41 protein-coding genes, 1 rRNA gene, 1 other RNA gene and 1 pseudogene (1 of these 44 running past the window's edge) are annotated in these 57,671 nt (G+C 71.5%); 8 read left to right on the top strand and 36 right to left on the bottom strand.

Going from position 1 to position 57,671, the window contains the following annotated elements; all coding sequences use genetic code 11:
• The 3 genes from ACEZDG_RS29195 to ACEZDG_RS29185 form a co-directional block, all read right to left on the bottom strand.
• Positions 1-33, bottom strand: partial view of a beta-N-acetylhexosaminidase gene (locus ACEZDG_RS29195; RefSeq protein WP_380515061.1) — the 5' end (the start) only. Its footprint begins 1,578 nt before the window's first position; only the first 33 of its 1,611 coding nucleotides appear in the window; its start codon is at positions 31-33; the stop codon falls past the left edge of the window.
• Positions 34-108: 75 nt separating this feature from the next.
• A complete protein-coding gene (locus tag ACEZDG_RS29190; RefSeq protein ID WP_380515058.1) occupies positions 109-399 on the bottom strand; it encodes a DUF3039 domain-containing protein in 291 nt (96 codons plus the stop codon).
• Between the two features lie 67 nt (positions 400-466).
• Positions 467-1,045, bottom strand: coding sequence for a YqgE/AlgH family protein (locus tag ACEZDG_RS29185; RefSeq protein WP_380515373.1), 579 nt, complete (start codon positions 1,043-1,045; stop codon positions 467-469).
• A 252-nt stretch (positions 1,046-1,297) separates the two neighbouring features.
• Here ACEZDG_RS29185 and murA point away from each other — a divergent pair, with 252 nt between their 5' ends.
• A complete protein-coding gene (gene murA, locus ACEZDG_RS29180) occupies positions 1,298-2,626 on the top strand; it encodes a UDP-N-acetylglucosamine 1-carboxyvinyltransferase (protein WP_380515055.1) in 1,329 nt (442 codons plus the stop codon).
• A 115-nt stretch (positions 2,627-2,741) separates the two neighbouring features.
• On the opposite strand, the gene ACEZDG_RS29175 is transcribed toward murA, so the two are convergent.
• The 9 genes from ACEZDG_RS29175 to ftsE form a co-directional block, all read right to left on the bottom strand.
• Entirely contained in the window at positions 2,742-3,023 is a 282-nt protein-coding gene (locus ACEZDG_RS29175; RefSeq protein WP_030260605.1) for an HU family DNA-binding protein, read from the bottom strand.
• Between the two features lie 394 nt (positions 3,024-3,417).
• Positions 3,418-4,869, bottom strand: coding sequence for an NAD-dependent malic enzyme (locus ACEZDG_RS29170; protein ID WP_380515051.1), 1,452 nt, complete (start codon positions 4,867-4,869; stop codon positions 3,418-3,420).
• Between the two features lie 321 nt (positions 4,870-5,190).
• Positions 5,191-7,509: a HelD family protein gene (locus tag ACEZDG_RS29165; RefSeq protein WP_380515049.1), complete on the bottom strand. Its 2,319-nt coding sequence runs from the start codon at positions 7,507-7,509 to the stop codon at positions 5,191-5,193.
• Between the two features lie 74 nt (positions 7,510-7,583).
• Complete coding sequence (locus ACEZDG_RS29160) at positions 7,584-8,720, bottom strand: winged helix DNA-binding domain-containing protein (protein WP_380515046.1); 1,137 nt, start codon at positions 8,718-8,720, stop codon at positions 7,584-7,586.
• 105 nt (positions 8,721-8,825) lie between these two features.
• Positions 8,826-9,193, bottom strand: a transfer-messenger RNA (tmRNA) gene (gene ssrA, locus ACEZDG_RS29155).
• Positions 9,194-9,316: 123 nt separating this feature from the next.
• Positions 9,317-9,802 carry an SsrA-binding protein SmpB gene (smpB, locus tag ACEZDG_RS29150; RefSeq protein ID WP_380515043.1) on the bottom strand — a complete coding sequence of 162 codons (486 nt, stop codon included), beginning with the start codon at positions 9,800-9,802 and terminating at the stop codon, positions 9,317-9,319.
• Between the two features lie 46 nt (positions 9,803-9,848).
• Entirely contained in the window at positions 9,849-10,949 is a 1,101-nt protein-coding gene (locus ACEZDG_RS29145) for a S41 family peptidase (protein WP_380515041.1), read from the bottom strand.
• Positions 10,950-11,058: 109 nt separating this feature from the next.
• A complete protein-coding gene (gene ftsX / locus ACEZDG_RS29140; protein ID WP_380515038.1) occupies positions 11,059-12,012 on the bottom strand; it encodes a permease-like cell division protein FtsX in 954 nt (317 codons plus the stop codon).
• Positions 12,013-12,080: 68 nt separating this feature from the next.
• A complete protein-coding gene (gene ftsE, locus ACEZDG_RS29135; RefSeq protein WP_380515036.1) occupies positions 12,081-12,770 on the bottom strand; it encodes a cell division ATP-binding protein FtsE in 690 nt (229 codons plus the stop codon).
• Positions 12,771-13,165: 395 nt separating this feature from the next.
• On the opposite strand from ftsE, the gene ACEZDG_RS29130 reads away from it, so the two are divergent.
• Positions 13,166-13,360, top strand: a complete 195-nt coding sequence (locus tag ACEZDG_RS29130; RefSeq protein WP_380515033.1) for a hypothetical protein — start codon at positions 13,166-13,168, stop codon at positions 13,358-13,360.
• 108 nt (positions 13,361-13,468) lie between these two features.
• Here the strand turns inward: ACEZDG_RS29130 and ACEZDG_RS29125 are convergent, their stop codons facing one another.
• The 4 genes and pseudogenes from ACEZDG_RS29125 to ACEZDG_RS29110 all read right to left on the bottom strand — a co-directional run bounded on the left by ACEZDG_RS29125 (position 13,469) and on the right by ACEZDG_RS29110 (position 19,579).
• Positions 13,469-14,026 (bottom strand): LPXTG cell wall anchor domain-containing protein, encoded by a 558-nt coding sequence (locus ACEZDG_RS29125; protein WP_380515032.1) that lies wholly within the window; start codon positions 14,024-14,026, stop codon positions 13,469-13,471.
• Between the two features lie 217 nt (positions 14,027-14,243).
• On the bottom strand, positions 14,244-15,353 hold the full coding sequence (gene prfB, locus ACEZDG_RS29120) for a peptide chain release factor 2 (protein ID WP_380515029.1): 1,110 nt from the start codon (positions 15,351-15,353) through the stop codon (positions 14,244-14,246).
• 1,053 nt (positions 15,354-16,406) lie between these two features.
• Positions 16,407-17,696, bottom strand: a pseudogene (locus tag ACEZDG_RS29115) (serine/threonine-protein kinase); the annotation flags it as partial.
• Positions 17,697-17,851: 155 nt separating this feature from the next.
• The gene (locus tag ACEZDG_RS29110; protein WP_380515026.1) at positions 17,852-19,579 is read right to left on the bottom strand and encodes a serine/threonine-protein kinase; all 1,728 of its coding nucleotides are present in this window, start codon (positions 19,577-19,579) and stop codon (positions 17,852-17,854) included.
• 214 nt (positions 19,580-19,793) lie between these two features.
• Here ACEZDG_RS29110 and ACEZDG_RS29105 point away from each other — a divergent pair, with 214 nt between their 5' ends.
• Complete coding sequence (locus ACEZDG_RS29105; RefSeq protein WP_380515023.1) at positions 19,794-22,787, top strand: FHA domain-containing protein; 2,994 nt, start codon at positions 19,794-19,796, stop codon at positions 22,785-22,787.
• A gap of 13 nt (positions 22,788-22,800) precedes the next feature.
• On the opposite strand, the gene ACEZDG_RS29100 is transcribed toward ACEZDG_RS29105, so the two are convergent.
• From ACEZDG_RS29100 to ACEZDG_RS29070, 7 genes are all read right to left on the bottom strand, one after another.
• Positions 22,801-23,751 carry a carbohydrate ABC transporter permease gene (locus tag ACEZDG_RS29100; RefSeq protein ID WP_380515020.1) on the bottom strand — a complete coding sequence of 317 codons (951 nt, stop codon included), beginning with the start codon at positions 23,749-23,751 and terminating at the stop codon, positions 22,801-22,803.
• Positions 23,748-24,722 (bottom strand): carbohydrate ABC transporter permease, encoded by a 975-nt coding sequence (locus ACEZDG_RS29095; RefSeq protein WP_380515017.1) that lies wholly within the window; start codon positions 24,720-24,722, stop codon positions 23,748-23,750. The genes ACEZDG_RS29100 and ACEZDG_RS29095 overlap by 4 nt, the downstream gene beginning before the upstream one ends.
• Before the next feature lie 85 nt (positions 24,723-24,807).
• Positions 24,808-26,190: an ABC transporter substrate-binding protein gene (locus ACEZDG_RS29090; protein WP_380515015.1), complete on the bottom strand. Its 1,383-nt coding sequence runs from the start codon at positions 26,188-26,190 to the stop codon at positions 24,808-24,810.
• A 228-nt stretch (positions 26,191-26,418) separates the two neighbouring features.
• Positions 26,419-31,365, bottom strand: a complete 4,947-nt coding sequence (locus tag ACEZDG_RS29085) for an NAD-glutamate dehydrogenase (RefSeq protein ID WP_380515012.1) — start codon at positions 31,363-31,365, stop codon at positions 26,419-26,421.
• A 246-nt stretch (positions 31,366-31,611) separates the two neighbouring features.
• A complete protein-coding gene (gene pruA, locus ACEZDG_RS29080; protein WP_380515009.1) occupies positions 31,612-33,213 on the bottom strand; it encodes an L-glutamate gamma-semialdehyde dehydrogenase in 1,602 nt (533 codons plus the stop codon).
• A gap of 13 nt (positions 33,214-33,226) precedes the next feature.
• Positions 33,227-33,889, bottom strand: coding sequence for an HAD family hydrolase (locus ACEZDG_RS29075; RefSeq protein ID WP_380515007.1), 663 nt, complete (start codon positions 33,887-33,889; stop codon positions 33,227-33,229).
• Positions 33,890-33,918: 29 nt separating this feature from the next.
• On the bottom strand, positions 33,919-34,434 hold the full coding sequence (locus ACEZDG_RS29070) for a DUF6912 family protein (protein WP_380515004.1): 516 nt from the start codon (positions 34,432-34,434) through the stop codon (positions 33,919-33,921).
• A 302-nt stretch (positions 34,435-34,736) separates the two neighbouring features.
• Between ACEZDG_RS29070 and ACEZDG_RS29065 the strand changes: the two genes are divergently transcribed.
• A complete protein-coding gene (locus tag ACEZDG_RS29065; protein ID WP_380515002.1) occupies positions 34,737-35,198 on the top strand; it encodes an Rv3235 family protein in 462 nt (153 codons plus the stop codon).
• Between the two features lie 41 nt (positions 35,199-35,239).
• On the opposite strand, the gene secA is transcribed toward ACEZDG_RS29065, so the two are convergent.
• From secA to ACEZDG_RS29035, 6 genes are all read right to left on the bottom strand, one after another.
• Positions 35,240-38,017, bottom strand: a complete 2,778-nt coding sequence (gene secA, locus ACEZDG_RS29060; RefSeq protein WP_380514999.1) for a preprotein translocase subunit SecA — start codon at positions 38,015-38,017, stop codon at positions 35,240-35,242.
• A gap of 238 nt (positions 38,018-38,255) precedes the next feature.
• The gene (locus ACEZDG_RS29055) at positions 38,256-39,146 is read right to left on the bottom strand and encodes an endo alpha-1,4 polygalactosaminidase (RefSeq protein WP_380515370.1); all 891 of its coding nucleotides are present in this window, start codon (positions 39,144-39,146) and stop codon (positions 38,256-38,258) included.
• Entirely contained in the window at positions 39,143-39,835 is a 693-nt protein-coding gene (locus tag ACEZDG_RS29050) for a spherulation-specific family 4 protein (RefSeq protein WP_380514997.1), read from the bottom strand. The genes ACEZDG_RS29055 and ACEZDG_RS29050 overlap by 4 nt, the downstream gene beginning before the upstream one ends.
• A 57-nt stretch (positions 39,836-39,892) precedes the next feature.
• Positions 39,893-41,326 (bottom strand): hypothetical protein, encoded by a 1,434-nt coding sequence (locus ACEZDG_RS29045; protein ID WP_380514994.1) that lies wholly within the window; start codon positions 41,324-41,326, stop codon positions 39,893-39,895.
• Positions 41,323-42,795, bottom strand: a complete 1,473-nt coding sequence (gene pelF, locus ACEZDG_RS29040) for a GT4 family glycosyltransferase PelF (RefSeq protein ID WP_380514992.1) — start codon at positions 42,793-42,795, stop codon at positions 41,323-41,325. The genes ACEZDG_RS29045 and pelF overlap by 4 nt, the downstream gene beginning before the upstream one ends.
• Positions 42,796-42,890: 95 nt before the next feature.
• Positions 42,891-45,110, bottom strand: coding sequence for a hypothetical protein (locus tag ACEZDG_RS29035; protein ID WP_380514990.1), 2,220 nt, complete (start codon positions 45,108-45,110; stop codon positions 42,891-42,893).
• Between the two features lie 369 nt (positions 45,111-45,479).
• On the opposite strand from ACEZDG_RS29035, the gene ACEZDG_RS29030 reads away from it, so the two are divergent.
• Positions 45,480-46,673, top strand: coding sequence for a winged helix-turn-helix domain-containing protein (locus ACEZDG_RS29030; protein WP_380514987.1), 1,194 nt, complete (start codon positions 45,480-45,482; stop codon positions 46,671-46,673).
• Here the strand turns inward: ACEZDG_RS29030 and ACEZDG_RS29025 are convergent, their stop codons facing one another.
• Both ACEZDG_RS29025 and hpf read right to left on the bottom strand, forming a co-directional pair.
• On the bottom strand, positions 46,674-47,408 hold the full coding sequence (locus ACEZDG_RS29025; RefSeq protein ID WP_380514984.1) for a response regulator: 735 nt from the start codon (positions 47,406-47,408) through the stop codon (positions 46,674-46,676).
• Between the two features lie 203 nt (positions 47,409-47,611).
• Positions 47,612-48,241, bottom strand: a complete 630-nt coding sequence (gene hpf, locus ACEZDG_RS29020; RefSeq protein ID WP_380514981.1) for a ribosome hibernation-promoting factor, HPF/YfiA family — start codon at positions 48,239-48,241, stop codon at positions 47,612-47,614.
• A gap of 386 nt (positions 48,242-48,627) precedes the next feature.
• Here hpf and ACEZDG_RS29015 point away from each other — a divergent pair, with 386 nt between their 5' ends.
• On the top strand, positions 48,628-49,404 hold the full coding sequence (locus ACEZDG_RS29015; RefSeq protein WP_380514979.1) for a ComF family protein: 777 nt from the start codon (positions 48,628-48,630) through the stop codon (positions 49,402-49,404).
• 19 nt (positions 49,405-49,423) lie between these two features.
• Here ACEZDG_RS29015 and ACEZDG_RS29010 read toward each other — a convergent pair whose 3' ends face one another.
• From ACEZDG_RS29010 to mtrA, 3 genes are read right to left on the bottom strand one after another with little or no spacing between them, the layout of a single operon-like run.
• Complete coding sequence (locus ACEZDG_RS29010) at positions 49,424-51,439, bottom strand: LpqB family beta-propeller domain-containing protein (protein ID WP_380514976.1); 2,016 nt, start codon at positions 51,437-51,439, stop codon at positions 49,424-49,426.
• Complete coding sequence (gene mtrB / locus ACEZDG_RS29005; protein WP_380514973.1) at positions 51,426-53,534, bottom strand: MtrAB system histidine kinase MtrB; 2,109 nt, start codon at positions 53,532-53,534, stop codon at positions 51,426-51,428. The genes ACEZDG_RS29010 and mtrB overlap by 14 nt, the downstream gene beginning before the upstream one ends.
• 1 nt (position 53,535) lies before the next feature.
• Positions 53,536-54,213: an MtrAB system response regulator MtrA gene (gene mtrA / locus ACEZDG_RS29000; RefSeq protein ID WP_123502153.1), complete on the bottom strand. Its 678-nt coding sequence runs from the start codon at positions 54,211-54,213 to the stop codon at positions 53,536-53,538.
• A gap of 557 nt (positions 54,214-54,770) precedes the next feature.
• Between mtrA and ACEZDG_RS28995 the strand changes: the two genes are divergently transcribed.
• Entirely contained in the window at positions 54,771-55,751 is a 981-nt protein-coding gene (locus ACEZDG_RS28995; RefSeq protein WP_380514970.1) for a DUF7847 domain-containing protein, read from the top strand.
• 50 nt (positions 55,752-55,801) lie between these two features.
• Entirely contained in the window at positions 55,802-56,620 is an 819-nt protein-coding gene (locus ACEZDG_RS28990) for a metallophosphoesterase family protein (RefSeq protein WP_380514967.1), read from the top strand.
• Positions 56,621-56,662: 42 nt separating this feature from the next.
• Here the strand turns inward: ACEZDG_RS28990 and ACEZDG_RS28985 are convergent, their stop codons facing one another.
• Both ACEZDG_RS28985 and rrf read right to left on the bottom strand, forming a co-directional pair.
• Positions 56,663-57,160 (bottom strand): GNAT family N-acetyltransferase, encoded by a 498-nt coding sequence (locus ACEZDG_RS28985; RefSeq protein ID WP_380514964.1) that lies wholly within the window; start codon positions 57,158-57,160, stop codon positions 56,663-56,665.
• Between the two features lie 392 nt (positions 57,161-57,552).
• Positions 57,553-57,669 (bottom strand): 5S ribosomal RNA (gene rrf / locus ACEZDG_RS28980).
• Positions 57,670-57,671: the final 2 nt, after the last annotated feature.

Genomic DNA, 57,671 nt, shown 5'->3' with positions numbered 1-57,671 from the left:
GCGGATGTCGAGCGGGGCAGGTATGAGGTCCATGAGGACCCATCCTGCCCCGCATCGCGCCATTGGTCCAGACCAGTAACGATCTGCCGGGACCGGGCGGGGGCCGGACTACTTGTCCTTGCCGCCGTTGCCCTTGTCCCCGCCGCCGTCGAGGCCGTCGAAGATCTCCTTGCACATGGGGCAGACCGGGTACTTCTTCGGGTCGCGCCCGGGCACCCAGACCTTGCCGCAGAGCGCCACGACCGGCGAGCCGGAGAGCGCGCTGTCCATGATCTTGTCGCGCTTGACGTAGTGCGCGAAGCGCTCGTGGTCGCCGTCGCCGTGGGAGGTCTGGGGTACCGACTCGGTCAGGGTGCCGAGACCGCCGACGCGCTGGGGCTCGGGTTCAAGGGTGCTCATGGCGCACCATTCTAGAACTGCCCGCGGACCCCGCCCAGGCACCATCGGCCTGGAGTGCCCGACGCGCTCAGTTCATCGAAGGATCGTCCGGGTAGGTCGCCACCATCGCCAGTTCCCCGCGCTGCCGCCGCAGCACCGCTCGCCACAGCCGGGCCGGGTCGGGCACCGACACGTCGCCCGGCTCGGAGTCCACCACGTACCAGGCGCCGTCCAGCAGCTCGTCCTCCAGCTGGCCCGGGCCCCAGCCGGCGTACCCGGCGAAGACCCGCAGCGAGCCCAGCTCGGAGGCCAGCAGCTCCGGCGGGGCCTCCAGGTCGACCAGGCCGATCGCGCCGTGCACCCGGCGCCAGCCGAGCACCTCCTCGACCGTCTGCTCGCCCGGCACCACGGCCAGCGCCAGCGCGGAGTCCAGCGCCACCGGGCCGCCCTGGAACACCACCGCCGGCGAGCCGGCCAGCTCCGCCCACGACTCCAGCACCGCCTCGACCCCCACCGGGGTCGGCCGGTTCAGGACCACGCCGAGCGAGCCCTCCTCGTCGTGGTCGAGCAGGAGCACCACCGCGCGGTCGAAGTTCGGGTCGGTCAGCGCGGGGGTCGCCACGAGCAACCTGCCAGCGAGCGAGACAACCTCGGTCATGTCTGAGATGCTGCCGCACTCCCCCGTCCACGGGCAATGAGAACGTCCGCAACTCGCCTTCCGCACACCGAAGCACCCGGCGAGTGAGACATTCGCCACACTCAGGGCCTCCGGCCTGGCCGGTTTCCGCCGCCATACCAAGGTCACACGTCACCGGGAACCACCGATATGCGCATTACCATCTCCTGAGGTGACGAACCCGCGACAAAGCGGGTCCGTCCCTCCCGCACCGGCCCTACCCTCACCCTGGATCGCGAGAACATGACCGAAGACGTCCTGCTTGTCCATGGCGGCAACCCGCTCGAGGGTGAGATCCGTGTCCGCGGCGCCAAGAACCTGGTGCCCAAGGCCATGGTGGCCGCCCTGCTCGGACACGAGCCGAGCCGGCTCCGCAACGTCCCGGACATCCGCGACGTCAAGGTGGTCCGCGGCCTGCTCCAGCTGCACGGGGTCACCGTGCGCGAGAGCGACGAGGCCGGGGAGCTGATCCTCGACCCCACCCACGTGGAGAGCGCCAACGTCGCCGACATCGACGCGCACGCGGGCAGCTCGCGGATCCCGATCCTGTTCTGCGGCCCGCTGCTGCACCGGCTCGGCCACGCCTTCATCCCCGGCCTGGGCGGCTGCGACATCGGCGGACGCCCGGTCGACTTCCACTTCGACGTGCTGCGCCAGTTCGGCGCCACCATCGAGAAGCACCCGCAGGGCACCGTGCTCACCGCCCCGCAGCGGCTGCGCGGCTGCAAGATCGAGCTGCCCTACCCCTCGGTCGGCACGACCGAGCAGGTGCTGCTCACGGCGGTGCTCGCCGAGGGCGTCACCGAGCTGCGCAACGCCGCCATCGAGCCGGAGATCGTCGACCTCATCTGCGTGCTGCAGAAGATGGGCGCGATCATCTCGATGGGGACCGACCGGACCATCCTGGTCACCGGCGTGGACCGGCTCACCGGCTACAACCACCGCGCCCTCCCGGACCGGCTCGAGTCCGCCTCCTGGGCCTGCGCGGCGCTGGCCACCGGCGGCAACATCTACGTCCACGGCGCCCGCCAGCTGGAGATGATGACCTTCCTCAACACCTTCCGGAAGGTCGGCGGGGCGTTCGAGGTGGACGACGAGGGCATCCGCTTCTGGCACCCGGGCGGCGAGCTCAACGCCATCGCCCTGGAGACCGACGTCCACCCCGGTTTCCAGACCGACTGGCAGCAGCCCCTGGTGGTGGCGCTGACCCAGGCCGCGGGCCTCTCCATCGTGCACGAGACGGTGTACGAGTCCCGGCTGGGCTTCACCTCGGCGCTGAACCAGATGGGCGCCCACATCCAGCTCTACCGCGAGTGCCTGGGCAGCACCCCGTGCCGGTTCGGGCAGCGGAACTTCCTCCATTCGGCCGTAGTCTCCGGGCCCTCCAAGCTCCAGGGCGGCGAGCTGGTCATCCCCGACCTGCGCGGCGGCTTCTCGTACCTGATCGCGGCCCTGGCCGCCCAGGGCACCTCCCGGGTGCACGGCATCGACCTGATCAACCGCGGCTACGAGAACTTCATGGAGAAGCTCCGCGCCCTCGGCGCCCAGGTGGAACTCCCCACCGAGGAGTAGCCCCCGCCGGGACGGACAACGCACCGCGCCGGGCTCCACGCCCCTGGAAGGGGGACGGGGAGCCCGGCGCGGTGCGTTACGGGGTGCTGCGGTACTTCGGTACTGCCCTGGGTGCTTACTTGCCCTTGGCGGCTTCCTTGAGCTTGGAGCCCGCGGAGACCTTCACGCTGTAGCCGGCGGCGATCTGGATCGGGTCGCCGGTCTGCGGGTTGCGCGCGGTACGAGCGGCACGGTGGGTGCGCTCGAAGGTCAGGAAGCCGGGGATGGTGACCTTCTCGTCACCCTTGGCGACGACGTCGCCGACGACCTCGGCGAGCGCGGCCAGGACGGCGTCGGCGTCCTTGCGGGTCACCTCGGCACGCTCGGAGAGGGCGGCCACCAGCTCACTGCGGTTCATGTGTACTCCATGTTGGTCTGTCGCGATGCGATCATCGGCTGCCCCGGAGGACCGCCGCCTCGGCTGTCGCGCCGCCCCCTGGGAGGGCGGCGTACCGACAGGCGATAGGGGTTCTGCTTGGTGCCCCAGGCTGCGCAAATCTCTTGCCTTGGGACGAATCCTGCCCCCACCACCGCCGGGAAAGCGAATCCGGCTCCTGCGGGGGTCACACGAACAGCGCCACGCAATACGCGCAGTGACGGTCCATCGGACTCCCGCCGGACACTCTAGGTGATGTACCTGGTGTGGCAGGCACGGCACGCCGGTGCATGGATACCGTACGCCCTGGGAGCAGATGCCCCCAAACAGCACGCTTCCGACACACCGGCGACCCTACCGACCGTCACCGTACGCCTCAGAGCTGGACGGCGGGGAAGGTGCCCGTCTCGCCGACCGGGTTCCGCGGCGCCTGGGCCGTCCCGGCGGCGAAGGCGGCGTCGCGGACGGCCGCGGCGACGGTCTTGGCGACGTCCGGGTGGAACACGCTGGGGATGATGTAGTTGGCGTTGACCTCGTCGGCGCTGACGGTGGCCGCCAGGGCGCGGGCCGCGGCGAGCATCATCTCGCTGTTGACGGTGCGGCTCTGAGCGTCCAGCAGGCCCCGGAACACGCCCGGGAACACCAGCACGTTGTTGATCTGGTTGGGGAAGTCGCTGCGGCCGGTGGCCACCACGGCGGCGGTCTGCCGGGCCACCGCGGGGTCGACCTCGGGGTCCGGGTTGGCCAGCGCGAACACGATCGCGCCGTCGGCCATCGCGGCGATGTCGTCCCCGTCGAGTACGTTGGGCGCGGAGACCCCGATGAACACGTCCGCGCCGCGGACGGCCTCCTTGAGCGAGCCGGTGCGCCCGCTGCGGTTGGTGTTGTCGGCGATCCACCGCAGCGACTCGTCGAGGTCGTCCCGCCCGCCGTGCACCACGCCCCGCACGTCCGCCACCGTGGCGTGCGCCACACCCGCGTCCAGCAGCAGCCGCAGGATGGCCGTCCCGGCCGCCCCCGCACCGGACATGACGACCCGTACGTCGCCGATCTCCTTGCCGACCACCTGCAGCGCGTTGGTGAGCGCGGCCAGCACCACGATGGCGGTGCCGTGCTGGTCGTCGTGGAAGACCGGGATGTCCAGCGCCTCGCGCAGCCGGGCCTCGATCTCGAAGCAGCGCGGCGCGGAGATGTCCTCCAGGTTGATCCCGGCGAAGCCGGGGGCGATCGCCTTGACCACGGCGACGATCTCGTCGGTGTCCTGGGTGTCCAGGCAGAGCGGCCAGGCGTCGATGCCGGCGAACCGCTTGAACAGGGCGGCCTTGCCCTCCATCACCGGCAGCGCGGCCTTGGGGCCGATGTTGCCGAGGCCCAGCACCGCGGAGCCGTCGGTGACCACGGCGACGCTGTTGCGCTTGATGGTGAGCCGGCGGGCGTCGTCGGGGTTCTCGGCGATGGCCATGCAGACCCGCGCCACGCCCGGGGTGTAGATCATGCTGAGGTCGTCGCGGTTGCGGATCGGCAGCTTGGACGACATCTCGATCTTGCCGCCGAGGTGCATCAGGAAGGTCCGGTCGGAGACCTTGCCGATGGTGATCCCGTCGATGGTCCGGAGCTTGTCGACGATCTCCTCGGCGTGGGAGACCGAGGCGGCGGCGATGGTGACGTCGATCCGCAGGGACTCCAGGCCGGAGGCGGTGACGTCCAGGCCGGTGACGGATCCGCCGCAGGACTCCACCAGGGTGGTGATCTGGCTCACCGCGTTGCCGCGGGCCGGGACCTCCATCCGCACCGTGATCGAGTTGGACACACTGGGCACCGTCGCCATCGACGTTCCTTCTCTCGTACGCGCGCACTTCATCAGGTTGGTGGTCTGATCGTCGCACCTACCAGTGCGTAAGTGGAAATGTTGTTCCACGGAGCGGAGAGCCGAAGATTCTGGTGCGAAGGGAATGCGTTCCCGGGGACCTTTGTTAGTCTGGGTGTGCGACACCGGCTCGATCCAAGCCCCCGGGCCCAACCTTAGTCGCCTAGAGCGACCACTTGCCGCGAGGCGAGCATGGCGGGTCGGTGTCGTACTGAACGTCAGCAAGGGCGCCCCAACCGATGGTTGGGGCGCCCTTCGGCATACGCCTCGGCCGCGCGGCCCTCAGCCGTGCAGCAGGGCCGGGACGCCGTCCGCGTCCGGCAGGTCCAGCGGCCCGGAGAGCACGGTCAGCCGCTGGGTGGCCCGGGTCAGCGCCACGTAGAGCACCCGCAGCCCGGCCTCGGACTCACCGGCGATGCCGGACGGGTCGGCGACCACCGTGGCGTCGTACTCCAGGCCCTTGGCCTCCAGGCTGCCCAGGGCCACCGCGCGCTCGCCGAGGCCGGCGATCCACCCGGCGGCCTCGCCCCTGCGGTCCATCGGCACCACGATGCCGACCGTGCCGTCCACCTCGCCGAGCAGCCGCTCGACCTCGGCCCTGGCCGCCGGGCCCACCGCGTCCTCGCCGGCCACCGAGACGAAGCGCGGGTGCACCCCGGTGGAGCGGACCGCGCGCGGCGGCTCGGTGCCCGGGGCGGCCTGCGCCAGGATCCGCGAGGCCACGTCGGCGATCTCGGCCGGGTTCCGGTAGTTGGTGGTGAGGGTGAACCGGCGCCGGGTCTTGCCGCCCAGGGTCTCGTCCATCGCGGCCTGGGCCTCGGCCGGGTCGATCCAGGAGCTCTGGGCCGGGTCGCCGACGATGGTCCAGGTGGCCTGGCGGGCCCGGCGGCCGATCATGCGCCACTGCATCGGCGTGAGGTCCTGCGCCTCGTCCACGATGACGTGCGCGTACTCGGTGCGCTCCTGCACCTCGCGGCGCGGGTCGTAGGAGCGGCGGTTGCGGTCGGCGGCGGTGGTGACCTCGTCCAGGCCGGTCAGCAGGTCCGCCGCGTCCACCTCGCGGACCCGGGGCCGGGCCGGCTCGCCGAGCAGCACCAGCAGCTCGTCCAGCAGCGCCACGTCGTGCGCGGTCAGGCTGCCGTTGCCGTCCTGGTCCAGGTGCTGCCAGGAGGCGGCCAGCAGCCGGGTCTCCTGCTGGCTCAGCGTGCCGCGGACCAGCCTGCCGACCAGCCGCTGGTCGCGCAGGGTGGCCAGGGCCCGGCGCGGGGTCAGCGAGGGCCACCAGGCGTCCAGGAAGCCGAGGAAGCGTTCGTCGTCGCTGATGTACTCGTCGAAGGTCTCCCGCTCGCGCTGCTGGTGCTCCCGGTCCACCCGGTCGCCGGTGCGCGGACGGGTGCGCAGCAGCAGCGACCAGAGGGCGTCCAGCAGCAGCCTGCGGGCCCGGGGCCGGAGCAGGTTGACGGGGGTGCCGCCGGTGCCGAGGATGCTGCGGCGCAGGTTGCGCAGCGCGTTGGCGTCCAGCCGCAGCACCTCGCCGAGGGCGCTGACCCGCAGCTCGGTGGGGGTGTCCTGAGTGTCGAGGGCGGTACGGGCGGCGCGGCGCATCAGCGCCACCATCCGCGAGGAGCCCTTGATCCTGGCCACCTCGGGGGTGTCGTAGGAGTCCGCGTCGACGCCGTCCACCAGGCCGCCGACGGCCCGGATCGCGACCTGCCCCTCCTCGCCCAGCGCCGGGAGCACGCCCTCGGTGTAGGAGACCAGCAGCGGGGTGGGGCTGACCACCAGGATGCCGCCCGCGTAGCGGCGCCGGTCCTGGTAGAGCAGGAAGGCGGCGCGGTGCAGCGCGACGGCGGTCTTGCCGGTGCCGGGGCCGCCGGTGACCAGGGTGGCCCCGGCCGCGGCGGCGCGGATCACGGTGTCCTGCTCCTGCTGGATGCTGGAGACGATGTCGCGCATGCTGTGGCCGCGGGCCCGGCCCAGGGTCGCCATCAGCGCGCCGTCGCCGACGATCACCAGCGGCTCGCCGTGCAGCACCGGCTCCAGGTCCGGGCGCAGCAGGTCGTCCTCGACCCCGAGCACCCGGCGCCCGCGCGAGCGGATCACCCGGCGCCGGATCACCCGGCCCGGCCGCAGCGGGGTGGACTGGTAGAACGGCGCGGCGGCGGGAGCCCGCCAGTCGATCACCAGCGGCCCGTACTCGGTGTCCAGCACACCGAGCCGGCCGATGTGCAGGGTCTCGGCGACGGCGGGGTCGGCCGGGTCCAGCGGGGTCTGCGAGGGGAAGCCGTCCTCCTCGGGGCCGTCCGGCTGCTGCAGGTCGATCCGGCCGAACAGGAAGTCCTCGAACTCGCTGTTCAGCCGCTGCAGGTGCAGTCCGGCCCGGAACACCTGGGCGTCGCGCTCGGCGAGCGCGCCGGGCGTGCCGACGGAGGCCTTGCTCGCGGCGTCGTTGAGGATGTACTCCGCCTCGGCGAGCTTCTCCTCCAGGCGGTGGTAGACCCGGTCGAGGTGCTGCTGCTCGCCGGCGATCTCACGGTCCCTGAGAGAGTCCGCGTGCGCGCGGCTGCTGCTGCCGGCCTGGATGTCGCTGGGCGCGGTCAAGGGACCCCCTGGTGTACGTGGTGTGCGGTGCTTTCCCCTCTTCTGCGAAGAAAAGGGGGACGGACGATCGTACGTCATCCGCCCGTGTCGGCGCGCATCCGTACGGTTACCGTCCACTCGGTCAGGTCCGGGCGGTGGAACCGCAGCAGTTTCTCGGCCTCCTCGCGCACCGCCTGCTCCTCCTCGGCGCTGAGCTCGGTGAAGCCGCTGACGACGACCTCGGGGACCGGACCGGCCGGTGCCACCGACCAGGCGCCGCGGACCCGGCCGTCCACCAGGAACGCCGCCAGGTAGCGGTTGAGCTGCCCCAGCCGGACCTGGTCCTCCGGGGTGATGATCCGACCGCGGTCGGCGTAGCCGAGCACCACGTTGTCGTAGTCCGGCAGGAACCGCACCGGCGCGGGGGTGTCCTCCGCCGGGCGCGGGGCGTCCGGGAGGTCGAACAGCTCGCGCCCGGACCCGGCGTCCAGGAAGGTGCGCAGCTGCGGGCGCAGCCGCTCGAACACCTCGGCCAGCCGGGTCAGCCCCGACCAGGCCTGGGCGTCGCGGACGGTCGCCGGGCCGAAGGCGGCCAGGTAGCGCAGCACCATCCGGTCCACCGAAGGGGCCGGGTCCAGCGGGCGGCCGAGCCAGTGCTCGGCGGTGGTGGAGGTGGGCGCGCCGCTCCGGCCCCACAGCCCGCGCGGCGGCACCTGCACCAGGGCCAGCGGGCTGTCCCGGACCGCCCAGGCCAGGGTGGAGCCGTCATAGCCGGGAAAGGCCTGCTGCAGGGCCGCGCCGAGCCGGCCGTTGGTCAGCGGCTCGGCCTCCAGCAGCTTTCGGGCGGCGGCCACCAGGTCCGCCTGCTCGATCCCGGCCAGCGCCTTGCGGTAGGCGCCCTTCCCGAACGGGCCGCGGTCGTTGACCACCTGGCAGAGCGGACGGAAGCTCAGCGCGTCGTCGGCGCTGAGCAGATGGATGGTGCCGCGCATCGCCGAGATCCGGACCACCGAGCGGTCCGTCATCAGCGCCGACAGCTGCTCCGGGTCGAAGTCGACCAGCCGGGTCCACAGGCCGGTGTAGGAGGCGTTGGGGACCTGCGCCTGCAGTCCGCCCAGGAACTCCACCGTCTCCAGCACCCCGCGCCGCTCCCTGGCCAGCAGCATCTGCCGGGCCAGCGTGGCGCGGTTGAGGGCACGGGCACTCAGCTTCTCCGTGGGCAACTTCTCCATGGGCCGAAGCCTAGGGTCTGTCCGACCGGAGAACGCCGAAAGCCGCCACGTCGCAGGGACGGGCGGCTCGGCGCATGGGGGGTGTGCCTTCCTGAAAGGGCACAGTGGTGGAGGTGGCGGGAATCGAACCCGCGTCCTGTGGTGCAAAACCAGGGCTTCTCCGAGCGCAGACCGCTGCGATTTTCTCGGCCCCGGCAGTCTCGCGGACAAGCCGCCGACGGGCCCAGTCACTGTTTGGTTTCCCGCCTCACCCCGTGACCGGGTGGGACGGTGGAGTTCCCTAGATTATGCCAGGGTCCGGGACGGGAACGCGCCCGGTCTGACACCTTTTACTCTCGCTCAGGCGGCGAGAGCGAAGGAATCGCTCTTAGAGTTGGCGATTATGTTTTGCGACATATGGTTTACGAGATCATTGCCGCTTCCTCGGCTCGCTTCCCCTGGATCGACATCCCCAGTCGAAACCGATCACCCCCATGTGGGTGCTATTCATTTGTCAAAGCACACTCGCTGGAATCGTGTGCTGTTTCGCCGGGACCTGGGGGGTCCTGCGTTACACCGTCCATCCTACGACCCCGCGAAGGGGTCGGTCCACCACATTAGGCCTGAGCGCGGCGGCGCACGGCGGACAGCGCGCGGTCGGTCTCGCGCCGGTCCTGCTTCTCCCGCAGGGTCTGCCGCTTGTCGTGCAGCTTCTTGCCCTGGGCCAGTGCCAGCATCAGCTTGGCCCGTCCGTCCTTGAAGTACAGGGACAGCGGGACCAGGGTGAAGCCGGACTCACGCAGTTTGCTGTCGAGCTTGCGGATCTCCTCCTTGTGCAGGAGCAGCTTGCGCCTGCGCCGGGCGGCGTGGTTCGTCCACGTGCCCTGCGCGTACTCCATGATGTGGACGTTGTGCAGCCAGGCCTCGCCATTGGTGATCTCGGCGAAGCCGTCGACCAGCGACGCCCTGCCTGCCCGCAGCGACTTGACCTCGGTGCCGGTCAGCACCAGGCCGCACTCGATCTCGTCCAGGATGTTGTAGTCGTGCCGCGCCTTCTTGTTCTGCGCGACGAGCTTGCGTCCGGGTTCTTTTACCTTGGCCATGATGGGGGCCATTCTCGCACCTGGAGCGGGCTCCCGGCACGGAGGTTTACTGGCTGTCCAGCCCGGCCAGGTCGTTGAGCACGGTCATCGCGGTGCGCTCCGCCGCCGGGGCCCCGTCCGCGGGCGGGACCGGGACGTCCGGGGTGATGCCGGTCCCGTCCAGGTCGTGCCCGTCCGGGGTGCGGTAGTGGCCGACGGTGCGCTCGACCACCGCGCCGCCGGGCAGCGGGTCGGGCTGCTGCACCGCGCCCTTGCCGAAGGTCCGTGAGCCGACCACCACCGCGCGGCCGCGGTCCTGGAGCGCGCCGGTCAGCAGCTCGGCCGCGCTCATGGTCCCGCCGTCCACCAGCACCACCACCGGGAGGCCGGTGTTGCCGCCCGGCTCGGCGGTGAGCGGGTAGGTCCTGCCGTCGTCCCGGTAGGAGCCGACCGGGCCGCCGTCCAGCAGGCTGGAGGCGGACTCGACCGACTCCTCCAGCAGGCCGCCGGAGTTGCCGCGCAGGTCCAGCAGGATGCCCCGGCCGCGGTCGGCCGCGCTCTGCTGCACCGCGGCCTCCACCTGGTCGCCGGTGCCGGTGGTGAACGCCGAGACCACGATCCGGGTGATCCCGGTCACCGGGTGGTCCACCACCACGTCCTCGGCGTCCAGCAGTTGGCGGCGCAGGGTCACCGTGCGGAGCTGCTTGCCCCGCTGCAGGGTGAGCGAGACATCGGTTCCGGCGACCGGGCTGCCGCCGCGCAGCAGGGCGACCACCTCGGTCACCGGCAGGCCGGTGACCTTCCGTCCGTCGACGGCCAGCAGCCGCTCGCCGGCCCGCACCGAGGCCCGGGCCGCGGGCCCGTCGCCGCGGACCTGGGAGACGGTGACCACACCGCTCGGGCTGCGGACCACCCACAGCCCGACGCCGGCGTAACGGCCGTCCAGGGCCTCGGTCATGACGGCGTACTGCTGCGGGCTGTAGTAGGCGGCCCAGCGGTCGCCGCTGTGCTCGACCCAGTGCCGCGCGGCGGCGTCGGCGCTCACCGACAGCGCGGGGGGCCGGCCCTCGCTGCCCCATGCGCCGGCGGTGGCGCCTGTTGCCAGCACGGCCCCGAACACCAGGCCGAGGGCCAGTTGCAGGCGGAGATGCGGATGGCTACCGGACATGCTGGCTGAGTCTAGGGGGCGGAGGCCCCGCTACCGCGACGAACGCAGCAGAACGCCCCGGACGCAGTACAACATCCGGGGCGCTCTTCATACTTACTGCCTGCCGGCGCTAGACCCGCAGGTACTTGCGCAGGGTCAGGAAGGCCGCAAGCGAGGACACCACCAGGCCGGCCAGCAGCATCAGCGGCATCACCTGGAACACCGGCCCCCAGCCGATGAAGGCGATCAGCTTGACCTGCTGGCTCAGGATCCGGTCGATGAACAGGTACTTGCCCACCGCCAGCATCGCCGAGGCCAGCACCGCGCCGACCACCGCCGCGAACGCCGCCTCCGCGATGAACGGCATCTGCACGTAGTAGTTGGAGGCGCCGACCAGCCGCATGATGCCGGTCTCGCGCTTACGGCTGAACGCGGACACCCGCACCGTGTTGACGATCAGCAGGATGGTCACGAAGGCCATCACCACCATGATGATCCAGGCGCCCAGCTGCGCCGTGTTGAGCAGGTTGAACAGGGGCTTCAGCACCTCGTTCTGGTCCTGCACCTCCTTCACCCCGGGCTGGCCGCCGACCAGGCCCGAGACCACCTGGTACTTCTGCGGGTCGGTCAGCTTGATCCGCAGCGAGTTCTCGAAGGAGTCGGCGGTGAGCGAGGGGATCAGCGGGTTCTTCGGGTCCTGCTTCTTGAACTCGTCCAGCGCCTGGGCCGGGGTCTCCGTGTAGAACTTCTCGACCAGGCCGGTCTTCTGCAGCTGCGCCTGGACCGAGTCCATCTGGGTCTGGGTGGCCGCGCCGGAGGCGCAGTTGGGGGCCACCGTGCCGACCACCGCGCCGGTGCCGGTACCGCCGCTGCCCTGGCCCGCGTCGGCCTTGTTGCAGAAGAAGATCGACACCTCGACCTTGTCGCCCCAGTACCCGCGCATGTCGCGGACCTGGGCGTTGAGCAGCAGGGCCGCTCCCACCATCGCGAGCGAGAGCGCCACGCTCACGACCACCGCGATGGTCATCGTCAGGTTGCGGCGGAGACCGATGCCGATCTCCGACATGACGAACTGTGCGCGCATGACTTCCTAGCTGTTCTTGACGTCGCCTGGTGCGGACGCCGAGCGGAGGGGACGGGTGGCCCCGGGCCTCAGTGCTGGTACCCGTAGACGCCGCGGGACTGGTCGCGGACCAGGTGGCCCTGGTCCAGCTCGATGACCCGCTTGCGCATCTGGTCGACGATGGCCTGGTCGTGCGTGGCCATCAGCACCGTGGTGCCGGTCCGGTTGATCCGGTCCAGCAGCTTCATGATCCCCACCGAGTTCTGCGGGTCCAGGTTTCCGGTCGGCTCGTCCGCGATCAGCAGCATCGGACGGTTCACGAAGGCGCGGGCGATGGCCACACGCTGCTGCTCACCACCGGAGAGCTCGCCGGGCATCCGGTCCTGCTTGCCGGCCAGGCCGACCAGTTCCAGCACCTCGGGGACGACCTTGCCGATCACATTGCGGGGCTTGCCGATCACCTCCAGCGCGAAGGCGACGTTCTGGCCGACCGTCTTGTTGGGGAGCAGCCGGAAGTCCTGGAACACCGTGCCCAGCTGGCGCCGCATCTGCGGGACCTTCCAGTTGGACAGCTTGGCCAGGTCCTTGCCCAGCACGTGCACCTCGCCGGTGCTGGGCCGCTCCTCGCGCAGGATCAGCCGCAGGAAGGTCGACTTGCCCGAGCCGGAGGAACCGACCAGGAAGACGAACTCGCCCTTTTCGATCTCTAGCGAGAGATTGTCCAGCGCGGGACGGTTCTGCTTCGGATAGGTCTTGGAGACGTTGTCGAATCGGATCACGGCTGCATCACGGTCGGCCAGTCTAGGTGTAGGAGGCAGCGCGGGTGCCGATAAATCCGGAACCCGCTTCCCTCCTCGCGGACAGGGACAGGTCTGTCAGTGGAGCCGCGCCACGGGGCGACGCACGGCTCCCCCGGTTGGCCGACCATACGCGAACCGGACGGCTGCTCACAGTCACGGGTACGGAATGGTGGGGGAGTTCACGGACGTAAACCATCAAATCGGTATAAAAATTCGCCAAATTCCTGGGATCATGCCACCAAGGTCACTGAGTGTGATCATCCTCGCGGACCGCACAGTTCAGGGAATCCGCGCGGATCGTGTTCGACATGGCACAGTGGAGGGAACCCACCCGGCATGGTGTCTCGTTGGGCAGGTCGAAGGAGGAGATCGACATGACGCTCGACCGTCTGGTGTGCGCCAACTGTGCTGGTCCGGTGGCGGAGGGACGCTGCCCCACCTGTCGCGCGAGCCGACAGCGACTGCAGGACCAGCGGGGCCTCTTCGGCAGCCTCTCCCCCGCCGCGCTGATCGCCCTGCTGGTGGCCCTGCTGGCCTGCGCGCTGATAGCGCGGCACGCCTTCGCCTGAGGCCCCCGCACAAGAGAGCTACGCGGTAAGAGCTACGCGGTACGTCGGAAAGGCCCCTGGAGTGCGCTCCAGGGGCCTTTCCGTGCTTCCTGCCGTCTGGGGCCCGGCTCAGGCGCCGTGCCGGGGGGCCGCGCTGCGCGGGCCGAAGCGGAACACCAGTCCGCCCGCGAGCAGGGTGAACCCGCCCGCCAGCAGGAACGGCACGCTGTCGTCCGAGCCGGTCTCGGCCAGCGTCTGCCGGGCCGGGGCCTGGGTCATCCCGCCGTCCCCCGGGGCCTGGCTGCGACCGCCGGACGTGCTGCTCGGGGCTCCGGCCGCGCCGGTGCCGGCGGAGGCCGTGGTGGCGCCGGGGTCGACGGTCGAGGTCGGATCCGCCGGGGTGGTGCCGGTCGGGTCGGCCGGGGCGGTGCTGCCGGGGTCGGCCGGTGCGCTGGTGCCCGGGTCGGCCGGGTCGGTGACCGGTGCGGCCGGGTCGGTGGTCCCGTCGCCCGCCGGGTCGTCGGCCGTGTCCGTGGAGGTGGGCACGTCCAGGTAGGCACTGGGGACGTCCAGCGGACCGTCGACGACCTTGTCGGGGGCCAGGGCCGGGGCGGTGACGGCGTTGGCGACTCCGGTGATCATCAGCCCCGCGCCGGACAGCGCCAGGGCGGCCGTGGCGACGCGCACGCCGCGCGAGCGAATGCCGACGCCCCTCTTCCGGTGTCCGCGACGGATATCGGCCACAACGGCCCCTCTCACCACTTCGCTTCCTGCCCGTACCGGGCATTGCGGGCCAGCATGCTGAATCGCACTACTGAACGTCAACGGCGATCTGTCCCGTTTCCGGGGCAGATCGCCGTGAGTGCTATGAATATTCCGAGTGGCTGTTTTCGGGGCGTACGCCCTATTCGGCCTTCTCATTCTGCTTGCGCCAGCGAATGCCGGCCTCGATGAACCCGTCCAGGTCGCCGTCCAGCACCGCCTGCGGATTGCCGACCTCGTACTGCGTGCGCAGGTCCTTGACCTGCTGGTACGGGTGCAGCACATAGGAGCGCATCTGGTTGCCCCAGGAGTTGCCGCCGTCCTTCAGCGCGTCCATCTCCGCCTTCTCCTCCTGGCGGCGCCGCTCCAGCAGCTTGGCCTGGAGCACGTTCATCGCGCTGGCCCGGTTCTGGATCTGTGAGCGCTCGTTCTGGCAGGAGACCACGATGTTGGTCGGGAGGTGGGTGATCCGGACCGCCGAGTCGGTGGTGTTGACGCCCTGGCCGCCGGGTCCTGAGGAGCGGTAGACGTCCACCCGGAGGTCGCCCTCGTCGATGTCGACGTGGTCGCTCTTCTCCACCACCGGGAGCACCTCGACCCCCGCGAACGAGGTCTGCCGACGGCCCTGGTTGTCGAACGGGGAGATCCGGACCAGCCGGTGGGTGCCCTGCTCGACCGAGAGCGTGCCGTAGGCGTACGGGACCTTGACGCCGAAGGTCGCCGACTTGATGCCGGCCTCCTCCGCGTAGGAGGTGTCGTAGACCTCGGTCGGGTAGCCGTGCCGCTCGGCCCAGCGCAGGTACATCCGCATCAGCCGCTCGGCGAAGTCGGCCGCGTCCACGCCGCCGGCCTCGGCCCTGATGTTGACCAGGGCCTCGCGGGCGTCGTACTCGCCGGAGAGGAGGGTGCGGACCTCCATCTCGTCGATGACCTTGCGCACGCTGGCGAGTTCGGCCTCGGCCTCGGCACGGGCGTCCGCGTCCGCCTCGTCCTCGGCCAGTTCGAACATCACCGAGAGGTCCTCGATCCGGCTGCGCAGCTGCATCACCTTGCGCAGCTCGCCCTGGAGGTAGGACAGCTTGCTGGTGACCACCTGGGCGGCGTCCGGGTCGTTCCACAGGTCGGGCGCGGCGGCCTGCTCCTCGAAGATCGCGATATCGGCACGGATCTTGTCGAGATCGACCACGGCCTCGATCGACGACATGGTCGTTTCGAGGGACTTGATTGCTTCGGATGGATCGATGGCTGCCACGCCACCAGCCTAATGGTTCCGGCGGGAACACAGCGCCGAGCCCTCCCCCGGCACGTACCCGCCCGGCCGCGGGGGCTACCGGGTGTGCGCGAACCGCAGGCCGCCGGCCGGGGTGCGCAGGAACAGGCCCACTCCGGTGGCGTCGGTGTAGGCGGCCGGCTCGCCGGTCGCGCCGTGCAGGGTGCCCGGGGTCCAGCGGGAGCCCTGGGCGCTGCCCGCGGCCTCGGCGCCGGAGGAGGCGAAGACGTACTGCACCCCGCTCGCCGTCTGCACCGCCTCCGGGCGGGACGCGGCGCCCGCCGCGGTCACCCCGGTGACCGGCTGGGCCTGGTACCAGAGGCCGTTGACGGCCTGGGTACGCAGCACCTGGCCGCCGTCGGCCGGGATGACGAAGGCGTCGATCCGGCCGCCGCCCTCGGCGACCAGGGTCGGCGAGCCGGTGATGCTGCCCGCGGTGGACACCGTGTGCCAGACGCTCCAGGCCCCGCTGCCGGCGTAGGAGCTGGTGGCGAGCACGCCGCCGATCCTGGCCACCAGGTCGATCCGGCTGCCGTGGATCGCGGCGGCGGGGGCCGAGTCCACCCGGACCTGGCCGTCCAGCTTGCCCCAGGCGCTCTCGGTCCACCGGCCCTGGAGCAGGGTGCGCTGGTAGACCAGGCCGTCGGTGCCCCGGGCGAACAGCCGCAGCCTGCCGTCCGGCAGCACCACGGCGGCGGGCTCGCCGCTGACCTGTATCCCGGTCAGCTTGCCCCAGCCGCCGAAGGCGGTGGCGCCGCGGGTGAGGAAGCGGACGTAACCGTCCGCGTCGGTGCCGAAGACATAGGCGGTGCCGCCGACCTCCACCGCGCGCAGGCCGCCGACCAGCGGCACCGGCGGCGCGGGGGCCGTGGTCCAGGCCGCCCAGACCGGCAGCGGCGCGGCGGCGGGCAGCGGGGTCGGGTCGCTCTGCCCGGCCACCGGGGCCTGCGGCAGTCCGGCGGCGCTGGTCGGCGCGGCGGAGACGTCGGGGGTACGGGAAGCGGGACGGTGGGTGCCGGCGCCGCTGCCGGTACGGCCGGCCCCCGCGCCGTCGGTGCCGTTGGCGAACGCCTTGTACGCGCCCACCCCGCCGGCGGCGACCAGCAGCACCAGCACCCCGGCCAGGATCCGGCGGCGCCGCCGGACCGCCGGGCCCGCGCCGCCGCGCTTGGCGCCGGCGTGGCGGTGGCCGCTGCCCTTCCCGGCCCTCCCGGCCTTGGCGGCACGTTCCTGCCGCGAAGCGGCGGCGAAGGAGGCCAGCTCCTCGGGGCTGGGGCGGCGCAGGCTGGTGTGGGTGTCCCGGCTGGAGTCCGGCTGGGCCCTCGGGGCCAGCGGCACGGCCGGACGGCGGCGGGGACGGCCGCCGGGACGGTCGGCGGAGCCGCGGTCGTCCAGGCTGTCGCGTCCGTCCGGGCCGTCCTGGTCGTCGTCCTCGTAGTCGTACTCGGGCAGTGCGGGGGCGGGCGGGGCGTCCGGGTGACTGACCGTCAGCACCGGCAGCCCGGCCAGCGACGGCAGCTGCTCGCGCAGCCGGGCGGCCAGCTCGGTGGCCCGCAGCCGGGAGGCCGGGGCCTTGGAGAGGCACTGCGCGATGACCTTCCACAGGTCGTCCGGGAGGCCCGGCAGCGGTGCCACGGTCTCGGTCACATGGCGGCGCAGCACCGCCCCGGTGTGGCCGCCGCCGAACGGGGTGAACCCGGCCAGCAGTTCGTACAGCACGGTGGCGAGGGCGTAGATGTCGACCGCGGCGCGCGGCTCCAGGCCCTCGATCACCTCGGGGGCCAGGTAGTCGGGGGTGCCGATGATCCTGGTGGCCCGGGTCCGCCGGGGGGCGTCGACCAGGCGGGCGATGCCGAAGTCGGAGAGTTTGGCGCGCGGGGCGCCGCCGGGTCCCGGTGACGAGGCCTGGTCGAGCAGGATGTTCTCCGGCTTGACGTCCCGGTGCACGATGCCGGCGGCGTGGGCGACGGCCAGGCCCTCGGCGACGTCGGCGGCGATGGAGACGGCGGCCTGCGGGGTGAGCGGACCCTCGCGGTCCAGCCGGGAGCGCAGGTCGGAGCCGTGCACCAGCTCCATCACCAGGGCCAGGTCGTCACCGTCCACCACCAGGTCGTGCACACCGACCACGCGCGGGTGGTCCAGGCTGGTGAGGGCGGTCCGCTCCTGGACGAAACGGCCGACCAGGACCTCGTCCGAGGCGAGGTCCTCGCGCAGCAGCTTGATCGCCACCGGCCCCTCGGGGCCCTCGCCCAGCCAGACGGTTCCCGCCGAGCCCCGGCCGATCACCTGGTGCGCGGTGTAGCGGCTGCCGATCTTGCGTGCCAAGGCTGCTCCGTGCGCGTAGGGACCTCTGCTGGCGGGCACCGGCGCGTCCTGGGCAAGTGCCAGCGACCAAAGTACGCGGGTTGGGGCCGCAGGGGGGAACCGGATGCAGGTTACTGCAGGTCAGATGTCGACAAAACGTCAATCCTGGCTACTGTTCAGCCTTTTGGGGTGGGCAGCGACGGGATGGTCGGGACGCTGTCGACGCCCTTCTTGATCTTGTCGGCGGTGCCGGTGACGTCGTTCCACCACTGGACCACCTGGTGCCACCAGGACTCCACATGGTGGATCCAGTCCTGGACCGGGGTGAAGTACCAGACGCAGGCCGCGATCACGGCCAGCACCAGCAGCGCGCGGAGGCAGCCGCCGCCGGGGATGCGGCGCCGACGGCGCGGCGGCCTCGGTTCGCGCTCCCGTCGCGGCGCGGGCTCCGGCGCCCGCTCCGGGGCACGCTCGGGCTCGCGGCGCGGCGCGGGCGCGGGGGGCGCGGAACGCCGGGACACCGGCTGCGGCCGGGCCTGCGGCGCGGGCTGCACCGGGGCCGGCTCCTGGTAACGCGGCTCCTGGTACGGCGGCTGCGCCTGCGGCGGAGCCGGGCGGTACGGCGGCGGGGCCACCTGCGGCTGCGGTCCGGCCTCGGCCGGGAAGCGGTAGTCGACCCTGGTCTGCTCGTTGCGGGTACGGGCGGCCCGCAGCTGGCCCTCCCACGGGTGCGGCTGCTGCTGGCCCTGCTGCGCCGCCTGGCCCTGCTGTGCCTGGGGTGCCTGCTGCGTCTGCTGGGCGGCGACGGGCACCGGCGGCGGCCCGAACTGCCCGTTCGACGGGGGGATCCGCTGGGTGCGCTCGGCCGACCCCGGCGGCAGCACCTGGGTCGGGTCGGCCGCCCCGAACGGGTACGCCGCCGCACCGAGCACCGTGGCCGCGCCCGGGTCGTAGCGCACCCCGTTGGGCACCGTCGGGTCGTTGCCGGCCGGCAGCCGCGGGACCAGCAGCGCGCCCACCGCCAGGGCCGCCTCGATCTGGGCCGACCCGGCGTGCACCCCGACGCCCGCGGCGACCGTGCGCAGCGCGGTGGCCAGGGTCACCGCGTCGGGCCGCTGCGCCGGGTCCTTGCGCAGGCAGTACTCGATCACGGTCCACAGCGGCTCGGGCACATTGCGCGGGCGCTGCGGCTCCTGCGAGAGGTGCGCCTGCAGGATCTGCAGCGGTCCGTCGCCGTGGAACGGCGGCTGCCCGGTCAGCAGTTCGTACAGCATGATGCCGGCGCCGTAGATGTCCACGGCGGCGGTCTGCTGGCGTCCCTCGGCCGACTCCGGCGCGACATAGGCGGGGGTGCCGACGAACTCGTGGGTCCGGGTCAGCCCGGGCGAGTCGGCGAGCCTGGCGATGCCGAAGTCGGTGAGCAGCGGGTGCATCTGCTCGTCGCCCTCGGGCGTCCGCAGCGTCTCCAGCAGCACATTGGCCGGTTTCAGGTCCCGGTGGACCACCCCGTCGGCGTGGCTGGCGGCGAGCGCGTCGGCGATCTGCGCCATCAGCAGCGCGCCGGCCACCGGGCTCAGCGGGCCGTGGGTGCGCAGGTAGCGGTTCAGGTCGGGGCCGTCGACCAGGTCCATGACCAGGGCCAGCAGTTCGCCCTCGACCACCAGGTCGCGGACCCGGACGATATTCGGGTGGATCAGCCGCAGCAGCACCGAGCGCTCGCGCAGGAAGCGCATCACCACATCGGGGTCGGTCGCCAGTTCCTCCTTGAGGACCTTGATCGCGACCTGCTCCGGGCCCAGACCGTCGACCCCGGACGCGTCCCGGATCCGGGCGCGCCAGACCGTCCCGGTGGCACCGCGTCCCAGCGGCTCCTCCAGCAGGTACTTGCTGCCTACAGGCCGCACCCGTGCGCTCCTCGTTGTGCCGTCACCCACGCACTGCACTTTGCAGGGCAGGGCCACACTAAGCCCCTACCCGCTGGACGCCCCGCACTGTGCCGGAAGTTCCCAAGATCACTGGAAAGGGTGCCGGGAGCAACATGTCGGTGGGGGGTGGGAGGATGCATGCAGCACCGGGGTTGGGGCAGGCAGGTGCGAAACCGGAAGGGGCCGAGGGACGATGCAGATCCGGCTGAGCGTTCTCGCGGCGCGCGACGGCGCGCCCTCGGCGCGGGCCCAGGCCCGCGGCCGGGTGCCCGCGCAGATCGCCGACGTGCTGGTGACCGCTCCGGCGGGGACGACCCTCGGCGCGGTGGCGGGGGCGCTGGCCGGGGCGGTGGGGGCGCGTCCGGGCCCGCGCGGCAGCCGCTCGGCCGGCCAGGTGCTGCTCTTCGCCGGTGACCAACGGCTCGACGAGCGCTCGGTACTGGGCCATCCGCCGCTGCTGGACGGCGTGGTGCTGCGGCTGGACGAGCCCGACCCGGACCATGTCGCCGGGGCCGAGAGCCCCGACTCCCCCGCCGAGCTGCGGGTGGTCGGCGGCCCCGACGCCGGCGGGATCCACCTGCTGCTGCCTGGTCGGGTCCGGGTCGGCCGCTCGGCCGAGGCCGACGTCCCGCTGGACGACCCCGACGTCTCCCGCTTCCATCTGGCCCTGGACGTCTCCGCCGACGGCCGGGTCACCCTGGCCGACCTCGGCTCCACCAACGGCACCGCCCTGGACGGCGCGCCGGTCGGCGCCGAGCCGCTGCCGCTGCCGCCGGGCGCGGTGGTCACCCTGGGCGAGTCGGCCCTGCGGGTCGCCCTCGGCGAACGCCGGGCGGCCTCCTCCCGGCGCACCGACCCGTCCCCGTCCGGACTGCTGCCGGACGGGCAGGGCCATCTGCAGCTCGCCGCCCGTCCCGACAGCGGTCCGCCGCCCGCCCCCGGCAAGCCCGGCGGCCCCACCGCCAGCGGCACCGGCAGCTCACCGATCGGCAAGCCGCCCGGCGGCCGGGCCAAGAGCCTGCTGGCTCGGGGCGGCGAGCGGCTGCTGCGCGGCCGTTCCGGCTCCGCCGGACGAGCCGCCGAACCGGCGCCTGCCCCGCCGCGCCCGGCCGGCCAAGGCGCGGGCGCGTCCGGCAGCGCGGCCGGTGGAAGCGCGGTCGGCGGGACCGGAAGCGGCAGCGGGGGCGCCACCCCGCCGCACGGCGTGCGGCTGCCCCCGGCCCGGCTCGCCGCAGCCGCCGACGCCGCCCGCTGGCCCGACCCGGCCGAACTGCTGCACACCGCCCTGGGCCCGGGCCCCCGGCTGTGGGAACGCGGCCCCGAGCACCCGGACGCGCTGGCCCTGCGGCTCGGCAGCCTCGGCCCCGGGGCCGCCCCGGCGGTGCTTGACCTGCGCGCGGCCGGCAGCCTCGGCCTGACCGGCCCGAGGGCCCGGCTGACCGGCCTGGCCCGGGCCCTGCTGGCCCAGCTCGCGGTGCTGCACGGCCCCGGCACGCTGGAGCTGGTGCTGGTCGCCGCCGACCCGTCCCGGCCGGCCGAGGCCAGGACCGAGGACTGGTCCTGGCTGCACTGGCTGCCCCAGCTGCGCCCCGGCCGGGGCCAGCCGTGCCGGCTGCTGACCGCCTTCGACCCGGAGCAGGCCCTGGCCCGGCTGACCGAGCTGGAGGCCACCACCGCGGCCCGCCCCGGCGGGTTCACCGTGCTGGTGGTGGACGGCGACCCCGGCGGCCCCGAGGCCGCCGCCGTGCTGGCCACGCTGCTGGCGCACGGGCCCGCCAGGGGCGGCGTGCACCTGCTGCTGCTGGCCGAGCGGCCCGACCTGCTGCCGCCCGGCTGCGGGGCCACCGCCGCCGTCACCGGCGAGGTCGGCACCCTGCTCAGCCTCGAACGCCCGCTGCCGCACCTGTCGGCGTCCGCCCCCGGCGGCCTCGGCGGGCTGCACCGCGCCGCCCCGGCCCGGGAACTGGTGGACGGCATCGCCCTGGACGCGGTCTCCGCGGCCTGGGCCGAGCGCCTGGCCCGGGCCCTGGCCCCGCTGCGCGAACCGGACTGCACCCGCCGTCCGGGCCGGGGCGCGCTGCCGGACACCCCCCGGCTGCTGGACCTGCTCGGCCTGGACCAGGTCACCCCGGCCAGGCTGTCCGGACGCTGGGCCGAGCTCCAGGTCGGCACCGGTACGCTGCCCGTCGCCGTGGTCGGTTCCGACCGCGAGGGGCCCTGCGGACTGGAACTGACGGACCATCTGCTGATCGGCGGCGCCGCCGGGTCGGGGCGCACCGAGCTGCTGCGCGCCCTGCTGGCCTCGCTGGCCGTCGCCGAGCGCCCGGACCGGCTCGGCTTCCTGCTGATCGAGGGCCGCCCCTCCGCGGACCCCGCCGCCGGGCTGCGCCCCTGCGCCGAGCTGCCGCATGTCACCGACTACGTGGACGGCTCGGACGAGCTGCGGCTGCTGTACGCCGCGCAGACCCTGCTGGGCGAGCTGGACCGGCGCGAACAGCTGCTCCAGGGGCGCTCGTTCGCCTCCTGGCACGCCGAACGCGCGCTGGCGCGGCTGGCGCCCCCGCGCCGTCCCGACGACGACTACCCGTCCGGCTACCCCGCGCCCGGCGCGCCGGGCGGCGTCCCCGGCGGGCATCTGATCCTGGACACCGCGCCCCCGGCGCACCTGGTGGTGGTCGTGGACGACCACGACGAGCTGCTGCTCCCCGGCCGGGAACGGGCCGCCCTGGCGGCGGCGCTGGACGCGGTCGCGGTCCGCGGGCCCCGGCTCGGCATCCAGCTGGCGGTCAGCACCGGCCGCCCCGACCGCAGCAGCGGCACCGACCTGGACGAGGCCGCGCACCTGCGGATCGCGCTGCGCACCGACGACGCCCGGCTGTCCTCGCTGCTGATCCATGTCGACGACGCCGCTACCGTCCCCGAGGACCGGCCGGGACGCGGCTGGATCCGGCACATCGACGGCGGGGTGACCGCCCTGCAGACCGCGCGGATCAGCGGCCGGATCCCCCGCACCGCGACGCTGCGGCCGACCGTCGCCCCGCTGGACTGGACCGCGATGGGCGACCCGCCGCCGCGCCGCCCGGTGCGCGAGCTGGGCAACGGGCCGACCGACCTGGCGCTGCTGGCCAGCGCCCTGCAGCGGGCCTCCGAGACGCTGGGGGCAACCCCGGTGGCACCGCTGCTGTAAGGAGGATCCGCGGTCAACCCTTGACCGAGCCGGCCAGCAGGCCGCGGACGAAGTAGCGCTGGAGGCCGAAGAAGACCGCCAGCGGGATGATGATCGAGATGAACGCCCCCGCGGTCAGGATCTCCCAGTGGTCGCCGAAGGAGCCGGACAGCTGGGCCAGCCTGACCGTCATCGGCGAGACGTCCGCCGTCCCCCCGGTGAAGGTGAGCGCGACCAGCAGGTCGTTCCAGACCCAGAGGAACTGGAAGATCGCGAACGAGGCCAGCGCCGGGGTCGCCAGCGGCAGCACGATCGACCGGAACACCCGGAAGTGGCTCGCCCCGTCCACCCGGGCGGCCTCGATCAGGTCGTTGGGCAGCTGGGCGATGAAGTTGTGCAGCAGGAACACCGCCAGCGGCAGCGCGAACATGGTGTGCGAGATCCACACCGGCACATAGGTCTCGCCCACGCCGAGCCCGGGGAAGACGGTGACGCTGCCGATGTGGGCGCCGCCGGAGTACAGCTGGAGCAGCGGGACCAGCGCCATCTGCAGCGGCACCACCTGCAGCGCGAAGATCACAAAGAAGATCACGTCGCTGCCCCGGAACCGCACCCAGGCCAGCGCGTAGGCGGCCATCGAGGCCAGCGCCAGCGGGAAGACGGTGGCCGGGATGGTGATCGCCAGCGAGTTGACCAGGTACGGCATCAGCCCGTTGTCCACCCCGAAGCCGCCGTTGAACAGCACCTCGTGGTAGTTGGACAGGGTGATCCCGGGGTGCGAGAAGAAGGTCCACCAGCCCGACTGGGCCACGTCCTTCTCCGGTCGCAGCGAGGTCACCAGCAGGCCGAGGGTGGGGATGGTCCACAGCACCGTCAGCAGGATGACCAGGAAGGAGGCGATCGGGCTGCTGAACGCCCGGCGGACCGCCTTCGCCCCGGCCGGGCCGGTGGCGACCTGGGGCTGGTCCTTGACCACGTCGCTCATCGGTGGGCACGCTCCCTGCGCAACTGGACGATGTTGTAGCCCACCAGGGGCAGCACCGCGATGAAGAGGATCACGGCGAGCGCGCTCCCCCGGCCCCTGCTGAACTGCACGAACGACTGCGAGTACATCTCGTTGGCCAGGACCTGGGTGCCGAAGTTGCCCCCGGTCATGGTGCGGATGATGTCGAACAGCTTCAAGGTCGTGATCATGACCGTGGTGAGTACCACGACCAGGGTGTTCCGGATCATCGGAATGGTGATGTGCCGGAACAGGCCGAAGCCGCGTGCCCCGTCCAGCACCGCCGCCTCGGTGATCTCGTCCGGGATCGCCTTGATGGCGGCGGAGAGGACGACCATGGCGAAGCCGGTCTGCACCCAGACCATGATCGCCATCAGCAGGAAGTTGTTCAGCGGATGGGAGAGGATCCAGTTCGGCGGGTGGCTGCCGCCCAGCCACAGCCAGATCTGGCTGAGCAGCCCGATCTGCGGCTGGGAGGGGTCGCGGTAGTTGTAGACGAACTTCCAGATGATGCTCGCGCCGACGAAGGAGATCGCCATCGGCAGGAAGATCAGCGACTTGTAGAGCGCCTGCCGCTTCAACCGGTCCACCAGCAGCGCCAGGGCCAGGCCGAGCACCGTGGTCACCACCGGGGCCACGATGATCCACAGCAGCGTGTTGAGCAGCACCTGCTGCTCACTGCTGGTGGTGAAGGCCCAGGTGTAGTTGTCCACGCCGAGGAACTTGGTGGCGCCGTCGTTGAAGAAGCTCAGGTAGATCGTCCGGATCGCCGGGATCACCAGGCCGACCGCGAGCAGCACCAGCGCGGGTCCCAGGAAGATGACCGAGGCCAGCGGTTTGGCGATGCGGCCGGAGGCCCGGCCCGCCGCGAAGAAGACCAGTACCAGGACGGCGACGAAGACCAGAATGGCACCGGCCGCATTGCCGAACTTGGTCAGCGCGTCAGCCCACATGCGTGTGGAGCTCCTCTTCGACTGGATGGGGCCGGGGTGGGGCGGCCCGTCAGGAACCGCCCCACCCCGCTGATGACTGCGATGACTACTGCGGCCAGGCGGCGTCGATGTTCGCCGCCGTCTTCTGCACCGACTGGTTGCTGGCGAACCAGGCGGTGAACTCGGACCACTCCTTGCCGGAGCCGATCGCCGCCGGCATCAGGTCGGAGGCGTCGAAGCGGAAGGTCGCGGACGGGTCGGTGAGGTACTTCGCCGACAGCTGGTCGACCGGGTCGGTGTAGACCGCCGGATCGACCCCCTGGTTGGCGGAGACCCATCCGGTCGCCACCTTGATCCGGGCGGTGGCCCAGGCGGCGGTGGACAGGTAGTTCTGCACAGCCTGCACCTCGGGCCGGCTGGAGAACGCGGCCACGAACTCGCCGCCGCCCTCGACCGGGTCGGTCACCGACGGGTCGACGGCCGGCAGCTTGAACGCCCAGATGTCGCCGTCGGGGCCGATGTTGGTGCCCTTGGGCCACTGCGCCTCGTAGAAGGAGGCCTGCTGGAGCATGGAGCACTTGCCGGTGAGGATCGGCGCGCCGGCGTCCTGGAAGGTGGTGCTGGCGATGGTGCTGACCCCGCCGAGACCGCCGTTGACCCAGGCCGGGTTGTGCATCCAGCCCTGGAGCACGTTCATCGCCGCGATGATCTTCGGGTCGCTGAACTTGACCTGGTGGCTGATCCACTGGTCGTAGGTGTCGCCGCCGTACTTGCCGAGGACGACCTCCTCCAGCCAGTCGGTGGCCGGCCAGCCGGTGGCGGTGCCCGAGCCGAGGCCACCGCACCAGGGCTTGTTCTTCCCGGCCTTGGCGATGGTGTCGCTCAGCTTCATCAGGTCGACCCAGGTGGTCGGCACGGCGTAGCCGGCCGCCTTGAACGCCTTGGGCGAGTACCAGACCAGCGACTTCAGGTTGGCGCTCATCGGCGCCGCGTAGAAGGTGCCGTCGACGGTGCCGTAGGTCTTCCAGGCCGCGGACCACTTGGCCTCGTTGGCGACCGTCTGCGCCGGGGGCTTGACCACCTTGCCGGTCTTCACCATCTGCTGGAGCAGGCCGGGCTGCGGGATGATCGCCAGGTCGGGGGCGGTGCCGCCGCTGACCCGCACCGGCAGCTGCGACTCGAAGTCGTTGGAGCCGACATAGGAGATGGTGATCCCGGTGCAGGTACTGAACTGCTTCCAGGAGGTCTGGAGCGAGTCGGACTCCGGGCTGAGGATGGACGCGAACATGGTGACCTTGGTGCCCGCGTGCCCGGCGTACGCCTGGTACTGGGCGCAGTCGCCGGAGAGGGCCGCTGCCGAGCCCGACGCCTTGGGCTTCGAACTGGAACTGTTGGAGCAGCCCGCGAGAAGCACCAGCGAGGCTGCCGCACCGACGGCCAGCACCTGCCGGTAGCGCCACCCGCCGTTCCTGCCGACCTGGTTACGCATAAGTTGCAAGCCTCCTTGAGGGAAGTCGACCGCGCTGTCATTTCCCGATGCCCGTTGAACGGCTTTGCAACCAAAACCGCTCATGCGAGCAAGGATTGGACCATAACTTGCGGTGGAGGCCACGCCAAGAGCTCCCACAGGGTTCATCGCCCATCATCATCCGAACGTGACCCGGGCCGCCTCCGAATGCTGCGGAGGCGGCCCGGGCAGTGCTCGTACGTACGATTGTCAGCGCATCGTTCCGGTACGCAGTAGCGTACGGATCACCCGCATCGCGACACTGAGGTTCGCGAGGTCGTACGACTCCGCACCCCTTATGTCGTCGAGCGTCGCCCTGGCCCGGTTGACCAGCGTGGCATTTGTTCCGGCCCAGGCCCCGAAGCGCTGCTCCGGGGTCGCGCCGGTCCCGCCGTGGCCGAGCAGTTCCGCGGTGAGCACCGCGTGCGCGGCGAACAGGTCCTCCCGGATCGCGGCCCTGGCCATGGACTGCCAGCGGTCTCCGCGCGGCAGCTCGATGATCCGGTCCAGCAGGTCGGAGATCTGCAGCCGGTCGGCCAGGTCGTAGTAGAGCTCGGCGACGGTGCGGACGTCCTGCTTGGTGCGGTCGGCCACCTCGACGATGTCCAGGGTCGGGAAGGCCGAGGAGAGCCCGGCCACCCGGACCGCGAGGTCGGCCGGGACCCCGGCCCCGGCCAGCTCCTCGTACACCGTGTCGAACCACTCCCGGTCCGAGCCGCGGAGCAGGTGCGGGAGCAGGCCCCAGACCTCGTTGCAGCGGTCCTTGAACACCTCGATGGTCTCGGCGATGTCCAGCGGCTGGCGCCGGTTGTTGAGCAGCCAGCGGGTGGCCCGCTCGACCAGGCGGCGGCTGTGCAGCCGCATCCGGGTCTGCACCTCGGCCGGGACCCTGTTGTCCAGGCCCTCGATCTCGGCCCAGATGCCCTTGAGGTCGAAGATCGCCCGGGCCGCGGTGTGCGAGCGGATGATCTCCTCGTAGGTGGCCCCGGTCTCCTCCTTCAGCCGGAAGGCGAAGGTGCAGCCGCCGCGGTTGATGGTCTCGTTGACCAGCACCGTGGTGATGATCTCCCGGTGCAGCGCGTGCGCGTCGATCTGCTCGCCGAAGCGCTCCTGCAGCTGCCGCGGGAAGTAGCGGTGCAGCTTGCCCTGGACGTAGCCGTCGTCGGGCAGGTCGGAGGCGAGGATCTCGTCGGCGAGGGTGATCTTGGTGTACGCCAGCAGCACCGACAGCTCGGGCTGGGTCAGCCCGCGCCCGGCCGCGGCCCGCTCGCGGATCTGCGAGCCGTTGGGCAGGAACTCCAGCGCCCGGTTCAGATGCCCGTCGGCGACCAGCCTGCGCATCATCCGGGAGTGGACGTCCAGCATGCTCGGGGCCTGGGCCAGCGCGTTGGCCAGGGCCACGTTCTGCGCGTAGTTGTTCTCCAGGACCTGGGCGCCGACCTCGTCGGTCATCTCGGCGAGCAGCGCGTTGCGCTGCTTGACCGTCAGGTCGCCGTCCAGGACCACCCGGTTGAGCAGGATCTTGATGTTCACCTCGTGGTCCGAGGTGTCCACCCCCGCCGAGTTGTCGATGGCGTCGGTGTTGACCGCGCCGCCGGCGGTGGCGAACTCGATCCGGCCGAGCTGGGTGGCGCCCAGGTTGCCGCCCTCGCCGAGGACCTTGACCCGCAGCTCCCCGCCGTCGACCCGGATCGGGTCGTTGGCCTTGTCGCCGACCTCGGCGTTGTTCTCGGTCGACGCCTTGACGTAGGTGCCGATGCCGCCGTTCCAGAGCAGGTCGACCGGGGCCAGCAGGATCGCCTTCATCAGCTCGGCCGGGGTGAGCCGGGAGACGCCCGCCTCGATGCCCAGCGCCGCGCGCATCGGCGCGGTGATGTTGATCGACTTGGCGCTGCGCGGGAAGACCCCGCCGCCGGCCGACACCAGCTTCTTGTCGTAGTCCTCCCAGGAGCTGCGCGGCAGGTCGAACAGCCGCCTGCGCTCGGCGAAGGAGGAGGCCGCGTCCGGGGTCGGGTCCACGAAGATGTGCCGGTGGTCGAAGGCCGCGACCAGTCGGATGTGCTCGCTGAGCAGCATCCCGTTGCCGAAGACGTCGCCGGACATGTCGCCGATGCCGACCACGGTGAAGTCCTGCGTCTGGGTGTCGTGGCCGAGTTCGCGGAAGTGCCGCTCGACCGACTCCCAGGCGCCCCTGGCGGTGATGCCCATGCCCTTGTGGTCGTAGCCGGCCGAGCCGCCGGAGGCGAAGGCGTCGCCGAGCCAGAAGCCGTAGGACTCGGCCACCTCGTTGGCGATGTCGGAGAAGGTCGCGGTGCCCTTGTCCGCGGCGACGACCAGGTAGGTGTCGTCCCCGTCCAGCCTGACCACGTCCTTGGGCGGGACCACCCCCCGCTCCGGGAGCAGGTTGTCGGTGATGTCCAGCAGGCCCGAGATGAACGTCCTGTAGGACGAGATGCCCTCGGCCAGCCAGGCGGCCCGGTCCACCGTCGGGTCCGGCAGCTGCTTGGCGACGAAGCCGCCCTTGGAGCCGACCGGGACGATCACGGTGTTCTTCACCATCTGCGCCTTGACCAGGCCCAGCACCTCGGTGCGGAAGTCCTCGCGCCGGTCGGACCAGCGCAGGCCGCCGCGGGCGACCTTGCCGAAGCGCAGGTGCACGCCCTCGACCTGGGGCGAGTAGACCCAGATCTCGTAGGCCGGGCGCGGCGCCGGCAGGTCGGGGATGGCCTGCGGGTCGAACTTCATCGAGACGTAGGAGTGCGGTTCGCCGGTCTCCCGGTCGCGCTGGAAGAAGTTGGTCCGCAGGGTGGCCTTGATCAGGGTCAGGAAGGAGCGCAGGATCCGGTCCTCGTCCAGGCTGACCACCTGGTCCAGGGCGCCGTCCAGCTCCTCCATGATGCCGTCGGTGAGCTCCTCGCTGCCGGAGCGGTGGGCCGGCGAGAGCCGGGCCTCGAACAGGTTCACCAGCAGCCGGGTGGTGTGCACGTTGTTGGTGAGCGCGTCCTCCACGTAGTCCTGCGAGAAGGTCGATCCGGCCTGCCGCAGGTACTTGGCGTAGGCGCGCAGCACCACCGCCTGACGCCAGGTCAGCCCGGCGCGCAGGATCAGCGAGTTGAAGCCGTCGTTCTCGGCCTTGCCGGTCCAGGCCGCGCCGAAGGCCTCGTGGAAGCGCTCGCGGGCGTCCTCGTTCACCCCGGTCGCGATGTCGGCCGGCAGCCGCAGCCCGAAGTCGTACACCCAGGCGATGGTGCCGTCGCCGCGGCGCAGCTCGTACGGGTGCTCGTCCAGCACCTCGACGCCGAGCCGCTGCAGCACCGGCAGCACGTCGCTGAGCGAGACCGAGCCGCCCAGCCAGTAGATCTTGAAGCGGCGCTCGCCCTCGGCGGCGTCCACCTGCTGGTAGAGGTTGAGCTGGAAGTCGGTCGGGCCGGTCAGCGACTCCAGCCGGCGCAGGTCGGCCACCGCGGCGGCCGGGGGGAAGTCCGCGCGGTAGCCGTCGGGGAAGGCGTTGGCGTAGCGGCGGGACATCTCGGCCGCGGGCTCCTCGCCGCACTCCCGGGTCAGCACCTCGTGGAAGCCGTCCATCCAGGAGCGGGCCGCCTCGGCCAGCTTGGCCTCCAGCCGCTCCACGTCGGACTCGCTGAGCACCGGCAGTTCGCTCCCGGCCGGGACCCGGACCACGAAGTGCAGCCGGGCCAGCACCGACTCGGTGTTCCAGGCGGTGTAGTCGATGGCGCTGCCGCCGAGCTCACGCATCAGCAGGTCCATCAGCCGCAGCCGGACCCGGGTGGTGTAGCGGTCGCGCGGCAGGTAGACCAGCGCGGAGAAGTAGCGCCCGTACTCGTCCTGGCGCAGGAACAGCCGCAGCTTGCGGCGCTCCTGGAGGTAGAGCACGTTCAGCGCGACCTGGAGCAGTTCCTCGGGGTGGGTCTGGAACAGCTCGTCGCGGGGGTAGGTCTCCAGGATCTGGACCAGGTCCCTGGCGTCGTGGCTCTCCGGGGTGAAGCCGGACTCGGCGACCACCTGCTGCACCTTGCGGCGCACCACCGGGACCCGGGTGACCGACTCGGTGTACGCGGCGGAGGAGAGCAGGCCGAGGAAGCGGCGCTCGCCGACCACATTGCCGTCCGCGTCGAACTTCTTGACCCCGACGTAGTCCAGGTAGGACGGACGGTGCACGGTGGAGCGGCTGTTGGCCTTGGTCAGCACCAGCAGCTTCTTCTCCCTGGCCTTGGCCCGGGCCGGGGCGGCCAGCCGGCCGAAGGAGGCGGAGGCCATGGTGCCGGCCATCGGGTCGCCCTCGGCGTGGGCGTGCGCGCGGGGGTCCGAGCGCAGCACGCCGAGGCCGGTGCCGGTGACCGCGGAGAGCACGTCCTCGCCGTCCTGCGACTGGACCAGGTCGTACTCGCGGTAGCCGAGGAAGGTGAAGTGGTCGTCGGCGAGCCAGCGCAGCAGCTCCTCGGCTTCCACCACCTCCTGGAACGGCAGCGGGCTGGGCGGGGCGGCGGACAGCTCGTCGGCGAGCCGCAGCGCGCCGTCGCGCATCTTGGTCCAGTCCTCGACCACCTCGCGGACGTCGCCGAGGACCCGGCGCAGGTCGGCCTCGATCGCGCGCAGGTCCTCGCGGTCGGTCTCGCGGTCGATCTCGATGTGCATCCAGGACTCGAGCAGCGCGTCCGGCGGCTGCTCCGCCCCGGCCGCCCTGCAGACGTCGGTGTCCAGGATCTCCAGCAGTTTGCCGGTGATGTCGCGGCGGACCAGCAGCTGCGGGTGGATCACCACGTGGATCGCGCGGTCCTGGCGGGTCAGCTCATTGGTGACCGAGTCGACCAGGAACGGCATGTCGTCGGTGACCACCTCGACCACGGTGTGGCCGCAGGTCCAGCCGTTCTCCTCCACCGTGGGCGTGTGCACCCGCACCTCGGCGCTGCCCTGCGGACGTCTCGCCGCCAGCCGGTGGTGCGAGGCCGCCGCGCCGTAGACGTCCACGGCGTCGCGGTCGAGCAGGTCTTCGGGGGCGGTGTGCAGGTAGTAGTGCCTGAGGTAGGACGCCAGGGCCTCTTCGCCCAGCTCCGCCCCCATTCCTGCTCCCTGTTCTCCCTGGACTGTTGCCTTGCTGAGCAGTTCGGCCTTCGCCGCGTCCAGCTGGGTGTGCATGGCTGATTGGCTCCTGTCGCGCGCCGTTGCGTGACTCGGTGGTGTGCGTGGGCCGGGCCTTTCCGCCGAGTCTGTCCGTATCCTCCCGCATGTCCGCTTGGGGATGCGAATGCCCGGCGAGAATCCCGCGCCCGCGCAGGTTTCACGGCGAGCCTAACCGGGGTAAATGACAGTGTCAGGGGCCGGATCGGCACACTGCGTCAGGAACTTTGGTCCGTGCTGTACGGGTTGTCCAAGGAGTGGTGACTACCTCGGGGCGACGAAGGTCTCCTTGATCGAGCGGGGCGAGGTCCAGCGCAGCAGGTTCAGCGGCGAGCCCGCCTTGTCGTTGGTGCCGGAGGCCCGGCCCCCGCCGAAGGGCTGCTGGCCGACCACCGCGCCGGTGGGCTTGTCGTTGATGTAGAAGTTCCCCGCGGCGAAGCGCAGCTTCCGGGTCGCGGTGGCGATGGCGGTCCGGTCCTGCGCGATCACCGCCCCGGTCAGCGCGTACGGGGCGACCGACTCCAACTGGTCCAGGGTCTGCTCCCAGCGGCTGTCCTCGTACACGTGCACGGCCAGGATCGGGCCGAAGTACTCGGTGCGGAAGATCTCGTGGCGCGGATCGGTGACCATGATCACAGTGGGGCTGACGAAGTACCCGATGGCGTCGTCGCAGTGGCCCCCGGCCACGATGTCCAGGCTGTGGTCGTTGCCGGCCCGGTCGATCGCGTCCCGGTTCCTCCGGTAGGCGCGGTCGTCGATCAGCGCGCCCATGAAGTTGGAGAAGTCGCTGACGTCGCCCACCGCCAGGCCGCGCACCTGGTCCAGGAACTCGTCCTTGACCGCCCGCCAGAGGCTGCGCGGGACGTACGCCCGGGAGGCCGCCGAGCACTTCTGGCCCTGGTACTCGAAGGCCCCGCGGACCAGCGCCGTCCGCAGCACCTCCGGGTCGGCGCTGGGGTGGGCGACCACGAAGTCCTTGCCGCCGGTCTCGCCGACCAGCCGCGGATAGCCGCGGTAGCCGCCGATGTTCATCCCCACCGTCTGCCAGAGCCGGCGGAAGGTGGCGGTGGAGCCGGTGAAGTGGATCCCGGCCAGGTCCCGGTGCGGCAGGGCGACCTGGGACAGCGCCTGGCCGTCGCCGGTCACCATGTTGATCACGCCGGGCGGCAGCCCGGCCGCCTCCAGCAGCCGCATGGTGTACCAGGCCGACAGGGTCTGCGCCGGGGCCGGCTTCCAGACCACGGTGTTGCCCATCAGCGCCGGGGCGGTCGGCAGGTTCCCGGCGATGGCCGTGAAGTTGAAGGGGGTGATCGCGCAGACGAAGCCCTCCAGCGGCCGGTGGTCGCTGCGGTTCCACACCCCGCGGCTGCTGACCGGCTGCTGCTCGATGATCTGCCGGGCGAAGCCCACGTTCCAGCGCCAGAAGTCCACCAGCTCGCAGGGCGCGTCGATCTCGGCCTGCTGCACGGTCTTGGACTGGCCCAGCATGGTCGCCGCGGCCAGGGTCTCCCGCCAGGGGCCCGCCAGCAGCTCGGCCGCCTTGAGGAAGATCGCGGCCCGGTCGTCGAAGGACAGTTCGCGCCAGCCCGGAGCGGCCCGCAGCGCGGCGTCGACCGCCAGCTGCACGTCCTCCCGGGTCGCGTTCCCCAACACCCCGAGCTTCGCCGCGTGGTGGTGCGGCTGCGGCACCTCGATCCGCTCGCCGCCGCCCATCCGCTGCACCCCGCCGACGGTCATCTGCAGGGTGGCGTACTCGCCGGCGATCGAGGCGAGCCTCGCCTCGATCCGGCCCCGCTCGGGGCTGCCCGGGGCGTACCCCTGGATCGGCTCGTTCACCGGCAGCGGTACCTGCGTGACAGCGTCCATACGGCTTATGCTGTCACGATTTGACCAGTTCCTGGGCATATGCAATGGCCTGCGACAGGGTGTCGGCGACCGGCACACCCACCCGCTCGAGCGCTGAACGGGCATGCGAACCACCGGTGTACAGCACCGCGTGCGCGCCGACATGCGCCGCGGCCAGCGCGTCGTCCACCACATCGCCGATCAGCACGGTCCTGGCCGGGGCCACCTCAGGCCCCAGCGCGGCGAGATGCCGGACCAGGTGCCCGGCCTTGCCGCTCACCCCGCTGGTGCTGACCCGGCCGTCCACCCGGACGAAGTGCCGTTCCAGGCCGAACCGGCGGACCAGCGGGACCAGGTCCTCGTGCCCGTACATGGACAGCAGCGACTGCGAACTGCCCTGCCCGGTCCAGTCGGAGAGCAGCGGCTCCACCCCGGCGGTGAGGGCGCAGCCGTCGCGGAGCGACTCGTAGTGGCGGTGGAAGGAGGCGTCCATCCGCAGCCACTCCTCCGGATCCGGCGCCCGGCCCAGCAGCTCCCGGTAGAAGTCGACCACCGGGACCCGGTACTGCTCGCGGTACTGCTGCACCGTCAGCGGCCGGAGGTCGAGCTCCGCCAGCGCGGCATTGCTCGCGGCGACGACGGCCTCGATGTCGTCGAAGAGGGTGCCGTTCCAGTCCCAGACGATGTGTACGCGCATGGCAGCACCGTATCCGGGGGCACTGTCAGTCAGTCCAGCAGGCCGGGGATCTCCTGGGAGGCGAACCAGAGCAGCTCGTGGTCCTCGGCGCCGTCCACCACGAAGCGGGCGTCCTCGTCCCCGCCGTCGGCCGCGGCGACCGCCGCCGCGGCGGCGGCGACGTCCTCGCGCACCTCGGTGTCGTCCGCGTCGGCGTGCACGGCGGCGGCCTTCGCCAGCGCCAGCGGCTCGGACAGCACCACCGCGCCCAGGGCGGCCGGGTCGCTGTGCTCGGCGCCGCTGTGCAGCTCCACCGCGTGATCGGGGACGTCCACGGCCACCACCACCCGGCGCCGCGGGGCCGCCGCGTCGTCCGCCAGCAGCCGCAGCGAGGACTGGGCCGCACGGACCAGGGCCGCGTACTCCAGCTCCTCGATGTCGTCGCTCAGGTACCACTCACGCAGGGCCGGGGTGACCGCGTAGGCCCGCAGCGGCGCGGGGCCGAGGGATCCGGTCCCGTGCGCCTGCGCGAGGGCGTTCAGGGTGGTGGGAACGTACACGCGCATCGGGGGCGCTCCGGGTGACGGTGGGGCGGGAGGGATTCTGCGAACAGCATAGGCGGCGCGGGCGCGGCTGCGGAGAGTCACCGATCGAGTGGGTTCTGACTGCGCCGAGTTACCGGCCCGGGGCCGATGGCTTTTGCGTTGTGGCTGGTCAGAGCCGTCTCTTCACTCGGATAGGTGAACTCCGCCGGGCCCGACCCGGGCCGGTCGGGCTGCTTGTCCCCGCCGGTCGGCCGGGATACCAAGGTCCTGTACAGCAGCACCGTGTACCAGTTACGGGGGTAACCGACATGGTTGAAACGTCCATGCAGTCAGTGCAGCCCATGCAGTCCGTGCACCACGCGGGGCCGCGCACCGGGGTACGGGTCGGCCGGGTGCACGGGGTCACCGCCGCCCGACCCCGGGCCTGCGGCTCCGCCCCGACCAGGACCCGCGACAACGCGCTCGCGGGGCACTACGCCCGGCGGCTGGTCGAGGTCCTCAGCGGGCATCGGGTCTGCGACCAGCTCGCGGCGCTGACCACCGACGAGGTCTTCGACGATGTGCGCACCCTGGTCAAACGCCGCCTGCTGCGGGCCCCGGGCGATGCGCTGCCGGTGCTGGGACGGGTCTTCGACGCGTCCCCCGCGCCCGGGGTGCTGGAGGTCACCGCGACCGTCGGCGTCGGCGACCGGGTGGAGCTGCTGGCCTTCCGGCTGGAGCAGCACCGCTCGCCGCGCAGGCCGGAACCGGTATGGCGGTTCACCGCCCTGGAGACCAGGTGGTGAACCGCCATACCGTTGCCGTGACCTGTGCCCGTGCCGCAGTACTACTTCTTGCGGCGGCGGCCCTTCGCGGCCTTGCGGCGCTCGGCCCGGGTGCCGGCCTCGCCGTCGCTGTCGCCGTCCTGGTCGTCCTCGTAGCCGCCGGTGGCGAAGTCGCCCTCGACCACACCGCCGTCACCGTCCACCGAGGGGGCGGTGTAGTGCAGCCGGTCCGGACGCTGCGGCGCCTCCAGGCCCTTGGCGCGGATCTCCGGGCGGGCGTCCTCCGGAGCCTTGTCCAGCGCCACGCCGTCGGCGGAGTCCGCCAGCGGGACCTCCTCCACCTGCTGCTCAACCTGGACCTCCAGGTTGAACAGGTAGCCGACCGACTCCTCCTTGATGCCCTCCATCATGGCGGCGAACATGTCGAAGCCCTCGCGCTGGTACTCGACCAGCGGGTCGCGCTGGGCCAGCGCCCGCATGCCGATGCCCTCCTGGAGGTAGTCCATCTCGTAGAGGTGCTCGCGCCAGCGGCGGTCCAGCACCGAGAGCACCACCCGGCGCTCCAGCTCCCGCATCACCGTCTCGCCGAGCTGGGTCTCCCGCTCGATGTACTTGGCGTGCAGGTCCTCGCGGACCGCCTCGGCGAGCAGCTCGGCGGTGATGCCGGCCCGGTCGCCGTTCTCGTCCTCGAGCTCCTCGACGGTCAGGCTGATCGGGTAGAGCTGGCCCAGCGCCTGCCACAGCTTGGCGAAGTCCCACTCCTCGGCGAAGCCGTCGGCCGTGGCGCTCTTCACGTAGGCGTCGACCGTGTCGTCCATGAAGTGGTCGATCTGCTCGCGCAGGTCCTCGCCCTCCAGGACCCGGCGGCGCTCGCCGTAGATGACCTCGCGCTGACGGCTCAGCACCTCGTCGTACTTGAGCACGTTCTTGCGGATCTCGAAGTTCTGCTGCTCGACCTGGGTCTGCGCCGAGGCGATGGCCCGGGTCACCATCTTGGACTCGATCGGCACGTCCTCGGGGACGTTGGCCATCGACAGCACGCGCTCGACCATGCCGGCCTTGAACAGCCGCATCAGGTCGTCGCCCAGCGACAGGTAGAAGCGGGACTCGCCCGGGTCGCCCTGACGGCCGGAACGGCCGCGCAGCTGGTTGTCGATCCGGCGGGACTCGTGCCGCTCGGTGCCGAGCACATAGAGGCCGCCCAGCTCCTGGACCTCCTCCTGCTCGGCCTTGACGGCGCCCTTGGCCTTGTCCAGCGCGTCGGCCCAGGCGGCCTCGTACTCCTCGGGGGTCTCCACCGGGGAGAGTCCGCGCTGCGCCAGCTCGGCGGCGGCGGTGTGCTCGGGGTTGCCGCCGAGCATGATGTCGGTGCCTCGGCCGGCCATGTTGGTGGCCACGGTGACCGCGCCGCGGCGGCCGGCCTGGGCCACCACCTGCGCCTCGCGCTCGTGGTACTTGGCGTTGAGCACCTCGTGCTGGACGCCGCGCTTGCGCAGCTCCGTCGACAGGTACTCGGACTTCTCGACGCTGGTGGTGCCGACCAGGATCGGCTGGCCCTTCTCGTGCTTCTCGACGATGTCCTCGACCACGGCCGCGAACTTGGCCGGCTCGGACTTGTAGATCAGGTCGGGCTGGTCGATCCGGATCCGGTCCCGGTTCGGCGGGATCGGGACCACGCCCAGCTTGTAGATCTGGTGGAACTCGGCCGCCTCGGTCTGGGCGGTACCGGTCATCCCGGAGAGCTTGTCGTACAGCCGGAAGAAGTTCTGCAGGGTGATGGTGGCCAGGGTCTGGTTCTCGTTCTGGACCTCCACCCCCTCCTTGGCCTCGATCGCCTGGTGCATGCCCTCGTTGTAGCGGCGGCCGGCCAGGATGCGGCCGGTGTGCTCGTCGACGATCAGGACCTCGCCGTTCATGACGACGTAGTCCTTGTCCTTCTTGTAGAGCTCCTTCGCCTTGATGGCGTTGTTCAGGAAGCCCACCAGAGGGGTGTTCACCGACTCGTAGAGGTTGTCGATGCCCAGGTAGTCCTCGACCCGGGTGACGCCGACCTCGAGAACGCCGACGGTGCGCTTCTTCTCGTCGACCTCGTAGTCGCGGTCCACCTTCAGCCGGTTGACCAGCTTGGCGAAGTCGCCGTACCACTTGGTGGCCTGGTCGGCCGGGCCGGAGATGATCAGCGGAGTACGGGCCTCGTCGATCAGGATCGAGTCGACCTCGTCGACCACCGCGAAGTTGTGGCCGCGCTGCACCAGCTCGTCCTGCGACCACGCCATGTTGTCGCGCAGGTAGTCGAAGCCGAACTCGTTGTTGGTGCCGTAGGTGATGTCGCAGGCGTACTGCGCGCGGCGCTCGGCCGGGCTCATGTTCGCCAGGATCACGCCGACCTCGAGGCCGAGGAAGCGGTGCACCCGGCCCATCCACTCCGAGTCGCGCTCGGCCAGGTAGTCGTTGGTCGTGATCAGGTGCACGCCCTTGCCGGACAGCGCGTTCAGATAGGTCGGCAGCGTGCCGACCAGGGTCTTGCCCTCGCCGGTACCCATCTCGGCGACGTAACCCAGGTGCAGCGCGGTGCCGCCCATGATCTGGACGTCGTAGTGGCGCTGGCCGAGGGTGCGCTTGGCCGCCTCGCGCACGGTGGCGAAGGCCTCGGGGAGGAGATCGTCCAGGGACTCGCCGTCGGCGTACCGCTCCCGGTACTCGCCGGTGAGCGCACGCAGCTCTGCGTCCGTCAGATTGACGAAGTCCTCTTCGATGGAATTGACCTGGGCGGCAATACGGTGCAGCTTGCGAAGGATCTTGCCTTCGCCTGCGCGCAGGATCTTGTCGAAGACGGACACGTGAACTGGCTCCTTGCCTGGGCTGGCACTGGGCGGTCTGTGCGCTGGCGTGCCGCGCACCGGCGATGGAGACACACCACCGCACGGCCATCGTATGCGAGGAAACGAGCGGGTCGGGAGGTCCGTCAGCACACCAGCTCGGCGTCACCCCCACGAGGGGGATGTTCGACCACCCCGATAAGCCGCGAAGCAGACAAATGGGCAGGGTCGTCCGGGCGGGGTCATCCGGGCGGGGAAATCAGCAGCCGCGTCGCCAGGCGTCCAGCACCGGGTGCTTGAGTACGGCGCTGAACCGCATCCGGCGGGCCTCCGGGCAGAAGTCGGCGACCGGCAGCCCGTACTCGGCCTCGAACACCGCCTTGCCGCGGTTGGTGAAGGGGGCGAGCTCGCCGCACTCCTGGAACTCCGCGCACTGCTCGTTCACCGCGAAGTCGAAGTCGCCGACGAGTGCGGGAACCTGGTCGAGGTCGTTCTTGAGGCCGACCGCCAGGCCGCGGGCATGGGCGAGACCGGCCACCATCCGGTTGAAGGCGAGCTGGTCGGCCGCGGTCAGCGGGAAGCCGGAGCGGTTGGCGTAGCCGTCGACATTGTCGGGCTCGACGGCGTCGAAGCCCTTGTCCCGGCACATGTCGAAACGGCGGGCGATGATCGGCCGCAGCAGCGCCGTCCGCCGGACGTCCAGCCAGCGCTCGCCCGGCCAGCCGTCCCCCGCCCCCAGCAGCGCCGCGGGGTAGGAGGAGCGGTCCGGGCGGAAGTCCTCGTAGGCGCCGACGTTGATGTAGCAGATCACCCTGCGGCCCTCGGCGTGCAGCGCGGCCACCACGGCGGCGCTGTTGTCGAAGCCGTCGATGTCGTAGACGGCGGCGTCGACCCCGGTGTCGACGGTCCGGCTGAGCTGCCACTGCCAGCTCTCCCCGGGCACCGGCTGCCAGCGCGGGCCGCGGGAGGCCGCGGTGGGAACGCCGGACGCGGCGCCGCCGCCCGGGGAGGCCGCGCCCGAGGAGGCCGGGCCCGAGGGAGGCCTGGGCGAGGGTGCCCCGGTTGCCCCGCCGCCCGGGCCGCAGCCGGCCAGCACCAGCAGCAACGCGCCGCCGCACAGTCCGAGCAGCCGCCGCCCGGGACGCCTCAGCACACCTCGCTCCCCTGCCGCAGCTGCGGCATCAGCACCGACCAGGGGTTGTCGCCGGTCCCCGGAGTGGCGTAGCAGTACTCCGCCCCGTACTGCCGGGCGGTCCGCAGGACCAGGTCGCAGTCGTCGGCCGGGACGGTGTGCACCAGGTGGCCGAAGCGCCGGGCCGGGTACGCCGTGGTCCAGGCGGGCACCTGCAGCCGTTGGTAGACCTCCCAGGCCCCCTCGAAGGTGATCACCACATCGGCGATCGCGGCATAGCCGGGGTCGGGGTGCACCCCGGGGTTGAGCACCACCTGCCGCGCGTCCAGCGAACGCGCGGCCACCGCCAGCCGCCGGTAGTGCGGCAGCAGCTCGGGGGCCGACCCCACCTGGTCCAGGAACACCCCGTCGACCGGGTACCAGTCCTGGTAGCGCTCCAGGTCGGTGACGACCTCGCGGTGGCTGCGGCGGCCGTAGTCGGTGTCCACATAACCGAGCAGCGGGATCCCGGCCGCCCGCAGCGTCCCGGCGGCCTCGGCGAACTCCGGCTCCGGCGCGCCGCCGGGGCCGCTGGCCGGGTTGAACACCACCCAGGCCACCGTGTCGGCCCGCGCGGCCACCCCGCGCCAGGCCCCGGGCTCCGTCCCCGGGTAGACGTACAGCGGGACGAGCAGCCGCCGTCGTCCACTGATCTGACCTGTCGTCAATTCCACTCCACTGATTGATGTCTCGCTGAAAGGACAGGCACCGGGACGGCGGCGGGCTCAGCGGTGCACCGTCACCCGGCCCAGCGACCAGCACGCCACCGCGACCAGCAGTGTCGCCGCGATACCGCCCACGGCCAACTGGGTGGCGCCGGCCACGGTCGCCGCGGCGGCCGGGATGCAGATGCCCGCGGCGGCCCAGGCCGAGCCGAGCGCCTGGAGCAGCAGCGCGGTCCAGATGGTGGCCCCCAGCGCGAGCAGCCCCGGCAGCTCCGCGCCGATGCCGCCCCCGAGCGCAGCTCCGATCCCGCCCCCGCTTCCGGCCAGGGCCACGCCGAGCGCCCCGCCCAGCACCGCCAGCAGGCCCAGGTAGGTCAGCAGGCCCAGGGCCAGCGACCTGGCCGACAGCAGCGCGAAGCCGCGCATGGTGTGCGCCGCCCGCAGGGCGCCGTGGATCCGGTGGCGGTAGCCGTGCAGCAGCCACTCGGCCGGTCCCATGCTGACCGTGAGCGCCGCCATCGGCGCCACGTCGAGATGGCCGCCGCGCAGCGCGATGCCCAGGGTGAGCAGCGACATCGCCATCCCGAACAGGCCGTGCGGAAGCGAGGCCAGCAGCGGCGGCAGCGGCTCGATCGCGGTGTCGTCGTCGGTGTCGCGCAGCTGGGTCCGCAGCTCCCGGCAGGCCAGGGCAATGGTCAGCAGCACCGTGGCCACCAGCAGCAGCGCGGTCGACGGGGTCGGCCGGAGCAGCCCCAGCAGCACCGCCGTCCCACCGAGCGCCGCCGGGGCCAGGGCCAGCAGCAGCGCCTTCTCCCGGCCGAGCACCAGTAGCACGCAGGAGGCGCCGAGGTAGAGCGCCTGCCCGGAGCAGAACAGCAGCACCCCGCCGACGTCCCGCCCGGCGGTCAGCGCACCGAGCAGCGCGCCCAGCACGCCGAGTCCGGCCCCGACGAACGACCCGAACAGCAGGCAGCGCCCGGCCGAGCGGCGCAGCCCGCGTCCGAGCCGGTGGTGGGTGCGGTGGGCCAGCGCCTGGTTCCAGGCCCAGTTGAGCAGCACCGAGAGCGCCAGTGCGAAGGTGCCGTGCGGCAGGCCGCCCGCGTCGGGCGGACCGGTCAGCATCGGCGCACCCAGCGGGAAGCCCAGCCCGGGAAGGGCGTAGAGCACCCCGCGCAGCACGCTGGTGAGCAGCGGTCGCTGCCAGGGGGAGGGCGCGGCCGTGGGCTCCGGGTAGCGGCGCGGAGTCTCCGCGTAGAGGTCCTCGGCCAGCTCGAAGGCGTCCGCCCGGCCGTAGTGGCGCTGGATCTGACGGTCCGTCACTCCTTCGGCCTCGATCGCGGCGGCCACCTCGAAGGAGTGCACCGCGGTCGCGGCCACCCCGCCGAAGCGGTGCGCCGCCTCCTCGGCCGGATCCATCGGCAGGTCGGGCCTGGGCAGGACCCTGGGCAGCGGGCTGAGCCGGACCCCGGGCAGCAGCTCAAGGACGGCGCTCATACCAGGGCCCCGATCCGGGTCGTCGCCGCCGGGGACCACATGGTGCTTGGGTCCTCCAACAGGGCGTCGTAGACGCCGCGGAAGGTGGCCACGGTGCGGCCCAGGGTGAACTGCTCGATGACCCGATTGCGGGCCGCCCCGCCCAGCTGCTGCCGCCGCTGCGGATCCCTGAGCAGGCTGAGCGCCGCCCGGGCCATCGTCTCCGGTTCCCGCGGCGGGACCACGAGTCCGGTGTCGGCGACGGCCTCGCGGACGCCGCCGACGTCGGTGGACACGGTGGCCCGCCCGCAGGACATCGCCTCGATCAGGGAGAACGGGAAGCCCTCGGAGATGCTGGAGAGCATCACCACGCTGCCGGCCGCGTAGGCGTGCCGGACGGTGTCGATCCGGCCCTCGAAGACCACCCCCTCGGCCACGCCCAACTCGGCGGCGAGGGCCCGGCATTGCTCCAGATATCCCTCGCCCCCGGCCGGGGCCGCGCCGAAGAGTCGCAGCCTGGCGTTCGGGATCTCTGCCCTGACCAGCGCGAACGCCCGGATCAGGGTTTCCAGGTCCTTGATCGGGTCGACCCGGCCGGCCCAGCTGAGGGTGGGTGTCTCGGGTTCCGGGCCGGCGTAGGGGAAGAGCTCGGGGTCCACGCCGTTGTAGACCGTGCGGATCCGCTGCGGGTCGCAGCCGCCGCGTTCCTCCCAGCGGCGGTTGTAGCGGTTGCAGGGGGTGATCAGATCCGCCCCCCGGTAGCCCTCGGTGGCGAGCATCCGGAAGAAGCCGAGGATCAGCGCCTTGACCGGCCAGCGGTAGGGCGCCGAGCGATAGCTAAGATAGCGTTCACGCAGGTAGATGCCGTGTTCCGAGAGCAGCAGCGGCACCCCGTGGAAGCGCCGCGCGGTCAGCCCCGGCAGCACCGCGAGGCCGCCGGTGACCACGTGCGCGACACCCCGGCTGGGCGGCTGCACCGCCAGCGGGCGCAGCGCGTGCTCCAGCAGGTCGGTGGCCTCCAGGGCGTCCTGGACCGTGGGGCGGGAGGCGTGGGTGGCCAGGAAGGGCCGCTGCCACAGCCGTTGCAGCGAGCGGACCGCTCCCTCGGTGCGCAGGGCGGCGGTGAGCGAGCCGCCGGTGAGGGCGAACTCGGCCAGTTCGTAGAGCTCGTCGGCGAAGTACTTCTCGAAGTCGGCGTCCAGCAGCGCCAGCAGGAACCGCTCGTACCCGGCCAGGAAGCGGCGCAGATCGCGTCCGCGCGGCGCGGAGCCGACGGGGGTGCGGCCCCAGAGCGGGACCGAGCTCACCGAGGCGACCTGCGGCGGCAGTTCCCAGACCTGCGGCTCCCGGCCGCTGCCGGTGATGCCGAGGACGTGGAAGCGCACATCCGGCATGCCCTGCACCAGTTGGTCGCACCAGACGCTCACTCCCCCGTGCACATAGGGGTAGGTGCCCTCGGTGAGAAGGGTGACCTCGGTTGGTCCGTTCATCGCGGTGGGCTCCCCCAGAGCTCGTTCGGTCATGCCGAGTCCGGGGTCCGGGACGTCTCGTCCAGGACCCCGCACTCATGTGGCTACACAGGTGGTTAGAGCAGGCCGCCGAGGAGCTTGGCCACTCCGGCGACCGTCAGCGGCACCACATTGAGCACGCCCCCGGGGACCACCGGCTTGGTGCTGGACGGCGGGGTGGTGGGCGGTGCGGTCGTCGACGAGGACGTCGGCGTCGGCGTGGCCGCGCCGGCGGCCGGAGCGGCCGGGGTGCCCGCGGCGTTGAGCGTCAGCGTGACGTTGCTCTGCAGCAGCCCGGGCGAGACCCAGCCGGAGAGCTCCCCGGCGTAGGCGGTGCCGAAGGCGCTGGTGCCGAGCAGCTGCTTCTGCACCGTCCCGGCGGGCGCGGTGACCTGGGCCGCGACCCCGCTGGGGGCGTTCACGGTGACCGCGCTGCCGACCCGGTAGCCGCTGGCGGTGCCGGCGGTCACCGCGGCGCTCCAGGCGGAGCGCTGCTTCAGTTCGGTGCCGATCGCGGACTCGCGCAGATTGGTGATCGGGGTGTTGGCGGCGAACAGGTTGGCGTAGCTGTCGAAGATCTGGTCGAGCACCGGGTAGAGGATCCGGTCCTCGGTCAGGTTGGACTGGTGCGCGTAGGTCGGCAGCGGGCTGTTGTCGATGATGTGCCCGAGGTCGATCTTGGCTTCCAGCGGGGCGATGTAGCCGGCGTACCCGGTGCTCAGGTCGAGCGGGGCGGGCAGGCAGGTGCTGGTGGCCGGGTTGGCCGTGCACAGGCCGCTGCCGCCCTGGGCGGTGCTGGTGTAGAGCCAGTTGTACTCGTCCACCTCGTCGGCCACGTGCCCGGCATTGTAGTAGACGTTCATCGGGAAGCGCGGCACGGTCAGCGCCTGGCCCACCGCGCGCTGGTTCAGCTCGCGGGAATGGTCGCTGCCGGTCCACTTGATCCCGGTCGCGGCGAAGGCCGGGGCCAGGTTGGGGTTGTCCACCGGCTGCTGCGGCAGCGTGGCCAGGCCCGAGTGCTCACCGGTCACCAGCTCGCTGTTGTCGACACTGAAGCCCTTGCTCGCGGCCCACTGCTGGTTCTTGCTGATGGCGGTCTGGATGGTCGCCTTGGGCACCCAGGCGATGCTGCCGTCCGCATTGGTGGTGCAGGACCACGGCACCGTGGCGGTGTTCTGCACACAGCCGAGGAAGGGGTGGTCGTAGGTGTGGTTCACCCAGCGGAAGGAGGACTTGGCCGCCTGCATCGAGGTCAGCAGCGGGTCCGAGCCGGTGTCCGCGACCTGCTCGTCGCTGCCGCCGCCGTTGAAGAGGAAGTCGAAGGTGAAGTTGTGCGCGGTCTCCCACTGCTTGGCGAAGGTCACGTCGGCCGGGGTCATCCGGATGGTGGACTCGGCCGGGGTGCCGTTGCAGGCCGAGGCGGCGTCGCCGGGGGTGCACTTGGCGGTGCTGCTCCAGCGGTCGTCCGGCAGGAAGATGTCGTCGACGTGCTGCTCGTAGTAGTTGCGGTCGTAGCCGAGGTGGATCCCCTGGGTCATCCAGTCGACGATGCCGCGGGCCAGCAGCCGGTACTGCTCCTGGTACTGGTTGTAGGCGAAGGTCAGCACCAGCTCGGAGACCCCGCCGTGGTCGTACTCGCCGGCCAGCACCCCGGGCGAACTGCTGCCCGGGATCGGGGCGGTGACCAGCGGGGTGAAGCTCGCCCCGGCCGCTTGGGCGGCCAGCGGGGTGGCCAGGTAGCCGTAGCTCTCGGTCACCGACGGGTCGTTGTCCTCGAACGGCACACTGCCCTTGAGGTAGCGGAAGGCCCCGCCGAGCCCGGCCGCGGTGACCGTCCCGGTGGTCCCGTCCAGCGGGCCGATGTAGCCGGGATCGGCCGCGTAGTTGAGGCCGACCGCGGGCTGCGCGTAGGTGTAGGCGTCGACCTGGCGCACCCCGAAGGTCTGCTCATAGCTGGTCAGCGCCGCCATCTCGGGCGAACCCGCGGCGAACGGCGCGTTGTTGGGCAGCACCACGGCCTGGAACCTGCCCTCGGCCTGACCACCCGTCGTGCCGCTCAGGAAGGCGGCGTTGATGGTGGGCCGGTTGCTGTCCGACAGCTTCACCACGGTGTACGGCGTGCCCGAGACGGTCATCTCGTCCATGATCGCTGCGGTGGCCGGGCCACCGTCGTCCACGACCAGGACGCGCAGGTCGATGCGCTGCGCGGTGGCCGCATGCGCGGTCATGGCCGGGACGAGCGCCGACAGCAGTCCCGCCGCGGTGAACGCGGCGGCCCAGCGGGTCCTACGACCCATGTTGTCCCCTCCAGAGGCAGCCGCGCATGGATGCGGGCATGCCGAAAGTACGGATCGGCGCGGCGAAGGGGCGATGTGCCCGTCCGCGCCTCAATGGAATGAGTGGTTTCCCCCGTCGCCCCCGCGACTGTGCGCAAGCCGCACACCCCCCAACTGAGTCACGGACGGTGGGACCGTGACTGCGGTGCGTGGCGCTGCAGTTCATATGCTAGAAGCACGAGAAGGTCATCCGTGGCCGCTCCCTGCGAGATCGCCCCAAAGCTCACCCTCGCGGGTTGCTCCTCGCACACCGATTCGGTTTTGCCCACCCGTGGAGGTGAGCTGTTCGGCTGCGGCGGGTCTGTCAGTGGGTGCTTCTAGGCTGCTCCCATGAGCACCCTCCCCGACTCCGCCGCCCCTGCTCTCACCCTGCGCGCCGACGACGCCCGCCGGATCGCCCTGCGGGCCCAAGGCCTGCTGGGCGCCCCGGACCGGCGCGCCGGGGTGCCGGGTGTGCTGCGCCACCTCGGCGCGGTCCAGCTGGACACCATCTCGGTGCTGGCCCGCTCGCACGAACTGGTCCCGTACGCCCGGCTGGGCGCGGTCGGCCGGGAGTCCGTAGAGGCCGCCTACTGGAGCGGCGGGGCCTCCTTCGAGTACTGGTCCCACGCCGCCTGCATCCTTCCGGTCGAGGAGTGGCCGCTGTTCTCCTTCCGCCGCCGCGCCTACCTGGCCCGCGGCCACCGCTGGCACCGGATGGAGGACGCCGACCGCTCCTGCGCCGAGGTGCTCGCCCGGCTGCGCGCGGAGGGGCCGCTGACCGCCACCGAACTGGGCGGCGCCAAGAAGGGCGGCGTCTGGTGGGACTGGTCCGAGACGAAGATCGCCGTCGAGTGGCTGCTGGACACCGGCCAGGTCGTCTGCACCGAGCGGCGCGGCTGGAAGCGGGTCTACGACCTCGCCGAGCGCGCCGTACCCGCCGACCTGCTGGCCAGTGACCCGGACGACGCCTCCTGCGTCCGGCAGTTGGTGCGCCGGTCCGGGGCGGCGCTCGGTGTCGCCACCCGCAAGGACCTCGCCGACTACCACCGGCTCAAGACCGAGCAGGTGGGCGCCGCGCTGCCGGACTCCGGCCTGGTCCCGGTCCTGGTCGAGGGCTGGGGCCGGGACGGGGCCCCCGCCGCCGCCTGGGCCGATCCCGCCGCGCTGGACACCGAGCCGCGCGGCCGGCACCGGACCACCCTGCTGTCGCCGTTCGACTCGCTGGTCTGGGACCGGGCCCGCACCGAGCGGATCTTCGGCCTCAGCCACCGCCTGGAGGCGTACACCCCCAAGGAGAAGCGGCTGCACGGCTACTTCGCCATGCCGCTGCTGGCCGGCGGCCGGCTGGTGGGCCGGGTCGATCCGGCCAGGGAGAAGCGGACCATGATCGCCCGTCAGATCTCGCTGGACTCCCCCGCGCTGCTCCCCGCCCTGGCCCAGGCCCTGCGCGAGGCCGCCGCCTGGGTCGGCTGCGACTCGGTCCGGGTGGAGCGGCTGCACGACGAGGCGCTGCGTCCCGCCCTGGAGAAACTGCTGGGCTGATCAGCCTATTTCGAGGATCTTCTCCCGCATCGCGTAGACCACCGCCTCCATCCTGGAGTGCAGCTGCAGCTTCTCCAGGATGTTGCGGACATGGTTCTTCACGGTGTTCTCGCTGATGAAGAGCTGCTTGGCGATGTCCCGGTTGTTCAGCCCGGTGGCCACCAGCTTCAGCACCTCCAGCTCACGGTCCGTCAGCCGCGGCGCGGGCAGCAGCCTGCGGTCGTCGGTCCGCTGCTGGATCATCGACTTGAACTCGGTGAGCAGTTTGGCCGCCATCGACGGGCTGATCTGCGACTGCCCGTCGGCGACCGCACGGATCGCGGTGGCCACCTCGTCGGTGGAGATCTCCTTGAGCAGGTAGCCGGTCGCCCCGGCCTTGATCGCCTCGTAGAGGTCGGCCTCCTCGTCGCTGATCGTCAACATGATGATCTTCGTACTGGGCGCCACCTCCTTGATCGAGGTGCAGGCTTCGATACCGCTGCGCCTGGGCATCCGTACATCCATCAGGATGATGTCCGGCAGTAGGTCCGCGGCCTTCACCACGGCCTCTGCGCCGTCCCCGGCCTCACCGACGACCTGGATGTCCTCCTCCTGGGCGAGGACGATCTCCAGCCCCCGCCGGAAGAGCGCATGGTCGTCCACGACCAGGACCCTGATCGGCTCCACCGCACGTCGCGGGCCGTCGGTGTCACGGTCCCGGCCCTCGCCGGGCCGGTCGTCCCATCGCTCCGCCATCCGGACCTCCCCCTCGGCTGGTCGGGTGTTCCCGCCATGATTCCACGCCCCACCTCCGGTGCGATCATTCCGAGTGGTCGGTTTCCCTCGGAAGTGTCACCCCGGGCGCGGCGCAGGCGTGCGGAAGGGGCGCGGTGCCCGTGCACCGCGCCTCTTCCGCACCGCGTCGCGCTCTGTCAGCGGCTGACAGGCGCTGCCAGTCGCTACTGCCCTTCGATCTTCAGGTGGATGACTCCGTAGTCGTAGCCGTGCCTGCGGTAGACGACGCTCGGCTGGCCGGTGTCCGTGTCCTGGAACAGGTAGAAGTCGTGCCCCACCAGCTCCATCTCGTAGAACGCCTGGTCCAGCGCCATCGGCACGGCGGCATGGGTCTTCTCGCGGACGACCAGCGGCCCGTCCCCCTCGACCTCGAGGCAGCCGATCTTGGTACGGCTGACCGGCTCGGCCAGTTCCTCCGGTGTCGCGACATCGGGGGCGGACGACAGCTTCGCCGTCGCCTCGGCCACACTCATCGGCGACCGCGGCCCCTTGTGCACCCGCCGCCGGTCGGCCACCTTGCGCAGCTGGGCGTCCAGCTTCGCCGAGGCCAGGTCCAGCGCGGAGTACGGGTCGGGTGCGCTGGCCTCGGCCCGGATCACCGGGCCGCGGCTGTGCAGTGTGATCTCCACCCGCTCGGAGCGCTCCGCCTGCCGCGGGTTGCGCTCCTTGGACAGCTCCACGTCCAGGCTGATCACCTTGTGGTCGAGCTTCTGGATGTGCTCCAGCTTCTCGCCGACGTGCTTGCGGAACCGCTCGGGCACCTCGGTCTTGTGACCCTTGACGACGATGTCCACGCAGAACTCCGATCACTTGCCCTGTCGCCGGTCGGACCCTCAAGGTCCGCGCGGCCCATCGAGTACGCAGCACCGCCCGCTCGGGGTGGGCGGGACCGCCTCTCACATCCCTACCTCCCCAGAAGGAAGGGTTGGAACCCCATGGAACAACGGTTCTCGGGATTCCGCCCACCCTGCGTCGGCCTGGCAGCGCCGACACAGGCGTGCACCCAAAGTCGCGGCACTGCGGGGGCTTGTACAGCCCCTGCGTCAGTCCTACCCCCATTCGGATGAATCCACGGTAAACATCCCCCGTCACGGAGGCCGCTCCAGCAGGGTGGTGTCCACGCTCCGGCTTCAGCCCCGTCGAGCTCCCAGCCACCGTCCGCCCGCCCGGAGGAGGCCCTGTGACCAGCACTTCCCTCAGACTCTTCGATGCCGCGCTGGATCTGCTCGTCCCGGTGCCCTGTGTCGGCTGCGGAGCACCGCACACCCAGCTCTGCGCCGCCTGCCGAACCGAACTGGAGGGCGCGCGTCCACGTGCCGCGCGCCCCCATGCCGCGCCGCCGGGCCTGCCCGAGCTGTACGCCGCGACCAGCTACGAGGGGGCGCCCCGGCAGATCCTGCTGGCCCACAAGGAGCGCGGGGCGCTGCGGCTGGCCCACCCGCTGGGCCGGGCCCTCGCCGACGCGGTCCGGGCGGCGGTCCCGGTCGGCGCCGCCGCCCGCGACGCACCGCTGCTGCTCGTCCCGATGCCCTCCGCCGCCGCGACCGTACGGGCCCGCGGGCACGACCCCACCCGCCGGCTCACCCTGGTCGCCGCCAGGACGCTGCGCGCGGCGGGCGTGCCGGCCCGGGCCCTGAGCGTGCTGCGGCAGCGGCGCGGCACCGCCGACCAGTCCGAGCTGGGCGCGGCCGAGCGGCTGCGCAACCTCAGCGGGGCGCTGACCGTCCCGGCCGGGCGCAGGGCGCAGCTGGGCCGGGGCCGCATCGTCCTGGTCGACGACCTGGTGACCACCGGCGCCACCCTGGCCGACGCCGCCCGCGCCCTGGCCGAGGCGGGCGGCGACGTCCTGGCCGCGGCGGTGGTCGCCGCGACCGTCCGCCGCGACGCCCGGCCGGGGGCGGGGCTGGCGGGTGCGGGGGTAGGGCCGGGGGCGGTGGTAGGGCCGGGGCGGTGGTAGGGCCGGGGGCGGGGGCGGGTCAGCCCGGGTAGCTGGGCATCGGACCGTTGGGGCCGTGCGGACCGGAGTCCCCGTTCTTCACCACCGCGGACCACTGGTTCTTGGCGAAGCGGTAGACCTTGCCCTGGTCCTCCTTCGCGGCCCCCGCCCCGCTGGAGTCGCCCAGCAGCGGCGCCCGTACCCCGAGTTGCAGCGAGGAGTCCTGCTGCAGCGCCGCCACCGTGGTCCCGTAGGGGGGAGACGTCAGCTGCTCCGCCGGAGCCAGCGCCGAGGAGCCGTCCACCTCCCAGATGGACAGTCCCGGCGCGGTGTCCAGCCCCGGCTCCGTCCCCACCGACTGGCCGAGCACGATCAGGCTGTCGCCGTCGTACCAGGACACGGACTTCACCGAGCTGAGGGACGGGGCGACGGACAGCAGCCCGTCGATGGTGAGCTGCGGCGCGTCCGCGGTGCCGCTCTGCTCGATCCGACCGACCTGGACCGAGCTGTTGCCGCCGTTCTTGACGATCAGTGCGATCCTGGCCCCGTCGGCGGCCACCCGGACACCGGTGACCACGCCCTGCAGGCCGTTCACCGCCACCGGCACCAGCTTGCCGTCGACCACGGCCTTGACCGCGGGAGCAGCGGGATTGGTGTCGGCGACCCACAGGGTCTTCAGGTCGTCCCAGCTCGGCGAGCTGAGCCCGCCGTTGACCCCGCTGGTGACAGTGGCACGCGGGGGGACGGTGCGCTGAGTCAGCGAGCTGATGAAGAGCTCACGCCGGGTCTCCGAGAGCACCGCGACCTGGTCACTGTTGCCCGGCGCCACTGCGAATCCGCCGATGTGTCCGAGGTTCGACGGCCCGAGCACACCGGTCACCGGCTTCGGGGTCGGAGCGGCGACCCCCATGTCGAGGCTCTCCAAGTGCCCCTGTGCGTCCACGAAGTAGCTGATGGCACCGTTCGGAGCCTGGAACGGCGAGTAGTTGGTGTGCTCGTCCGCCTCGCAGGAGACCGTCGGGTCGCCGCTCTTGTAGAGCGAGACCGAGCTGATCGGCTGTCCGACCTGCTGGGCCTGCTGGGTGGGCACCTCGGAGAGGGTGAAGTAGAGCTGCGAGGCCATCCGCTGGCATTCCTCGGGCTGCCGCAGCTTCGCGCCGATCGCTCCGCCGAACTCGAACCTGACGTTCCCGTCGCCCACGGCGCTGCCGACACTCACCCGCGCCCTCCCCAGCGAGGAGTCCGGCGGGAAGGCGCTGACGACCGCCGGAGCCAGCCAGTCGCTCGGTCCGCCGAGCAGCGCGCTGGCCGCGTCGGTGAGCGGGTCGATATGACTGCGCACATAGATCGGATCAGCCGCGAGCGCGGAGGCGGCCGCGCTGTCGTCCCCGCCGGCCCGGGCCACCGGGAAGTACAGGTTGACCGGTTCGTATATGCGGGCGAAGTCGACCTGGTTGAGGACGATCCCCTTGGGCGGATTGGTGATCCGCCAGCCCTCCGGCCCCTTCGTCACCACAACCTTCTCAACGAAGGCGGATGCCCTGGACGGCACCGGGACGTAGGCGTGCCGGGAGTTGAGTGTGGCCAGCAGCTTGCCCTTGACCTTGATCGTCGCCCGAGTGGCCGTGCTGGCGTTGTCGTCGGTATCGACCGAGACGTCGACATGGTCCAGCACAGCGACCTGCTCCTGCGGCTGCCAGGAGGCGGCGGCGGCCGGTGTCAGGAACTGCTTGGCCGTCTGGTAGTTCTGCTCGTCGGACACCAGGTCGTCCAGGAACCCGGAGACCGTCTGCAGGGGCGGGTCGCCCGCCTTGGGCGGCTCCGCCACGACCACCACCTGCTGCGCCGTCTGCGTATTGCCGCCTGAGCCCGCGGGAGCAGCCGGCGCGCCGGTGCTGGGCATGGCGGCGCAGCCGGCCAGCAGCAGCGCGGCGCCGAGCGCCCCGACCAGGCGGGCGGTGCCGGTGCGGCGGCTGCCGGGGCGGGCGGTGCCAGGGCGGGCGGCAGCGGTCTCGGGCGCGGTGCCGGGGCCGGTGCGGGGGCTAGTCCTCGTCATGGGTGGAACCTTCATCGCGCCCCTCCTTCGACACCACGACCTGCGCGCCGGTGGCGCCGTAACCCGAGGCCGCGCGGACGTCGGAGGGCTTGCTCGGTGGCAGCGGTGCCCGACCGGGCACCCCCGGGATCACGGAACCGTATCCCAGCACCCCGCCGAGGCCGGAGCCGAGACCGGTCCCCAGCCCGGTGTGGTCCTCGACCGGCTCGCCGCCCAGCGCCGTGGCGCCGGTCGGCCGGGAGGCCCGCATGTACGGCATCCCGGAGACCGCGAGCCCCCGGTTGCCGCGGGAGTCCTCGGGCTCCAACGGGATCGGCGAGCGCACGATCTCCGCGCCCGCGTTGCGCGGCACGGTGAGCCGGAACTGCGAACCGCCGCCGGGCTCGCCCCAGGCATGCAGCCAGCCGCCGTGCAGGGCGGCGTCCTCCAGTGCGATCGACAGCCCGAGGCCGGTACCGCCGGTGGTCCTGGCACGCGCTGGATCGGCCCGCCAGAAGCGGTTGAACACCCGGGACGCCTCACCGGGCTTCAGCCCGATGCCCTGGTCCCTGACCGCGATGGCCACCGCGCCGTCGCCGATGGCGAGCCGGACCTCGATGTCCCGGCCCTCACCGTGCTCCAGGGCGTTGACCACCAGGTTCCGCAGGATCCGCTCGATCCGGCGCGGGTCCACCTCGGCCACCACCGGCTCGTCACCGCCGCGCACCAGCACCGCGCTGCCCTTGCTGGCCGCCAGCGGCTCGGCCGCCTCGATCACCCGGCCGACCACATCGCGCAGGTCGGCGGGCTCGACGTCCAGGATCGCGGCGCCGGCGTCGAAGCGGCTGATCTCCAGCAGGTCGGCGAGCAGTGACTCGAACCGGTCCAACTGGTTCTGCAGCAGTTCGGCGGAACGTTCCGCGGCGGCGTCGCCGAAGTCCCCGCGGGACTCGTAGAGCAGGTCGGCGGCCATCCGCACCGTGGTCAGCGGGGTCCGCAGCTCGTGCGAGACGTCCGAGACAAAGCGCCGCTGCACCCGCGAGAGCTCCTCCAACTGACGGATCTGCGTCTGCAGTGCGGCGCCCATCCGGTTGAACGACTCCCCGAGCCGGGCGATGTCGTCCGTCCCGGTGACCTTCATCCGTTCGTCCAGCCGCCCGTCCGCAAGTCGCTCGGAGATCTCGGCAGCCATCCGCACCGGGGTGACGACCTGGCGGACCACCAGCCAGGAGATCGCGCCGAGCAGGATCACCACAAAGACCCCGGCCGTGAGCAGGGTGGTGGTGACCAGGTTGAGGGTGCTGGCCTCCAGGGTGAACGGGAAGACGTAGTAGAGCTGGTAGGTCTGCGTGCCGCCCCCTTGGGCGGTGGTGGACAACTCCTCGCCGACGACCATCCCCGATTCGGGCGTGGACGAATTCCCGAGGTAGTAGATCGTGGTGTAGGCGAACTCGGACTGGCCGGCGTTGAGGTGCACCTGGTTCCGGAGCGCCTGGCTGATGGTCCGGTCCGGGTCGACATTGCCGACCACCCGGGGGTTCCGGGAGCCGTTGTCGGCGAGAGCGCTGCTCCCCGGCGTGGTCGGGACCATGCCGACCACGGAGTACTGCCCGGCGCCACTGTTCGCCAGGGACTTGACCTGGGTCGCCAGCAGGGTGCCCATGTCGGGCAGCGTCGTCGCCTGGCCCGCGGCGGTGGTACCGCCGCCGCGCGGGGACGTGGCGTTCTCGTCCTGCTGGGCCGCGGCCTTGAAACCGTTCTCCGCCTGGACCGTGGCCGCGGCGACCTTGGACTTGAGCAGCCCGTTGCGCACCTGGTTCATCACCACCACGCCGAGCAGCAGCACCACGCCGAGTGACAGCACCAGCGTGGTGGCGACCACCCGCAGCTGGATCGAACGCCGGTACAGGCCGGTGAACTTGCGGACCGGACGCCGGAACCGACGCCCGGTCAGCGCGACCGAGGCCCGTATCCAGGCGAACGCCGAGATACCGCCGCGACCGTTGTTGTTGCTGTCGCCGCTGTCGCCGCTGTCATGACTGCTGTCGCTGTCACTGTGGCTGAAAGCCGACCGCCCGCCGTCCGGCCCGGGCGCGGCGGGGGTCTGGCCGCTCATCTCAGCTTGGTCCCGCCTTGTAACCGACCCCGCGCACCGTCACCACGATCTCGGGACGCTCCGGGTCCCGTTCGATCTTGGAGCGCAGCCGCTGGACATGGACGTTGACCAGGCGGGTGTCGGCGGCATGCCGGTAACCCCACACCTGCTCCAGCAGCACCTCACGGGTGAACACCTGCCACGGCTTGCGCGCCAGCGCGACCAGGAGGTCGAACTCCAACGGGGTCAGCGGGATGCTGCGCCCGTCACGCTTCACCGAGTGGCCGGCGACGTCGATCACCAGATCGCCGATGGCGAGCTGCTCGGGGCTGGGCTCCTCCGCCCGACGAAGCCGCGCCCGCACCCGGGCCACCAGCTCCTTCGGCTTGAAGGGCTTGGTCATGTAGTCGTCCGCACCGGACTCAAGGCCGACCACCACGTCCACGGTGTCGGTCTTGGCGGTGAGCATGACGATCGGCACGCCCGACTCGGCGCGGATCTGACGGCAAACGTCGATCCCGTCCCGGCCGGGCAACATCAGGTCGAGCAACACCAGGTCGGGCTTCACCTCGCGGAAGACGGCCAGAGCCTTGTCGCCATCGGCGACAAAAGACGGCTCAAAACCCTCCCCGCGCAGCACGATGCCAAGCATCTCAGCCAGAGCAGTGTCGTCATCGACGATCAAGACGCGTCCCTTCATGTTCACCATGGTCTCATTCCGGAAACGTGAGCTGGGGCACAGTGGGCAGAGAGATCCGCCACTCGTTCGAGTTCCACACTCATATATGGCACGTTTTCATCTCAAAAGGGATATTTATCACGCCGTAGAGACCTTGCCGTCTGTCCAAACGAGACTGATCTCGCCACCGCCGGTAAGAGTCCACGAAGGTCCGCACCCCTACAAGCCGTCCCCCGGAACGTGACACGATGTCCGGAACCAGCCCAGCCCCCGCATGAGACAGAGACGGACCGCGCATGACCGACAACCCGAGCCGGCCCCCAGAGAAGCCTGCTGCTCCCGAGTCGGCCACCACGGAGACACCGGTCCGCCCCGGAATCCCCGAGCAGGCCGCCGACCCCGCACCCGCCGCACCGACGGGACCGACGGGACCGAGCGCGTCTGGACCGGGCGCTCCGACGGGTCAGACGGCACCGACGGCTTCCCCAGGTCAGCCGGCTCCGAACTGGAACGCCGCACCCGGCTGGGGCGGAGTCCCCACGGGGCCGGTCCCCGGCTGGGAATGGTCGCACGGCTGGGTGCCCAAGCCCGGCATCATCCCGTTGCGCCCCCTGCGGGTCAGCGAGCTCCTCAGCGGCTCCTTCGCACTCGTGCGGGCCTACTGGCGGACGATCCTGCCCATCGCCGCCACCGTCGCCGTGGTGACCCAGGTCCCGACGACGCTGATCGTCAACGCCATGCACCGCACGGTGACCGGCCCGTCGCTGTCCTCGTCCGGAGACCCTGCCGCCGACCTGCGCAAGAGCCTGGACAGCCTAATGGACCTGATCCCGGCCCTCGGGGTGACCGAGTTGATCTCCGTCATCGCCGGGACGCTGGCCACCGCCATGCTGATCCTGGTGGTCAGCAAGGCCGTCGTCGGACGCCCCGCCCCCCTCGCCGAGGTGTGGCAGGAGGCCCGCCCCCGACTGCTGCGGCTCCTCGGCCTCACCGCGCTCATCGCCCTGGTCGTCGGTGGCGTCCTCGCCGCCTCCTTCGCCCCGGCCCTGGTGGCCCACTCTGCGGACGCCTCGGACGGCGCCCAGGCGGGCCTCACCATGCTGGTCCTCCCCGGCAGTGCCATCGCCCTGTGGCTGGCGATCTCGATGACCCTGGCAGCACCGGCCCTGATGCTGGAACGCCAGGGCATCGGCAGCGCCCTCGGCCGCTCGTTCCGCCTCGTCCGCGGCAGTTGGTGGCGCATCTTCGGGATCACCATCCTGGTGTCCATCCTCGGCGCGATCGTGGCCGGCATGATCAGCATCCCGTTCACCCTGGCCGACGCGGTCTCGCAGGGCATCGGCGCGGACAGCGGGACTTCCGCCGCCTCCCTGACGCTGAGCTGCATCGGCGCCATCGTCGGCACGACGGTGACCCTGCCGATCCTCACCGGCACCACCGCCCTGCTGTACATGGACCAGCGCATCCGCCGCGAAGCCCTCGACCTGGACCTCGCCGCGGCGGCCGGCGTCCCCGGCTACCAGACCCAGAGCGACAGCCACGGGCACAGCCGGGTGTGAGGCGTGGGGCGGTGTGGCATGGGAGGCGGTGTGAGACGTGAGGTGGGGGCGTGGCGCTGAACCAGGAGATACACGGCCCGGCGCCATGGGAGGGCGCCGTCGGCAGACACGGCCCGTTCCAAAGGGTCGCGGTGCTTTCCGACGTGCACGCCAACGTCCCCGCGCTCATGGCAGTCCTGGACGAGGTCGAACGGGAAGCCGCTGAACTGGTCGTCTTCTGCGGGGATCTGACCTGGGGCGCCGAGCCCGAACGGACGGTGCAGGCGGTCAGATCCCTGGGCCGACGCACCCCCTACCTCTGCCTTCGCGGAAACAGCGAACGAGCCGTCATCGACATGGCACGGGGCACCCGAAGCCCGGGACGACCTCGGGAGTACTGGATGGTCGCCCAACACACGCCCGCAGTCGTCGAGTTCGTCGCAGCATTTCCCTTCAGCGCCATTGTGGAGATCACCGGCCTGGGCCCGGTCCGCTTCTGCCACGGCTCCCCACGCAGCGACACCGAGCTGATGACACCAGGCACACCGGAGGACCGCTTCACCCGGTTGTGCGCGGACGTCGAAGAACAGGTCCTGGTCACGGGGCATACGCATCTTCAATTCGACCGCATGGTGGCAGGCCGACGAAGTATCAATCCCGGCAGCGTCGGCCTGCCGCACCATGACGGCCGCCCGGGCACCGCGTACTGGGCGATGCTCGGCTCTGATGACGTCGAACTGCGGCAGACCCGCTACGACGTGGCCGAGGCCTTGGCCGCAGGGCCACGGCTTGGCGATCCCGCCGCAGACGCCATCGCTGGACTGCTCAACTCCCCGCCGAGCCCTGCGGAAATCATCGAAGAGGCGGAAGAGCTCGTCTTCTCGGATTAGCGCCTTGCCGGTGCTGATGCTCCATGTACCGCCTCGGAGGTGTCACACGGTGCGCGGCAGTGCGAGCCAGTCCTGCCAGGAAATGCCACGGCCCAGATAACAGGGCTGCTGGAAGGGCCAGTCGGCGGCCAGCCACTGCGGCACCAGCGCGTCGAGCGCCCGCTCCGCCTCACTGCCGACGAGGTCGTCCACCACCCACCAGGAAATCTCAGCGTCGGAGCCGACGCGCTCGGGCGGATCGATGTAGACGCAGCCGAGGATCGCCGTCTCCTGCTCGTCCAGCAGCGCGTAGTTGAACGACTGATGCGCGGCAATCTCCCGCTCGTGCCGCAGCAGGTCGATGCGGTCCTCGTCATAGGTCATCGTCTCGCTGGGCCACCCCCAGGCCGGCCCGAAGATCTCCCACAACCGTTCCCGGGAGCCCATCACAGCGGGGTAGTCGATCGCGGTATCCGTCTCGCGAATCGGCCGCAGATGAAGCGCGGTCCCAGGTACGGACACATGGACGGGGTGGACGAAGTCGTCAGGCAGCCAGCTCATAAAGGCTGAGGTTACAACCGATCGCCCCAGGATGATCCAGACGGCGGGTTGACGTCTTATCGAGTGGGGGTGGGGGCGGCTTGGGTGTGTGGCTTGGGCTCCCGGGTCGTTGCCGGGTGACAGGGTGTGCCTGGCCGAGGTTGCTCGGCTCCGCCTCGCGGCCAACAACACGGCCGGGAGACGGTGGCCGGGGCGTCGTTTCTGTCCTGCGGCGGGAACGGGGGCGTCGGACCTGGGCCCGGTGCGGGGTTCCCTGTAGTTGGCTTCTTTGCGCCGCAGGCGCGAGACGGCGCCCCCACTGTGGCAACGGTGAGGGCCGACCCCGCGGGTGTTCGGTCGTGAACGCAGTGAAGCCCCCTGACGTGTTGTCAGGGGGCTTCACTGGAAAGGTTGTTCGGCGGCGTCCTACTCTCCCACAGGGTCCCCCCTGCAGTACCATCGGCGCTGTGAGGCTTAGCTTCCGGGTTCGGGATGTTACCGGGCGTTTCCCTCACGCTATGACCACCGAAAC

The organism is Streptacidiphilus alkalitolerans, assembly GCF_042511045.1.
In the GTDB taxonomy this organism is placed as follows: Bacteria; Actinomycetota; Actinomycetes; order Streptomycetales; family Streptomycetaceae; genus Streptacidiphilus; species Streptacidiphilus alkalitolerans.
This window is presented reverse-complemented; position numbering and strand designations above follow the sequence as displayed.

Bases quoted from the DNA above. Each gene is read 5' to 3' on its own strand.
- ACEZDG_RS29100 (WP_380515020.1), bottom strand. From the start codon at position 23,751: ATGAGCGACGTGGTCAAGGACCAGCCCCAGGTCGCCACCGGCCCGGCC.
- ACEZDG_RS29170 (WP_380515051.1), bottom strand. From the start codon at position 4,869: ATGGCGACGGTGCCCAGTGTGTCCAACTCGATCACGGTGCGGATGGAG.
- ACEZDG_RS29190 (WP_380515058.1), bottom strand. From the start codon at position 399: ATGAGCACCCTTGAACCCGAGCCCCAGCGCGTCGGCGGTCTCGGCACC.
- mtrB (WP_380514973.1), bottom strand. From the start codon at position 53,534: ATGAGCGGCCAGACCCCCGCCGCGCCCGGGCCGGACGGCGGGCGGTCG.
- ACEZDG_RS29130 (WP_380515033.1), top strand. From the start codon at position 13,166: ATGACGCTCGACCGTCTGGTGTGCGCCAACTGTGCTGGTCCGGTGGCG.
- mtrA (WP_123502153.1), bottom strand. From the start codon at position 54,213: ATGAAGGGACGCGTCTTGATCGTCGATGACGACACTGCTCTGGCTGAG.
- ACEZDG_RS29090 (WP_380515015.1), bottom strand. From the start codon at position 26,190: ATGCGTAACCAGGTCGGCAGGAACGGCGGGTGGCGCTACCGGCAGGTG.
- pelF (WP_380514992.1), bottom strand. From the start codon at position 42,795: ATGAACGGACCAACCGAGGTCACCCTTCTCACCGAGGGCACCTACCCC.
- pruA (WP_380515009.1), bottom strand. From the start codon at position 33,213: ATGGACGCTGTCACGCAGGTACCGCTGCCGGTGAACGAGCCGATCCAG.
- ACEZDG_RS28985 (WP_380514964.1), bottom strand. From the start codon at position 57,160: ATGAGCTGGCTGCCTGACGACTTCGTCCACCCCGTCCATGTGTCCGTA.
- ftsX (WP_380515038.1), bottom strand. From the start codon at position 12,012: ATGCGCGCACAGTTCGTCATGTCGGAGATCGGCATCGGTCTCCGCCGC.
- ACEZDG_RS29030 (WP_380514987.1), top strand. From the start codon at position 45,480: ATGAGCACCCTCCCCGACTCCGCCGCCCCTGCTCTCACCCTGCGCGCC.
- ACEZDG_RS29025 (WP_380514984.1), bottom strand. From the start codon at position 47,408: ATGGCGGAGCGATGGGACGACCGGCCCGGCGAGGGCCGGGACCGTGAC.
- ACEZDG_RS29070 (WP_380515004.1), bottom strand. From the start codon at position 34,434: ATGCGCGTGTACGTTCCCACCACCCTGAACGCCCTCGCGCAGGCGCAC.
- ACEZDG_RS29045 (WP_380514994.1), bottom strand. From the start codon at position 41,326: ATGAGCGCCGTCCTTGAGCTGCTGCCCGGGGTCCGGCTCAGCCCGCTG.
- ACEZDG_RS29065 (WP_380515002.1), top strand. From the start codon at position 34,737: ATGCAGTCAGTGCAGCCCATGCAGTCCGTGCACCACGCGGGGCCGCGC.
- murA (WP_380515055.1), top strand. From the start codon at position 1,298: ATGACCGAAGACGTCCTGCTTGTCCATGGCGGCAACCCGCTCGAGGGT.
- ACEZDG_RS29105 (WP_380515023.1), top strand. From the start codon at position 19,794: ATGCAGATCCGGCTGAGCGTTCTCGCGGCGCGCGACGGCGCGCCCTCG.
- ACEZDG_RS29160 (WP_380515046.1), bottom strand. From the start codon at position 8,720: ATGGAGAAGTTGCCCACGGAGAAGCTGAGTGCCCGTGCCCTCAACCGC.
- ACEZDG_RS29010 (WP_380514976.1), bottom strand. From the start codon at position 51,439: ATGACGAGGACTAGCCCCCGCACCGGCCCCGGCACCGCGCCCGAGACC.
- ACEZDG_RS29085 (WP_380515012.1), bottom strand. From the start codon at position 31,365: ATGCACACCCAGCTGGACGCGGCGAAGGCCGAACTGCTCAGCAAGGCA.
- ACEZDG_RS29175 (WP_030260605.1), bottom strand. From the start codon at position 3,023: ATGAACCGCAGTGAGCTGGTGGCCGCCCTCTCCGAGCGTGCCGAGGTG.
- ACEZDG_RS29095 (WP_380515017.1), bottom strand. From the start codon at position 24,722: ATGTGGGCTGACGCGCTGACCAAGTTCGGCAATGCGGCCGGTGCCATT.
- smpB (WP_380515043.1), bottom strand. From the start codon at position 9,802: ATGGCCAAGGTAAAAGAACCCGGACGCAAGCTCGTCGCGCAGAACAAG.
- ACEZDG_RS29145 (WP_380515041.1), bottom strand. From the start codon at position 10,949: ATGTCCGGTAGCCATCCGCATCTCCGCCTGCAACTGGCCCTCGGCCTG.
- ACEZDG_RS29075 (WP_380515007.1), bottom strand. From the start codon at position 33,889: ATGCGCGTACACATCGTCTGGGACTGGAACGGCACCCTCTTCGACGAC.
- ACEZDG_RS29035 (WP_380514990.1), bottom strand. From the start codon at position 45,110: ATGGGTCGTAGGACCCGCTGGGCCGCCGCGTTCACCGCGGCGGGACTG.